This is a genomic window from Pseudanabaena sp. SR411, from assembly GCF_002251945.1.
Classification (GTDB): domain Bacteria; phylum Cyanobacteriota; class Cyanobacteriia; order Pseudanabaenales; family Pseudanabaenaceae; genus Pseudanabaena.
Map to the genome: position 1 here is coordinate 1 of NZ_NDHW01000101.1, position 49,591 is coordinate 49,591.

The 49,591-nt window shown below is 41.8% G+C and carries 41 protein-coding genes; 13 read left to right on the plus strand and 28 right to left on the minus strand.

The genetic code is table 11. The features are described 5' to 3' along the window. Positions 1-179: 179 nt before the first annotated feature. From rnhA to ylqF, 4 genes are all read right to left on the minus strand, one after another. Positions 180-1,118, minus strand: a complete 939-nt coding sequence (gene rnhA / locus B9G53_RS09920; protein ID WP_094531699.1) for a ribonuclease HI — start codon at positions 1,116-1,118, stop codon at positions 180-182. A 66-nt stretch (positions 1,119-1,184) separates the two neighbouring features. Continuing rightward, the gene (locus tag B9G53_RS09925) at positions 1,185-2,918 is read right to left on the minus strand and encodes a response regulator (protein WP_094531701.1); all 1,734 of its coding nucleotides are present in this window, start codon (positions 2,916-2,918) and stop codon (positions 1,185-1,187) included. Next, positions 2,908-6,819 carry a GAF domain-containing protein gene (locus tag B9G53_RS09930; protein WP_094531703.1) on the minus strand — a complete coding sequence of 1,304 codons (3,912 nt, stop codon included), beginning with the start codon at positions 6,817-6,819 and terminating at the stop codon, positions 2,908-2,910. The genes B9G53_RS09925 and B9G53_RS09930 overlap by 11 nt, the downstream gene beginning before the upstream one ends. Before the next feature lie 198 nt (positions 6,820-7,017). Next, entirely contained in the window at positions 7,018-7,857 is an 840-nt protein-coding gene (gene ylqF / locus B9G53_RS09935; RefSeq protein ID WP_094531705.1) for a ribosome biogenesis GTPase YlqF, read from the minus strand. An 88-nt stretch (positions 7,858-7,945) separates the two neighbouring features. Between ylqF and B9G53_RS09940 the strand changes: the two genes are divergently transcribed. Beyond that, the gene (locus tag B9G53_RS09940; RefSeq protein WP_254923614.1) at positions 7,946-8,782 is read left to right on the plus strand and encodes a TPM domain-containing protein; all 837 of its coding nucleotides are present in this window, start codon (positions 7,946-7,948) and stop codon (positions 8,780-8,782) included. Between the two features lie 63 nt (positions 8,783-8,845). Here the strand turns inward: B9G53_RS09940 and B9G53_RS09945 are convergent, their stop codons facing one another. Both B9G53_RS09945 and B9G53_RS09950 read right to left on the minus strand, forming a co-directional pair. Continuing rightward, entirely contained in the window at positions 8,846-11,704 is a 2,859-nt protein-coding gene (locus B9G53_RS09945) for a zinc-dependent metalloprotease (protein WP_094531707.1), read from the minus strand. A gap of 164 nt (positions 11,705-11,868) precedes the next feature. Next, positions 11,869-12,666: an E3 ubiquitin ligase family protein gene (locus tag B9G53_RS09950; protein ID WP_094531709.1), complete on the minus strand. Its 798-nt coding sequence runs from the start codon at positions 12,664-12,666 to the stop codon at positions 11,869-11,871. Between the two features lie 112 nt (positions 12,667-12,778). On the opposite strand from B9G53_RS09950, the gene B9G53_RS09955 reads away from it, so the two are divergent. After that, on the plus strand, positions 12,779-14,170 hold the full coding sequence (locus B9G53_RS09955; protein ID WP_094531711.1) for an aldehyde dehydrogenase: 1,392 nt from the start codon (positions 12,779-12,781) through the stop codon (positions 14,168-14,170). Positions 14,171-14,549: 379 nt separating this feature from the next. On the opposite strand, the gene B9G53_RS09960 is transcribed toward B9G53_RS09955, so the two are convergent. Beyond that, positions 14,550-15,632, minus strand: coding sequence for an alkene reductase (locus tag B9G53_RS09960; protein ID WP_094531713.1), 1,083 nt, complete (start codon positions 15,630-15,632; stop codon positions 14,550-14,552). A 139-nt stretch (positions 15,633-15,771) separates the two neighbouring features. Here B9G53_RS09960 and B9G53_RS09965 point away from each other — a divergent pair, with 139 nt between their 5' ends. Then, positions 15,772-16,074, plus strand: coding sequence for a helix-turn-helix transcriptional regulator (locus B9G53_RS09965; RefSeq protein WP_094531768.1), 303 nt, complete (start codon positions 15,772-15,774; stop codon positions 16,072-16,074). A gap of 66 nt (positions 16,075-16,140) precedes the next feature. On the opposite strand, the gene B9G53_RS09970 is transcribed toward B9G53_RS09965, so the two are convergent. Continuing rightward, positions 16,141-16,932, minus strand: coding sequence for a carbonic anhydrase (locus B9G53_RS09970; protein ID WP_094531715.1), 792 nt, complete (start codon positions 16,930-16,932; stop codon positions 16,141-16,143). A 112-nt stretch (positions 16,933-17,044) separates the two neighbouring features. Then, a complete protein-coding gene (locus tag B9G53_RS09975; protein ID WP_094531717.1) occupies positions 17,045-17,350 on the minus strand; it encodes a hypothetical protein in 306 nt (101 codons plus the stop codon). Between the two features lie 198 nt (positions 17,351-17,548). On the opposite strand from B9G53_RS09975, the gene B9G53_RS09980 reads away from it, so the two are divergent. Beyond that, on the plus strand, positions 17,549-18,934 hold the full coding sequence (locus B9G53_RS09980) for a glycerol acyltransferase (RefSeq protein ID WP_094531719.1): 1,386 nt from the start codon (positions 17,549-17,551) through the stop codon (positions 18,932-18,934). A gap of 26 nt (positions 18,935-18,960) precedes the next feature. Here B9G53_RS09980 and tsaD read toward each other — a convergent pair whose 3' ends face one another. Further along, complete coding sequence (gene tsaD, locus B9G53_RS09985; RefSeq protein WP_094531721.1) at positions 18,961-19,986, minus strand: tRNA (adenosine(37)-N6)-threonylcarbamoyltransferase complex transferase subunit TsaD; 1,026 nt, start codon at positions 19,984-19,986, stop codon at positions 18,961-18,963. A gap of 193 nt (positions 19,987-20,179) precedes the next feature. Between tsaD and B9G53_RS09990 the strand changes: the two genes are divergently transcribed. Further along, positions 20,180-20,755 carry a Photosystem I reaction center subunit III gene (locus B9G53_RS09990; protein WP_094531723.1) on the plus strand — a complete coding sequence of 192 codons (576 nt, stop codon included), beginning with the start codon at positions 20,180-20,182 and terminating at the stop codon, positions 20,753-20,755. Positions 20,756-20,862: 107 nt separating this feature from the next. After that, on the plus strand, positions 20,863-20,979 hold the full coding sequence (locus B9G53_RS09995; RefSeq protein WP_071590168.1) for a Photosystem I reaction center subunit IX: 117 nt from the start codon (positions 20,863-20,865) through the stop codon (positions 20,977-20,979). Positions 20,980-21,069: 90 nt separating this feature from the next. On the opposite strand, the gene B9G53_RS10000 is transcribed toward B9G53_RS09995, so the two are convergent. From B9G53_RS10000 to B9G53_RS10010, 3 genes are all read right to left on the minus strand, one after another. Beyond that, the gene (locus B9G53_RS10000; RefSeq protein WP_094531725.1) at positions 21,070-22,671 is read right to left on the minus strand and encodes a SpoIID/LytB domain-containing protein; all 1,602 of its coding nucleotides are present in this window, start codon (positions 22,669-22,671) and stop codon (positions 21,070-21,072) included. A gap of 142 nt (positions 22,672-22,813) precedes the next feature. Then, positions 22,814-24,013, minus strand: a complete 1,200-nt coding sequence (gene coaBC / locus B9G53_RS10005; protein ID WP_094531727.1) for a bifunctional phosphopantothenoylcysteine decarboxylase/phosphopantothenate--cysteine ligase CoaBC — start codon at positions 24,011-24,013, stop codon at positions 22,814-22,816. A 202-nt stretch (positions 24,014-24,215) separates the two neighbouring features. Continuing rightward, entirely contained in the window at positions 24,216-25,031 is an 816-nt protein-coding gene (locus B9G53_RS10010) for a mechanosensitive ion channel family protein (RefSeq protein ID WP_094531729.1), read from the minus strand. A 525-nt stretch (positions 25,032-25,556) separates the two neighbouring features. Here B9G53_RS10010 and B9G53_RS10015 point away from each other — a divergent pair. From B9G53_RS10015 to B9G53_RS10030, 4 genes are all read left to right on the plus strand, one after another. Next, on the plus strand, positions 25,557-25,985 hold the full coding sequence (locus B9G53_RS10015) for a hypothetical protein (RefSeq protein WP_094531731.1): 429 nt from the start codon (positions 25,557-25,559) through the stop codon (positions 25,983-25,985). A gap of 91 nt (positions 25,986-26,076) precedes the next feature. Further along, complete coding sequence (mscL, locus tag B9G53_RS10020; protein WP_094531733.1) at positions 26,077-26,499, plus strand: large conductance mechanosensitive channel protein MscL; 423 nt, start codon at positions 26,077-26,079, stop codon at positions 26,497-26,499. Between the two features lie 82 nt (positions 26,500-26,581). Continuing rightward, entirely contained in the window at positions 26,582-27,601 is a 1,020-nt protein-coding gene (locus B9G53_RS10025; RefSeq protein ID WP_094531735.1) for a hypothetical protein, read from the plus strand. 64 nt (positions 27,602-27,665) lie between these two features. Continuing rightward, complete coding sequence (locus B9G53_RS10030) at positions 27,666-28,925, plus strand: dihydroorotase (protein ID WP_094531737.1); 1,260 nt, start codon at positions 27,666-27,668, stop codon at positions 28,923-28,925. Here the strand turns inward: B9G53_RS10030 and B9G53_RS10035 are convergent. The 9 genes from B9G53_RS10035 to B9G53_RS10075 all read right to left on the minus strand — a co-directional run bounded on the left by B9G53_RS10035 (position 28,918) and on the right by B9G53_RS10075 (position 40,921). Further along, the gene (locus B9G53_RS10035; protein WP_094531739.1) at positions 28,918-29,754 is read right to left on the minus strand and encodes a glycosyltransferase family 2 protein; all 837 of its coding nucleotides are present in this window, start codon (positions 29,752-29,754) and stop codon (positions 28,918-28,920) included. The genes B9G53_RS10030 and B9G53_RS10035 overlap by 8 nt on opposite strands. 162 nt (positions 29,755-29,916) lie before the next feature. After that, positions 29,917-30,996, minus strand: a complete 1,080-nt coding sequence (locus tag B9G53_RS10040; RefSeq protein WP_141211754.1) for a hypothetical protein — start codon at positions 30,994-30,996, stop codon at positions 29,917-29,919. Between the two features lie 12 nt (positions 30,997-31,008). After that, positions 31,009-31,962, minus strand: a complete 954-nt coding sequence (locus B9G53_RS10045) for a lysylphosphatidylglycerol synthase transmembrane domain-containing protein (protein WP_094531743.1) — start codon at positions 31,960-31,962, stop codon at positions 31,009-31,011. 36 nt (positions 31,963-31,998) lie between these two features. Continuing rightward, positions 31,999-35,178, minus strand: coding sequence for a glycosyltransferase family 39 protein (locus B9G53_RS10050; protein WP_094531745.1), 3,180 nt, complete (start codon positions 35,176-35,178; stop codon positions 31,999-32,001). Next, positions 35,175-36,329 carry a M48 family metallopeptidase gene (locus B9G53_RS10055; RefSeq protein WP_141211755.1) on the minus strand — a complete coding sequence of 385 codons (1,155 nt, stop codon included), beginning with the start codon at positions 36,327-36,329 and terminating at the stop codon, positions 35,175-35,177. Before B9G53_RS10055 ends, B9G53_RS10050 begins: the two co-directional genes overlap by 4 nt. A 259-nt stretch (positions 36,330-36,588) precedes the next feature. Then, positions 36,589-37,413: a 2OG-Fe(II) oxygenase gene (locus tag B9G53_RS10060; RefSeq protein WP_094531748.1), complete on the minus strand. Its 825-nt coding sequence runs from the start codon at positions 37,411-37,413 to the stop codon at positions 36,589-36,591. A 62-nt stretch (positions 37,414-37,475) separates the two neighbouring features. Then, the gene (locus B9G53_RS10065; protein WP_094531750.1) at positions 37,476-38,309 is read right to left on the minus strand and encodes a 2OG-Fe(II) oxygenase; all 834 of its coding nucleotides are present in this window, start codon (positions 38,307-38,309) and stop codon (positions 37,476-37,478) included. 49 nt (positions 38,310-38,358) lie between these two features. Then, entirely contained in the window at positions 38,359-39,672 is a 1,314-nt protein-coding gene (locus B9G53_RS10070) for an efflux RND transporter periplasmic adaptor subunit (RefSeq protein ID WP_094531752.1), read from the minus strand. A 49-nt stretch (positions 39,673-39,721) separates the two neighbouring features. After that, entirely contained in the window at positions 39,722-40,921 is a 1,200-nt protein-coding gene (locus tag B9G53_RS10075; RefSeq protein WP_094531754.1) for a glycosyltransferase family 4 protein, read from the minus strand. Positions 40,922-41,137: 216 nt separating this feature from the next. On the opposite strand from B9G53_RS10075, the gene B9G53_RS10080 reads away from it, so the two are divergent. Beyond that, positions 41,138-41,950: a glycosyltransferase family 2 protein gene (locus tag B9G53_RS10080; protein ID WP_094531756.1), complete on the plus strand. Its 813-nt coding sequence runs from the start codon at positions 41,138-41,140 to the stop codon at positions 41,948-41,950. Positions 41,951-41,974: 24 nt separating this feature from the next. Here the strand turns inward: B9G53_RS10080 and B9G53_RS10085 are convergent, their stop codons facing one another. The 4 genes from B9G53_RS10085 to B9G53_RS10100 all read right to left on the minus strand — a co-directional run bounded on the left by B9G53_RS10085 (position 41,975) and on the right by B9G53_RS10100 (position 46,958). Next, on the minus strand, positions 41,975-43,270 hold the full coding sequence (locus B9G53_RS10085; protein ID WP_094531770.1) for a homoserine dehydrogenase: 1,296 nt from the start codon (positions 43,268-43,270) through the stop codon (positions 41,975-41,977). A 232-nt stretch (positions 43,271-43,502) separates the two neighbouring features. Then, positions 43,503-43,850, minus strand: coding sequence for a DUF1830 domain-containing protein (locus tag B9G53_RS10090; RefSeq protein ID WP_094531758.1), 348 nt, complete (start codon positions 43,848-43,850; stop codon positions 43,503-43,505). A gap of 225 nt (positions 43,851-44,075) precedes the next feature. Then, positions 44,076-45,548 (minus strand): mechanosensitive ion channel domain-containing protein, encoded by a 1,473-nt coding sequence (locus B9G53_RS10095; RefSeq protein WP_094531760.1) that lies wholly within the window; start codon positions 45,546-45,548, stop codon positions 44,076-44,078. Positions 45,549-45,974: 426 nt separating this feature from the next. Further along, complete coding sequence (locus B9G53_RS10100) at positions 45,975-46,958, minus strand: two-component regulator propeller domain-containing protein (protein WP_254923616.1); 984 nt, start codon at positions 46,956-46,958, stop codon at positions 45,975-45,977. A 1-nt stretch (position 46,959) separates the two neighbouring features. Between B9G53_RS10100 and B9G53_RS27315 the strand changes: the two genes are divergently transcribed. Beyond that, positions 46,960-47,151, plus strand: coding sequence for a hypothetical protein (locus tag B9G53_RS27315; protein WP_176453169.1), 192 nt, complete (start codon positions 46,960-46,962; stop codon positions 47,149-47,151). A 113-nt stretch (positions 47,152-47,264) separates the two neighbouring features. Here the strand turns inward: B9G53_RS27315 and B9G53_RS10105 are convergent, their stop codons facing one another. Further along, positions 47,265-48,386, minus strand: coding sequence for a FecR domain-containing protein (locus B9G53_RS10105; RefSeq protein WP_094531762.1), 1,122 nt, complete (start codon positions 48,384-48,386; stop codon positions 47,265-47,267). Between the two features lie 210 nt (positions 48,387-48,596). On the opposite strand from B9G53_RS10105, the gene rplI reads away from it, so the two are divergent. Further along, on the plus strand, positions 48,597-49,058 hold the full coding sequence (gene rplI, locus B9G53_RS10110; protein WP_094531764.1) for a 50S ribosomal protein L9: 462 nt from the start codon (positions 48,597-48,599) through the stop codon (positions 49,056-49,058). A 54-nt stretch (positions 49,059-49,112) separates the two neighbouring features. Here rplI and B9G53_RS10115 read toward each other — a convergent pair. Beyond that, on the minus strand, positions 49,113-49,591 hold a 479-nt coding region (locus B9G53_RS10115; protein WP_176453170.1), incomplete at its 5' end, for a 4-hydroxythreonine-4-phosphate dehydrogenase PdxA.

Below are 49,591 nucleotides of genomic sequence, written 5' to 3' on the forward strand. Positions count from 1 at the left end.
TCTCCTCTTCGGCTTCATATTTTAAAGTTTTTTTCTCCCACCTGCCAACGCTATTATTTGCTCCCTGCACCTGTTTCGTAATTGTTTTTCTCATTCCATTACGAGCGGAATGTGGGATATAAGTTTTGCTTACCAAAAGATGAGTGGCGGCGCGAAGCGCCGCCACTCATCTTTTGGGTTTACATATGCTGGGCGGTGTAGCTGCGGGCGATCGCATCGCATCGCTCGTTATCAGGATCACCAGAATGTCCCTCTACCCAATGCCAGCGAATATTTGAGGTGTTGAGAGGATCGAGTTGTTGCCAAAATTCTTGATTTTTGACGGGCTTATTGTCCTTGGTTTTCCAACCATTCTTTTTCCAGCCCTTGATCCATTTAGTAATGCCATCTAGAACATATTTACTATCGGTATAGAGATCGACAGGTGTGGATTGCTTGTGAGTAGCGAGAAATTCTAGAGCAGCGATCGCACCTTGCAGTTCCATTTGGTTATTAGTGGTTTCGCGAATACCGCCACCGAGTTCCTTGGTACTACCATCGGAGAAATGGATAACTACGCCCCAACCACCAGGACCTGGATTTTTGGAGCAAGCACCATCGGTATGGATACTAATAATTTTTGGTGTTCCCGCATCTTCAGCTTTAGATTTTGGGCTTTCGGTTTTAGGTTCAGGACTAGATTCAGTTTGAATGCTTGTTTCTAGCTTTGCCTGAGTGGTTTTAGCGGCGCTTGTTGTTGGGGAGTGAGAACGCGATCGCACAATTTCTACAGCAACAGAACCTTGGAAATTAGGAATTGGGGGATGCTTGATTACCTTCACCTCGACCTGTGCGATTTTTGGGTCTTCGAGAAGGCTATCAGCGATCGCACCGACCAATCTCTCAATCAGTTTAAATTTCTGAGTCTGAATTAAAGTTTCAATCTTGCGAATACAGGAAATATAGTTAACTGTATCTTCAATTTCATCGTTATGGGTGGACTTCTCAAAATCCACCCATAGGGTTGCATCCACCTCAAACCATTGTCCTAATACATTTTCTTCAGGGAGATATCCCACATATCCATAGGCTCTTACCCCTTTGAGATAAATTTTGTTGAAGTTTTTGCTTGTTGTCATTGATTTCCAGTCTGGTGATTGATTGATTTTATAGCCTAGAAAAAAAGCGGCAAAGCCTTGCTCTCTCTAGGCAGTTTGAGAAATTACACGAATAATTTCTTGGATATTAACAGGCTTACTAATATAATCATTCATACCTGCATTTAAGCAATTTTGGCGATCAATATCGGAGAAACTCGCAGTTATTGCCACAATATGCGGTTGAGCAACCAGATTTTGACGAATCCATTTAGTTGCCGTGATCCCATCCATCTCTGGCATCTGCACATCCATTAGTACCATATCGTACATCTGAGTTTGCAAAGTATTAATTGCCTCTAGTCCATTATTGGCGATATCGACGGTGTAACCAAATTTTTGCATAATCAAAAATATCAATCTTTGGTTCATCGGATTGTCTTCTACTAGCAAAATCCGTAAAGGATATTTCTTCGCCATTTGTAAATCATGAAAAGTTGGATGCGTCTGAGCTTCTAAGGTCTGAGCGATCGCAGGTATAGAGATGGCGATCGTGAAATGGAATGATGCTCCTACCTTCGCAGGGTTTTCGCTAGTTGAATCTTCGCTAAGTTGATTCTGGAATGTAGGATTTCCACCAATATGTCCAGCACTCTCGACCCAGATATGACCACCCATTAATTCCACTAGGCTTTTGCAAATGGCTAGTCCTAGTCCAGTGCCACCATATTTACGACTGATGGAAGCATCAGCTTGGGTGAAGGGATTAAATAGCTTGGTAATGCGATCGCTCTCAATACCAATTCCTGTATCGGTAATGGTAAAGTGCAAAAAGTTTTGAGTTTTGAGTTCGTAGTCATCAGGCTGGATATTTGCATCTTGATAATTAACATTGATACTCACCTCACCTTGGTTGGTAAACTTAATCGCATTCCCCACGAGGTTAATTAAAATTTGGCGCAGGCGATATTCATCACCAATGATCGCCACAGGTACATTGGGTTGAATTGTATATTTTAGAAGAATATTTTTATCGGTTGCCGCTTGATTGAGGAGATTGCATATAGCCTTCAAAATATCTTCAATTCTAAAAACTCGTTGTTCTAACTCCAGCATTCCCGACTCAATTTTTGAGAAGTCGAGAATGTCATTAATGATCGTCATCAGAGAATTCGCACTATCTTGGATAATCTGGGTATAGTTTTGTTGCTCTTCGGTTTGTTCTGTCATCATTAGTAGTTGAGCCATGCCCATCACGCCATTCATCGGAGTACGAATCTCATGACTCATGTTGGCGAGAAACTCACTCTTAGCTCGATTTGCTTTTTCCGCAGCTTCCTTGGCTTTGGCTAAATCTAGTTCTATTTGTTGACGCTCTTGAATCTCTTGTTTAAGCTGCTGATTTTGTTGAGTAAGTTGTTTTTGTTGGGCTTGGAGACTAGATTTTTGATGGAGGATCGTAAATTGATTTTTGACGCGGATAATGATTTCTTCAACTTGAAAAGGCTTAGTGATGTAGTCAATACCACCAACTTCAAAGGCTTTGACTTTATCAAAAGTTTGGTCTAGAGCGCTCAAAAAAATAATTGGAATTTCCGAGGTTTGTGCTTGGGATTTGAGATATTGACAAACTTCATAGCCATTCATATCAGGCATCATGATGTCTAATAAAATCAATTCTGGTGGGTTGATTAGGGCTGCCTCGATCGCTTGCTTGCCACTCGTCACCCGCCGCACCTTATAGTTATGGTTAGAGAGAACCTCAGACAATAACCGAAGATTTTCTGGGCGATCATCAACAACGAGAATATCCCCGTCTAATGCTTCGGTTTTAACTTTCATTTGCTTGTAGGTTGAGGAATGGTTGAATAAGTTTCACAAGCTGATCGAGATGGAAGTTCTGTACTAAATCTTGAATCACACTTACCGTTGCAGGATGAGTGGTTTGGACTTGTTCTAACAGGGCAAAAATTGCCTCCTCATCAGCACCTCTTGCCGCTAAATGTAATGATTCTAACCATTGCCTCTCTAGGCTATCTAGCTCTTGAGTAATCGGTGGATGCTGATGAGATGATTCTTGATTGGAAGTCGGATCGGGTGGATTGTTTTCGGCATAGATATAAACTACGCCCAAATGTTCGGCAATCTTATCAAAGATTAAGCCTTCCCGAAGTGGCTTGCTCACAAAATCATCACATCCTAGTTCCAATACTACTGAGCGCTGTTTATCAAATACACTGGCGGTCAAAGCTACGATTTTACAAGCTGAGTCGGGTGTTTCGGCGGCACGGATAGCACGAGTTGCTTCATATCCATCCATTACAGGCATTTGCATATCCATCCAGATGAGGTGTGGTTTCCATAATTGCCAGATGGCGATCGCTTCTCGACCATTTTCTGCTTCGCGAATCTCAAACTCTAAGGGTGCAAGCAGGTTCTTCATGAGATGACGGCTTTCCCATTTGTCATCGGCAAGTAAGATGCGGTATTTTGGCTGATTAGGGGCTAAGGCGATCGCTCGGCGTTTAACCTGTGGTGGTGGGACACTACTAGCTTGTGCCATTTGTACCTTGATGTTAAAGCTGACGATTGTACCTTTGCCCCAAGTACTTTCAACCTGAATATCGCCGCCCATCAATTGCACAAAGCGTCTACTAATGGGCATTCCTAAACCCGTGCCATCTTGAGATCTACGTCCCGTTTCCGTTTGTACAAAGGCTTCAAATAGATGATCCAACTCTTCGACTGCGATGCCAGGTCCTGTGTCGGTAACTTCAAAATAAAGCACACTATCTGTTCCCTCTTGATCTTCAGCGGCGATCGTCTCATCAGTTTCCAGCTTTGCGACTTGGAGAATAACTTGCCCCTGATTAGTAAACTTAACTGCATTCCCCACCAGATTGATTAAAACTTGCCGCAGCTTACTTTCATCGGTTTGCACATATTGAGGGACATTAGCGGCAAAATCAAATACGAGTTGCAGGTTTTTAGATTTTGCCTTGAGTAAGAACATTTCTTTGAGATTATTCAGTAGATTGTAGAGATCAAAACTGTTGGTATTCAGCTCTATTAGCCCTGCTTCGATTTTGGACATTTCGAGAACATCATTAAGTAATGTCAGTAAATGTTCGCCACTACGGGCAATAATTCCCAGATGCTCTTTTTGGGTATGGTTCAGTAATGGATCGCGGGCTAATACTTGCGTAAAGCCAAGAATTGAATTGAGTGGAGTTCGCAATTCGTGGCTCATATGGGCAAGAAAATCACCTTTAGCGCGATTGGCGGCATCGGCATTGTCTTTCGCTTTTTTGAGTTGCACTAGCAGTTCTACCTGTTGAACGGCAACTCCCAATTGATTGCCTACTTGCGTGAGTAAGCTGAGTTCGCTAGTTTCCCAATTACGGCTACCAGAATTTTGGTAGGCAGCCAGTAATCCCCATAATTTATCCCCAACAAATACAGGAACGACCATATATGCTTGAATTTGATAGCTTTCGAGGATTTGAATATGGCAATCTGTCAGATTTGCTTTATAAATATCATTTACAGCTAAAGATTCGTGTTTACGATAGCGTCCCCCTTGATGTTCTTGAAGATAGGTATCTTCCCAAATATTGTCGCAGTTAAAAAGCTGATCTAGAGGTAGCCAGTCATCGGTTTTGGATTCAAAAACAAATTCGCCACTCCAATCCTCAAAGAATCGATACACAACTACGCGATCGCAGTTGAGATTTTGACGGACTTCTTGAGTAGTAGCGAGAAAGATCGCGTCAATATCTAAGGTTTGGCGGATGCGTTCGATTACTCTCGCTAAAGCGCGTTCTTGCTCGGCAGCTTTAGCTTGCTGCGTAGTTTGAGCTTGCACCTTTGCTAATGCTTTTTGGAGTTCAATGGTCTGATTTTGCGATTGAGAAAATAGTTCCGCTTGCTGAAGGGCTACACCTAATTGGATCGCGATTTTACTAACAAATTCAATTTCTTTGGATTGCCATTGCCTAGGGTTGGAACATTGATGGATACATAGTAAACCCCATATTTCTGAACCTTTATATAGGGGAATCACAAGGTTGGCTCTCACCTGAAACCTTTCTAGAATCGCGATATGGCAATCACTTAAGCCTTCTTCATAGATATCAGCGATCGCCTTAAACCGACCTACCTGATAATTAGCGATATATTCATTACCAAAGCAATGATCTCGCACTTTGGCTTCTAGGGCGGAAATATATTCTGGTAAGACATCCTCTGAGACGAATGTACCGTTTGTATAGTCATCAGAATCAAACTGAAATACCCCAACGCGATCGCTATTGAGCAGTTTCCGTACTTCCGTAGTAGCAGTTTGGAAGATCGTATCGATGTCTAAAGTCCGCCGAATTTTGTCGATTACTTGCGCTAAAGCTCTTTCTTGTTCAGCATCTCTGGCTAATTCATTGGCGCGTTTTTGAAGTTGAATTTCTAAAGTGGTTTGTAAGTCAGTTGAACGCTTTTGGACTTGCCCAAATAATTCTGCTTGCTGAATCGCGATACCCAACTGTGTACCGATTTGTACTAAGAAATTGACTTCAGGCTCTTGCCATTGGCGCACACCATGACTTTGAAATGCTGCTAGCAAACCCCATAGGTCTTTGCCTTTGTAGATCGCAATAATTGCATAAGCTCTAGCTTGATATCGCTCTAGAGCCTCGATGTAACAGGTTGAGAACCCTCCTACATAAATGTCATCGCATACTCGAAATAGTTGACCGATGCTAAAGTTCCCTCCCTGCGTTTCCTGCAAATAAGTATCAGATCCTAGGGGCTTAGTGAGATTTTTGAGGGTGCATTCACTAATATTCGCATTGAGTTCGGGATGATCTTTTTGGTAATCCACTAAAGAGCGCAAGCCTTCGGTCATGGACTCGACGACAAACTCGCCACTCCAGTCGGAATTGAAGCGATAGATAGTGACGCGATCAGCTTGTAGCAGTTGCCTGACCTCTTCGGTCGTCGTTTTAAAAATAGTGTCAAGATTAAGCGATCGCCTGATTTTGTTGATAATCGCGGCAACCGCTTTTTCGCGTCCTACGGCTTGTTCGATCGCACGGGTGAGATATTCTGATTGCGATCGCAGTTGGGCGACAAATTCTGACTGTTGTAAAGCTACGTCTAAATGCATAGCAATCTGCTTAACAAAGTCAATTTCTGAGTCGAGCCATTGTCTTGGGGCTGAGCATTGGTGAATACAAAGCAATCCCCACAGGCGATCGCCATTAAGCAAAGGTACGACTAGATTAGCTTGGACTTGAAAGCGCTCAAGAATTTGAATATGACATTCTGGTAAATCTTGAGCATAAATATCCGCACAAGCCCAAATCCTGCCTTGCTGGTAATATTTAGCATGATTTTTGCCAAAACAATGATCATTAATTTTGGCAGTTAACGTGGAGGCAAACTCTGGTAAGACATCTTCAGAGACAAATTCCCCACAAGTGAAAGTTGATGTTTCATCAAATCGATACATGCCCACGCGATCGGCATTTAATAACTGTCGTACTTCAATCGCCGTTGACTTGAAAATGCTCTCTAAATCAAGGGATTCGCGAATCTTCGCAATTACGCTAAATAGTGCTTTTTGCTGAGCAAATTGAGGCTTTTCTAAGGCATCTGTAATTTCGGGCTGAGCAATCAACTTCAAAGCTTCCTGCTTATTAGCATTCAGCGATTCAGATTTTGCTAACTTGGTAGCCTTTTTGCCAGCCATCGTCAATTTACAAATACGTTGAGTTTTTAACAATTATATATCTGCGGTTAATACGGCTAGGTAATTGTTAAGATATAAAACCCAAAAAGCAAAGGCGGCGCTCTGCGCCGCCTTTGCTTTTTGGGTTTTATGTCTATTTGGGGGAGAGAGTTGCGGCGCTTTGCGCCGCAACTCTCTTTTGGGGTTTATGTTTATTGTTCACAACGGTGGCATTTCTAAGGCGATCGCCCCTAATTTCCCTTTACGAAAGTCATATAAAATCAGCCTTGCAACTTTATCTAAATCGCCTTGAAACTTATTTAAAGCTGCGACTTCGTGAATATATTCAATTCCTGAAGTTACAGTTGCTGGATCAATCACGTAACGGCTGCTCAGCTTGGCATTTAACTGGATCAGCAGATCTACTGCTTCCGCCGCCACTAATACATTGTCATAGGCTGCCTGACCGATATCATCACAAATAGCAAGCTTCATCGCCGCATCTTGATCATGGAGCAAGGGTGGAATTACCCCAGGGGTGTCCAATAACTCGATCTCATCAGAAATTCTAATCCAACGTAACTGGCGAGTAACCCCCGGTTTATTGGCACTAGCAACCACTTTTTTCTTGAGTAACCGATTAATGAGCGCCGATTTGCCAACATTGGGGAAGCCGACGACTACAGCTCTCACGGGACGCGGCAACATGCCCCGACCACGCCGCCGTTCATTTACCTTTTCACCTGCGACTTGAGCCGCCTTGAGCAGATCCACCATGCCTTTGCCAGCCTGTGCATCGGTGAAATATGCCATGCGTTCCTGCTCGGTAAACCAGCGCATCCATTGCGTTTTCACCGTCGAAGAAATGGCATCAATGCGATTGCATACTAAAATATGCGACTTTCCCTCCACCCATTTTTCAATTTTGGGATGCTTGCTAGACATTAAAATGCGCGAATCACGCACCTCAATGACCACGTCCACCAATTTTAGTTGTTCTAACAACTGCTTTTCAGCTTTGGCGATATGACCTGGATACCACTGAATTGGGCTTGCCATAGGAAAAAAATACGGAGAGAAAGTATCTTTAACTATATACTGCTGCTAAGATATTAAGAAATATTAAGATTAACTTTTAACAAAAATCATGATTAAGCCCAATCTACAAAACTTTGCTCGGAGATTCGCTCAGAGATTTGGCGCGATCGCGATCGCCATATGTCTACCCTTGGCGATCGCCTTTACCCATATTCCTGCGGCTCATGCCTTTGATGCCCCAGAGTTATTGCCTGAAAAATATACAAACGTAATTGATTTGGGACGGTTTTTAACTGATTCAGAAGAATTAGCTCTAGATCAAAAGTTAACTAAATTTGAAGAGCAAACAGGATGGAAATTGCGGGTTCTTACTCAAGTTGATCGCACCCCAGGGCGTGCAGTTAAGGAGTTTTGGGGATTAGATGATAATAGTGTGATGTTAGTCGCGGATGCACGCGGACGCAACTTGCTAAATTTTAGTGTTGGTGATGCCATCTATCCGTTACTATCTCGCAGTTTCTGGATTGAGTTGCAATCACGATATGGTAATCAGTTTTATGTACGCGAGCAGGGACATAATCAATCAATTTTGTCGGCTATTGAGGCGATCGCTACCTGTCTCGATCAAGATGGTTGTGCAGTGGTTCCAGGGATTCCCCAAGAGCAATGGATTCTCACTTTGATTACTTCCATTGTCGGTGGTGTCGTATTTGGATTTGCGGGACATCCTCGGAAAGATGGGGAAATCTTTGCTTGGAAATGGGCTTTAATCTTTACACCGCTTTGGGGAATGTTGTTTATCTCTTTTGGTTTAGGGCCCGTACTGACGCGCACGAGTGAATGGGTTCCCATTGTTCGCAATGTGGCGGGTTTTGTCGGTGGTGCAGTAATTGCGTATTTGATTCCTTCACCAAAACGAGTGACTCCATCACCTGAAGCAAGATAAATAAAAAGCGGCGCGATGCGCCGCTTTTTATTTGCAATCAAGATCAGCGCTTTGCGCTGGAAACTATTGAGCTTGTAACTTGGAGTCGATCGCTTTAGCAATGCGATCATTAGCTTCTTCGAGGTGGGCTTTCGTATAGGTATCGAGCTTATCACCACGATCGCGCAATACACTCGCAAGGCGATCGCGCAGTTGGCGCAGTTGATACCATGCAAGGGTACGGACATCTTCAGGTGGATTGCTGGTTTGGATGCCAACGATGAAATCAAGGAAATTATCGATTTTGTCTAAGGAAAGACGATTGCGAAGAGCTAGATTAACTAATAGATTCATATGTTGGCGCTGAAGCGAACGACGCAGGCTCGAAACTTGGGTTAAGTCATTAGTTGGTTGCATTACTTCTGTCCAAATACCTTGTAGTAAAGTGTCAAACAGTTCAGGTAATGTCAGAGCTTCACCAGCAGAGGTTTTCAGTTCTGTATCACGCAATCTTTGCAAGCGATCTGAAGATAGTAAATCGCTCAATACAAAGGTTTGTAGAGACAAGATGCGATCGTGAATTGGATAGTCTAGAGAAGAGTATTGCGGTGAAGCTCCCCAATGATACCAACGGGATGGAGCCAGCTTATTCAGCAGATTGGGCGAAAAGTTAAGAGCGTCGGGTGCAAAGAGATTTTTTTGAATTGAGGCGATCGCTTCCCGTTGCTTTGATAGAGGAACTGGCTCAAAGGGTAATCGCCCGATCGCATCACCAGAACGATAGCGATTAAAGGATTGCCCACCCACATAGGAAACTAAGGCAAACAGATTAGAGGCATAATGTCCAAAGACCTGATTGAAGGCAATTTTAGTGTCATTAAAGCTTTCGCCTTTCCCTGGGTAGCGCTTTTCGATGCGGTTCCACATGACGCGGGCATTGTCAAACTGCCATTGAGCATAGGTCACGGAATCATTGCTCAAATCATGGGTTTGGATCATGGGATCAAGCCCTGCAAATGCATCTTCATCGGGAGCATAGGCTAGTTCTGGCTGAGGTGCAAGCTTAGCGATTTTTTCTAGTTCTTTGAGTTCACCAGCAGGAATAATGGCATCGATTGGAGTATATCCATAGGCGATCGCCCATTCGTCATAGGCTCCAATTTTACTAGTGAAGAAATCACCTTGTTTCGTTCCTTGGGGCGCAAGATTTACACCGTTGTAATCCATGACAGAACCAACTAAACCACGTTTGCGAGTGATTTCAGTATTGTTCAATTCCGCAGGTGAAAGCATCGCACTACCATGAAAATTATGGCGTAAACCCAAGGTATGTCCGACTTCATGGGCTGTGACTTCTCGCACAAATTGATTGATATAGTCTTTCATGCGATCGCTACTGGGCAATACATTCTCAAACAGCGACAGCGACATTGCACCCACCTTAAACTGTTCTACTGCTTCCATGCCATAGCACAGATCACTGGCACTAGACATAAACAGGTTGCCATTGAAATTAGGGGAAATCGTTTGTTTTTGGCGCAAGGCGATCGCCTGTTTGTCGTAGCGCATTCGCCGCGCATCCATTCCATAGCTACATAGCTGCGGATTACCCGTCAACCGTGACAGAAAAGCTAAGTTTTGCCAACTATTTTGCTGAGTGATACTGCCATAATCCTGCTTGATGGCGCGAATCAAATTACTATCGATAATAATATCAGCGTCGAGAATCTCACCTGTTAAAGGATTAGTGCGCGATGGACCCATCGCAAAGAAACCATCAACCGAGTTGAACCAACGAATCGTGTTATAGCGCACATCGGCTGGATTCCAATCGGCGCGATCGGGCATTTGTTTAACAACGATCGCATCTTTAAACCCGATCTTCTCAAAGGCGCTATTCCACATTAATGCACCTTCCCGCACAGCAGCTCGATATTCTAAAGGAACCGTATTCTCTATCCAAAAGGTGATCGGTTGTTTAGGTGAAGAAATTGGATCACGAGGATTTTGCTTCTCTAAATGCCAACGGTTGATATAACGGACAAATGGAGTTTTTGCCGAGCTTTTAGAGAAGTCTTGGTAGGCTGTCACAAAATAGCCAACTCGTTCATCAGCGAGGCGAGGACGATAGCCATTTTGAGTTGGTAGTTGAGATAGGCTATAACGGACTTTGAGCGTAAAACCATTACCATCAGGTAAGGTATCTAGATCGGGATTGCTAAACCCTGCATTCGGCATTACTGATCCCATAAATCCAAATACTGACTCCAGTTCAATATTTTTGGGGAAGGCTTCCGCTTTGCTGATATATGATTTGCTGGGATCGGCTGTGAAGGAAGTACCAAGTTGTACAGCCAAAGTCTTACTCAAATTGGGTAAAATATCGCTCAAGATTAAGGGGTCTAAATCAACTAAAAAAGATTTGTTTTGAGGATGAATACTATGAATTGGCAGTGATACCAAAATCGAGTCACTAAATGACTGACTAAGTGATCGCTCTTGGGGGTCACCTAGCTGAGCGCGAAAGTTAGTATTTGGAATCACAAATTGCAAATTGTTATTTAAGCGGCGCAGGGTGAATATCAAGTCACGCAAAGGAATACCACGATAGAGTCCACGCTCACCCAACCCAGACTCAAGGGTCATCACCGCCAAAAAGTTACGATTAAGTTGTTCAGGTTTAATTTCGGCAAAGACTTTACCTGTCTCTTCATGACGATAGAGCGTAAATAGCCCCGCTAATTTTTGATGATCTTTGATTACTTGGTCAAATGGTTGTAGCTCAGGTTTGTCTTGTCCTTGAGTCGTTGTAGGTAGCGGAGAAATATTAGGAACAAAAGGAACTTGTGCGTAAATGGGAGAAAATCTCTCGATAAATGGATGAGAAATTAGAACAAGAAAAAAACTAAGGCAAATTGCTATCCAAAATCGAATTCTCTTCATTTCCGCGCCTCTGACATGAGTTTTGTTAAAACAGACTACCCACTTTAGTTGTAGTTGCAGCAATTAGTCTAAATATTTTATGGAAATTTAGCATATTCTCTCAAATTCACCTAATTAGAAAGGCGGCGCTTCGCGCCGCCTTTCTAATTAAGGAGTTGTAATATTCACTTTTTCAAAATTAATCCTAAAACCAATAGAATCGCCCCGATCGCTAAACAAGCAACCATGCCATAGAAGAACCATTTAGCTGCATTTGCCGTAGCCTTAGCGAGTTCCTCTTCACTCTTAAGGGAAATAATAAACTTTTTGTCAGATTGGAGCGGTTTGCGGAGAGTAACTTGACCACCCTCATCGGCTGCTGTACCAATTACTAAAACCTCGCGATCGCAAGGCAAAATTGACTCTATATAACGATAACCAATCGTGCGTCTACCACCCAAGCCCGCACCAAGTGATAAATTAAAGCCACCAAAAGATATTGAAGAACCGCTTGAACTCTCTTGTCGAAACTCATTTAAGACTTGAACCGTATCAATATTGCCACCATCAGGATTAACCACAAGTTCGCCAGAGTTATCTCGCAAAGTAAATGGAATTGCTTGACTATTGCTTGACACCGTTTCTGAACCCCGCCGAGTCTCGGTGCGGGTTTTATTTTCACTATCGCGAGTTGTCTCCTGCTCCTCATATTCCCTGACAACGCGCATCGTGTAATGTACACAGGGCAATTGCTTTAGCTCCGAAATTAAAGGACGATCGCTACGAATAATACCGCGCACCTTCACATATTCTCGTAAATTTCCACTACCAATCTCACCTGCAATTTCACTAGCAATCCTTTGTAACTCCCCTACTGTTGAGGCTGTTGCTAGTTTAATACTTTGTAGTTTCGTACTGTAATTCTTTTGGACAAAAAATAGAATGATACCGATTACGATCAGAATGCCGCCAAAAATTGCCATAGTCTTTGCAGTATGTATGCGCTTTTGCTATGGCTTAAAATTAACATAGGTTAACCTTGAGCTAGAACTCAATTTTATAAATTACGAATTACAAATTACGAATTACAAATTTATGGTCACCATACCAGCCAATAGTCTTGATATCCAAGTCGCGATCGCTAATCAACGTACTTTTTTTGCTACAGGTAAAACCAAAGATTATAATTTTCGAGTCGCTCAGCTAAATAAACTTGCACAACTGATTAAAGATCATGAACAGCTAATTCTTGATGCTGTTTATGCCGATTTACGCAAACCCGCGCTCGAAGCGTTTGGGAGCGAGATTTTAATTACGCTATCAGAAATTAAATTTGCACTCAAACATCTCAAAACTTGGATGAAACCCAAGAAAGTTGGGACTCCCATTAATTTATTCCCAAGTTCTAGTTATATCTATGCCGAGCCTCTAGGCGTAGTATTGATCGTTGCCCCTTGGAATTATCCTTTTGCTCTTACCATCCAACCCCTGATTGGGGCGATCGCCGCAGGAAATTGTGCCATTCTCAAACCATCAGAACATACACCGCATACTTCCAGTGCGATCGCTAAGATCATTAACGATAACTTCGATCCTAATTTTATAATTGCCATCGAAGGCGGTATCGAAACCAGTCAAGCCTTACTTGCCGAAAAATTTGACCATATCTTCTTTACAGGTGGAACTGCGATCAGCAAAATTGTGATGGAAGCCGCAGCAAAGCACCTAACTCCTGTCACCTTAGAACTAGGCGGCAAAAGCCCTTGTATTGTCGATGAAACCTGTGATTTAGAAGTTACTGCGAAACGGATTGTCTGGGGCAAATTCTATAATGCTGGACAAACCTGTGTTGCACCCGATTATCTATTGATTCAAAAAAATATTAAGCCCTTACTCATAGAGAAGTTAGTCACTCATGTTAAAGCCTTCTTCGGAGAGAATCCCCAAAAAAGCCCTGACTTGGCTCGTATCGTCAACGATCGCCAATTTGATCGCCTCGTGGGTTTGCTAGATGAAGGTAAAGTACTAATCGGTGGTAACAGCGATAAAAGCGATCGCTTTATTGCACCTACTCTAATTGAGGCAGTGTCTCCCAACTCCAAAATCATGGCAGAGGAAATCTTTGGTCCAATCTTGCCAATTTTGGAATATGACCAACTTTCAGAGGCGATCGCTTTTGTTAATGCTCATCCCAAGCCTTTAGCCTTGTATTTCTTCTCTAGAAACAAACAGAATCAAGAGCGTATTCTCCAATCAGTCTCCTTTGGTGGCGGCTGTTTCAATGATACGATCATGCATCTTGGCAATCCTGAACTTCCTTTTGGAGGAGTCGGTCATAGCGGCATGGGCAGCTATCATGGCAAGGCAAGTTTTGATATCTTCTCCCATCGTAAAAGCGTACTCAAAAATTCTTTCCGTTTCGATCTCAAATGGCGTTATCCACCTTACACAATGACTCTTGAGAGCTTAAAGAAATTCATTAACTAGTTTCGGCGCACCGCTTACACACAGGGAAAACCCCTTGAGATTTCAAAGCAAACGATAACAGGTATTTTCCGCACGGAAAATATAGCTGTAGCCATTCTTGTTAGGACATAAAACCCAAATAGTGTGAGGCGGCGCGAAGCGCCACCTCACACTATTTGGGTTTTGATTTGTCCTGATACAGGTGGCTATAGCTATACCTGTTATCGCTTTGTACAGATGAGTTCGTACTCATTTGTATAGCAATGTAAGTTTTGCTTAGGACATAAAAACAAAAAGATGAGTGGCGGCGCGAAGCGCTGCCACTCATCTTTTTGTTTTTGAGGGGTTTGGATTTTCATTTTGCCTACGGCAAAATGAAAATCGCCATAAGCTACGTCAGTTACAAGCTGGGATAGTCGGTATAACCTTTCTCATCGCCACCATAGAAGGTATTACGATCGGGTTTATTTAACGGAGCATTTGCGGCAAAACGTTCTACAAGATCAGGGTTAGCAATGTAGAGACGACCAAAGGCAACCAGATCCGCCGCACCCGATGCGATCGCTGCATTTCCTGTTTCAAGGGTATAACCACCCGCAGTAATAATCGTGCTATTAAAAATTGGACGGAAGAACTCAGAACCAAGATCAGGCTGATCTTCGGCGAAGCCAAAGCCTTCAACTCTAGGCGCAACCAAATGTAAATAGGCAAGATTAAAGCGATTTAATTCCTTAACTGCATAGCCAAAAGTAACAGCACGTTTGGAATCATACATACTGTTAAATGTGCCACTAGGAGAAAGTCTCACTCCCACGCGATCGCTACCCCATACATCCACAACGGCTTCTGTTACTTCCAACAATAAACGAGCGCGATTCTCCACCGATCCACCATAAATATCAGTACGTTGATTGGAATTGTCTTGCAAAAATTGATCCAATAGATATCCATTAGCGCTATGAATTTCTACACCATCAAAACCAGCTTCAAGAGCATTCTTTGCGCCGATCCGATATTGTTCAATAATTTGAGGAATCTCAGCTAATTCTAAAGCGCGAGGTGTAACGTAAGGCTTCATACCTGTGTAAGTCGCGGCTTCACCTTCAGGGGCGATCGCGGATGGGGCAACGGGCAATGCGCCATTGGGTTGTAAGTCTGGATGCGAAATTCTACCCACATGCCAAAGCTGTAAAAAGATTTTGCCACCCTTAGCATGAACTGCATCCGTGACCAGTTTCCAACCTGTAACTTGTTCATTTGAATAAATCCCTGGAGTATTGGGATAGCCTAAACCTTCAGGACAAACCTGCGTTGCTTCGGTAATCAACAATCCTGCTGAAGCTCTTTGTTCGTAGTGCAGAGCATTTAAGGCTGTAGGTACATTACCCGCAGCAGCACGATTGCGAGTTAAGGGAGCCATCACAATGCGATTGGGCAAGGTATAACAACCAAGCTTAACTGAGGAGAGAAGAGGATCGCTCATTTGATTAATTGGTGACTACATAGATTTCTATTGTTCGATTATATACGAACAATAGAAATCTATGCAAGATTATGGGATAATGAAGTTGATGAAAGTAGCTTTGCTATTTTTATCAACTTCATTGGTTCGACTTTTTGTAATGCGTCAATATCATCATCCCGATCGCGAAAACATTTCTCTAACAGGAGTCCTCTATGCACTCAGCGATCCGACGCGCTTACAAATTGTGAAAATGTTGGCAACCAAGGCAGAAATTACCTGTGGCGAATTTTGTCTAGAAATGAGCAAATCTACTCAATCCCATCACTTTAAAGTGCTGCGCGATATGGGGATTATGTATACAAGGTTAGAAGGGACTCAGCATTACAACTCTTTGCGCCGCGAGGATTTAGATGCAAGGTTCCCGAACTTGTTAGATGCAATTTTACAAGGAATAGATTGAATGTGTTGCCAAGCAACGCATTTGAAGAAGTGGTGCGGCGCAAAGTGCCTCACCACTTCTTTTGCTCTATCTGGCTGCTGCTGAACCCCGATAAATGCGATTTGCTTGCTCATGAGACATCCATGAAGGCAAATCTCCAGCATTTTTAGTCTCTACTCGTTGTGAACCCTTCTGATAGGCAGATGGAACTGGTGGGGCATCAGTATGCACAAAATGTTCATTGGGCGCACTGGCTAACAAAGATTGGGGAACTTCAAACTCATCAGTTTCAGGATTGTAGGCAAGCACTTCACCTGTCTCAATATCAAAGATCCAGCCATAGATGGACATCTTATTTTGATGCAACTTTGAACGAATCACAGGATAGGTTTTCAGGTTTTCGATTTGGGTGACGACATTCTCTGCCATCGTAATCGTCAAAAGTTCTTCACCTTTGATATCAGCATAATTTTCGTGGATCAATCGACGGGTTGACTCAGCATGTTGCAGCCATTCATAAACTAGCGGCATTTCGGTTCTCAGCTTTTCTAACTTGAGCAAACCTTTCATTGCTCCACAGTTGGAATGTCCGCAAATAATTACTTGCTCAATGCCGAGGACATGGATCGCATATTCGATCGCAGCACCTTCACCACCATTGGCCGCACCAAAGGGCGGTACTAAGTTTCCTGCATTACGAATTACAAATAGTTCGCCAACACCTGACTGGGTAATGAGATGCGGCACAATCCGCGAATCGGAGCAAGTGATAAACAGTACTCGCGGTTTTTGTCCTTCGGCGAGTTGTTCAAAAATCTCTTGATTAGCAGGGAAATAGGACGATTGAAACTTATGTAAACCCTTTAGTAGCTTTCTCATATACCAGTGTTGACCTTGGATGCAGCAATTTATCGCTTATGTTTATTGCTTACTATTTAGTGTATAGCGCTTTGTGTCGATAAAAAAAGAGGGGCGCTTTGCGCCCCCTTTTTTATACTTGAGGAATTGCACACCAGATCGATCGCGTTAACTGAAAGCCCAGTTTTACCGATAGGCGATCGCCACTGCTCAGATGCTGCCGAGTTTTTTGTAAGCTCTCCTGAGTTGCACAATATATTCTGGCTACTGCATATCTACGGTTAGGGAGCATTACTCGTAAAAGTATCATCGTGCCACTTGACCATGCGATCATCCGAAATTTGGTATCTTTCTTTGGGGCAATCCATTGAAACCTTTTACCACTAGCTTTCAAATATGCACCAAAATCGTTTAATACCGCAGGTATATTCGTCAGCATAGTGTTCACTGATTAAATTTGTTGCTAAAAGTACTTTAGCTGAAATTATACCCAAAAGAGAGTGGCGGCGAGAAACACCGCCACTCTCTTTTGGATTTTATGGCTTAACTAAAATTTATTTGGTTTGTAAAAAAGCTAAAATCGCGAACATACGCTTTGCGTGTTTTAATTCGTATTGCTATACACACAAAGGAAATCATGGCAGTAGATCTGACTCGCGTCCAACCACCTCTCAAAGTTTATCCGCCCAAAGCCAATCAATTCATATTGAAAATCATACGGCTGTTAACGCCTTTTTGGTTGCGGTGGCAATGTGGCATCAAGCAGATTGAAACCCGTTATATCGATCGCCTTGTTGAAGCCACCAAAAAGTTTCAGGATGGCAAATCTCGATATATGCTTGCTTTTCGGCATCCCACCACAGATGATCCCTTTGCGATGTTGTATCTGCTAGCCTACGCAGTGCCAGAACAAGCGCGAGAAATGGGGATCAAATTAACGACATTACCCCATAGTGGTTTTGTGTACGATCGCGGGATTTCTCTATGGGCTGGGGACTATATTAACTGGCTATTTCCAGCATTGGGTGGTATTTCCATCTTTCGCGGCAAGCTCGATCGCCCAGCTTTAAATCTGATGCGAAAACAAATTACCAATGGCGATTCTCCGCTCTCGATGGCTCCTGAAGGCGGCACAAATGGCAAAAGTGAAACCGTTGCGGAACTAGAGCCGGGAATTGCTCAGATCGGATTTTGGGCTGCCGAAGATTTACAAAAAGAAGGGCGCACTGAGGAAATGTTAATCATTCCTGTGGGGATTCAATACGAATATTCGACTGAGGCTTGGGGCAAAATCGATCAGACGATCACGACGATTGAAAAAGAATGTGGGCTTAGTAACCCTGCAATTACACCTAATACCAGATACCAAAGACTCTACGACTTAGGTATTTACCTCGTGCAATGGGTCAGTGATTATTACAAAGCCTTCTACGGTAACTATGCCAAAATTGACAGCACCAACAACAATTCTGAGGATCTAGCGATCAGTTTGCAGGAGTTAGCCGAGCGCATTTTGAGTGTTGCCGAAATGAATTTTGGCATCAAGGCAAAAGGTACACCCATCGATCGCTGTCGCCGCCTTGAACAAGCAGGATGGGATCGCATTTTTCGGAATGATATTAAGGATATTGAGCAGTTATCGGAAGTGGAGCGTGGTTTTGCCGATCAGTTAGCTCTTGAAGCTAGCTACAGCAACTGGCATATGCGAATTGCTGAAAGCATTATCGGTGTCACTAGCGACTATGTGCGTCAACATCCTAGTCCTAGCCGTTATATCGAAGTTTTGAAGTTAATGTGGAGTGTGTTGCAACGTGTCACCGAGCGGAACCAAGATTCAGTTTTTAAAGAAACTCCCAATTTCGGCGATCGCAAATTAACCATCTCGGTGGCTGAACCACTCTCAGTTTCTGAGCGACTATCCGAATATCAATCCAGTCGTAACTCTGCTAAAGAATGTACAAAAAAACTGACTGAAGAAATTCATGTTGCCATGAAGAACTTAGTCTTACCATCAGTTATGTAAAAAATCGCCCCTACGGGGCGCTTTTTTTATGCGTATAAGCTTTGGCAATCTTCAAGATTTAGGCGCGATCGCGTGGCAATATTCATCGATGAAGTTTCGCCGCGAGCCAGATGAATCGCTCCTGCACAGCCAATCATTGCTGCGTTATCCGTGCATAGACTCAAAGGCGGAAAAATAGCGCGAATGTCATGCTCTGCGGCACTCGTTACCAGCCGCGATCGCAAAGCACTATTCGCGGCAACACCGCCAACCGCCACGATTGTCGATAAATTATGCTCGATCGCGCATTTTATCGTCCTTGTAGCTAGAGCCGCAGCAACAGTTTCTTGAAAACTGGCGGCAATATCTGCGATCGGCAACTCTTCGCCATTGGGACTTAGCTTTTGGGTTAAGCGCAATACCGCAGTCTTTAAACCGCTAAAACTGGAATCATAGGGAAAATCTGGGATTCTACCCTGTGGCAATTTGTAGGCTTTAGGATTTCCCGCGATCGCAATTTTGTCAATTGCTGGTCCCCCTGGATAACCCAAACCTAACAACCGCGCTACCTTATCAAAAGCCTCACCCGCCGCATCATCGCGAGTTTTACCCATCACCTGATAGTCGGTGTAGTCCTTCACTAAAATAATGCTGCTATGTCCACCAGAGACTAGTAAACACAAGAAAGGTGGCTCTAAAGTTGGATCAGCTAACAAAGCCGAACAAATATGCCCCTCAAGGTGATGTACGGCGATTAGAGGCTTTTTATGCAACATTGTCAAGGTTTTCGCCGCAGTCACACCGATCATCAGCGAACCAATTAATCCGGGGGCAGTAGTCACCGCAATCCCATCAATATCTGCCCATGTTTTGCCCGATTCCCGATAGGCTTGAGCAATCGCAGGATTAATCGTCTCCACATGCTGACGGGCTGCAATTTCAGGCACAACGCCACCATAGAGTGCATGGGTCTGAATTTGCGATGAAACTACGCTACTGAGGATGTGGCGATCGCATACCACCGCCGCCGCAGTTTCATCACAGCTAGATTCGATCGCAAGAATAGTTGGCATTTCTAAACAAGATTAAGATGATCTAACTGCCGCTTTGCGGCAGTTAGATCATCTTAATTGATAACTTACTTTACAGGATGTGAAGATTGCTTTACCAAGGCGCGATCGCTGATATAGGATCTGAGGCTAAGTTCTCAAACGAAAATCTCGTTATTTTTGCCTATCTTAAACCAAGGTAAATTAAGGTTAGTCCATGAAAAGACTTTTTGCTCTCATTCTAGTTATTAGCTTGTGGTTTGGCGTAAGCCTTGCTGCAACCCCTGCTGCATACGCAGAATTCTCATTTAATGCCTTGACCCCTTGTGCAACCTCTTCTGCTTTTCAAGATCGTCTGACATCAGAAGTTGATGGTTACACCGCTCGTCTAGCTAACTTCAAAGCTGGCAGTGGTCCTGCGGAATACCTCAAAGGTAAAATCGCTCAAACCGAAGCTCGCTTTGCAAAATATGCACAGGCTGGCTTACTTTGCGGTGAAGAGGGTTTACCTCACTTGATCAGTGATGGTCGTTGGAGTCGAGCTGGCGAATTCACCATTCCTGCCTTGATGTTCCTATACATCGCTGGTTGGATTGGCTGGGTAGGTCGTGCTTACCTCATTGCGATCCGTAAGGACACAGCAACCGCAGCTCAAAAGGAAATCCTCATCGATCTTCCTCTAGCTGTTAAGTACATGCTAACTGGCTTTGCATGGCCCCTTGCTGCTCTCAAAGAGTTTGGTACTGGCGAACTAGTAGCTCCTGAAAACGAAGTTACTGTCTCACCTCGTTAGATATGCAAGTAATTTTTAAAAGCTTTGCAAAACAAAGCTTTTAAAAATTACCCTCAGCATATTTCCACTTAGAGAATTTATCAAAACTATTTAAAAGGAGAACTCCATTGAAAGGTTTCTTATCATCTGCTCCTGTTTTAGCTGCTGTATGGATGACCATTACGGCTGGTGTATTGATTGAAGCTAACCGCTTATTCCCAGACACCCTGACATTTCCTTTCTAAATTTTGAAAAGAGTTAAATTAAGAGCTTTGCTCTTAATTTAACTCTCCACAATAAAAAAGAGATAGCACGCAATGCGTGCTATCTCTTTTTTATTGGTAATGTTCAGGACGTAGCTTTTCTAGCTGGACGTTTGTGTAATAGAAACTGAGAATGCGATCATAAGTCCAGCCCATACGCGCCAAATTGTAAGCACCTGTTTGACTCATGCCCACACCATGCCCCAAGCCGCCACCAGTAAAAGCATATCCAGTTAATACCTTATCTTGATAAATTGGCTCTAGCTTAAAAAACGTGCTGTCAGGTGGATCAAAAGCATCAATGATTTCATCTTTTTTGACAATGATTTTGCCAGTATCAGTGGTTACTTCCATCTCTAACACTCGTCCTGAAGCGGCTCTTTTGGTGACTTGTAATTGCTTAATCGCATTAAAGTTCGTCGTATTATCTCCAGAGAAGCGTAAAAACTTTTTCAAAGATGTTTGCAATTCTTCTAACGTGCCAACTCTCCGCCAACGCAGATTTTTCCACCCCACCTCATTAAATCCTTCTTGCCGCTCTAAAAATGCTTTCAAATTCTTATCGTCACTAATATTCGCCGATCGCATATTTTCTGGACGCTTAGCAAGATCTAGTACTGATTGTAAATAGGGGCGGGGTGTGCCATCCCAAATATCGTTGTAGTTGGCGGTAATGCCCCCTGTGGTTGAGGAATACAAAGCATCGATCGCGCGATTGTTATAGGTCAGCACTAAGCCTCTAGTGTCAGATATCGCCCGATCAGCTACTTCCGTTGTATCTTCTAAACCTCGATAGACTTGGCATTGCGTATCGGCACAGAGTTCATAGTTATCGACTTTAAAACGGTGCAAACTTGCCAAAACATAGGTACGGGCTAAAACTGCTTGCGCTTGGACTGCGGCATAGGGCGCGTTGTAGCCAATTTCATGGGGAACCACACCGCGCACATAGGTTTCTAAGGGAACGTTATTAACTAGCGTAAAATTTTGATGGGCATTGGGTTGTAATCTGAGTGTACCTGCATAGGGACGATTGTTGATTTCAGCTTTATTCTCGCGTTGATAGCTAACTTCCACAATTCCTGTACTACTACTAACATCAAGGCGATCGCGATTATATCGAAAATCTCCGATGGTAAAGGAGGCGATCGCTTTTTGAGGCAATACACGGCGATCGAGTTGCACAGTTAAATTACCTTGCGATCGTAGGGTATAAAACATCAAATAGCGTAATAACATTGAGTCATAGACATCACGCTTTGCCCAGACTTGCCAACGTCTTGGTTGAGCCATTTCTGTTTGAACGCCCTTCTCTCCCCAATGGAAGGCACTCGCCGCCGCATTCTCAAAGCTGCGATGATTACTCAGAACGATCTTCTCTTCAAGAATTGGTTGCGATAATGGCTGTGATGCGACTTCGATTACTACGCGATCGCTTGTTATAGTTTGGGTACTTGTACCATCAGCCGAGGGGAAAGAAAGTGTCAGTTGTCCACCTGATGTTGCCTTGAGGGTCAGTCTATCTTGCGGTCTTTCGCCAAAACGTTGCACAATACCAATTTTTAAGATGGGGTTAGAGTCAGATTGAGCTTGAACAAATTCACCTGCTGTGAGCGTAAATGAACAAATAGTCACTATTACGGTTTGGCGAATGATACCGAAAGTCTTTAGCATGTCAAGCCCAATATTTTCTAAAACTTAGACATTTTACACCCACTCTAGAGAGATAGCTAGGACAAATCAAAAACCAAAAGATAAGTGGCGGCGCTTCGCGCCGCCACTTATCTTTTGGTTTTTATTAGCAAAACTTACATTGCTATAGGAAATCGAATAGGCGATGGGCAAGTTCTAATTTTGAGCAGAGGGGAGTAGTTTGCTCATGCCCCTCTTTGTGGATAAATATGGCTTGATTAGTATCAGTACCAAACCCTGTTAGGGAAGTATTGACAGCATTCGCCACGATCGCATCCAGTCCTTTTCGCGCTAACTTCTCTTGTGCTGCTGCCAAAACCTCTGCCTCAGTTCCAGTTTGAGCCGCAAAGCCTACCAGAATTTGCTCAGGACGTTTACGAGTGGTGAGATCGGCAATAATATCAGGAATATATTCGAGTTCTAAATTCAAGGGGATTTCCGATTTTGGTAACTTGCGATCGCTTTGCATTTTAGATCGCACATCACCAACAGCCGCCGCCGCGATCGTGATATCGGCGTTAGGAAATTCTTCGAGCATGGCTTGGTGCATTTCTGCGGAAGTACGGACTGCTCTCACCGATAGCGAAACCTCTCCCAGAGGAATAGAAGAACTAGAGGTGGTTATAAGGGTAACTTTTGCGCCGCGATGGAGGGCTGCTTTGGCGATCGCTATCCCCTGTTTCCCTGTGGAGGGATTACCGATAAAGCGAACAGGATCGATAAATTCTCTGGTTCCGCCTGCATTCACTAAAATCTTCTTTCCTTGGAGATCTTGTTTCCCTTGAGTAAACAGAAAAGACTCTAGATATTCCAAAATTATTTCTGGTTCTGCCATCCGTCCAGTGCCAACTGCATCACAGGCGAGGATTCCATCGGTCGGTGCGATCGCAGTATATTTTGGGAATGTCAAAACTTTATGCCAATTCTCTTGGACAGTGGGTTGTAACCACATCATCGTATTCATCGCTGGAGCAAATAGAATTGGGCATTCAGCCGCGAGTAAGGTATTTGTGAGTAAGTTATCCGCCATTCCATAGGCAACTTTTGCTAAGGTGTTTGCGGTCATGGGTGCTAATAAAATTACGTCTGCCCATTCTGCTAACTCTATATGCAAGGGTCTACCATTACTCGGTTGCCAAAAGTCTGCATCGGTATAAGCTGGTTGTCGTGAGAGTGTCGCAAAGGTAAGTGGAGTCACAAATTCCGAGGCGGATCGCGTCAGGATTACTCGCACTTTGATTCCACGTTTGGCTAGACTCGAAACCACCTCACAAACTTTATAAGCAGCAATGCCGCCAGATATTCCAATTAGTACATGATTCATTGTTTCTGTTGCGATCGCGCTAAGTTGGTCGTCGCTGACATCAAGATTTCGATCTCAGCATCTCTGTATAGCTGTAGCCATTCTTGTTAGGACATAAAACCCAAATAGTGTGAGGCGGCGCGAAGCGCCGCCTCACACTATTTGGGTTTTGATTTGTCCTGATACAGGTGGCTAAAGCCTCGCTTAGCGAGGCTTTTGAGATTTAAGACTGACGAATTTGGAAGTGTTGTTGAGGAATAGGAAATCCTGATTCACTAAAGCTTTCGCGAATGATCCGATTGGTGTCAAAGTAGACTTGCCAATAGTGAGTATTGTTGCAGAAAGGTCTTACTGCAAGCACTGGGCCCATGGGAGTGAAGTCGATAATTTCGATTACAGGAGCAGGATTGCTAACTACATTGGGAATATTGCAGATTCGCTCTTGGAGAACTCGTACTGCTTCATTATGGTTAACAGAATGATCTAGTTGTGCTTGAAGATCCACACGACGATAGGGATTAGTAGAAAAGTTTTGGATATTGTCAGAGAAAAGTTTGTTGTTACCAACAAATGTACGCACGTTATCAGGTGTATCGACGGTTGTTACAAATAAGCCAATTTCTACTACTGTGCCTGTAATTCCACCAGCACAGATAAAATCGCCTACTTGAAAGGGGCGCAAAACAATCAGGAACACACCTGCGGCGAAGTTAGCTAACAAGCCACTCCATGCTGCACCGATCGCAATACCAGCCGCCGCTAAAAGCGCTGCAAAGGAGGTAGTTTCAACGCCAAAGTAACCAAGAAGGGCTACAACGAGAATGATATTGAGTAATACTGAGAGGCTAGAAGTTAAATAGCTGATCAGGGTGAGATCAATGCGTTGTTTTTTAAGCGCACTAGAGGTAATGGTGATCGAAAAATCGATTAATTTGCGCCCAATAAACCAGAGAATGATCGCGGCAATAACTTTAAATGCTGCTCCAGCCAACAGGTTTAAGTTAGTTGCAATGAAAGTTTGAATCGTTGCTGCATCCATCGAAGTAAAGATTTGCTCCGTTTAAAATTAATGAAGTAAGTAACGAAGGGCTTCGCCGTAAAATAAGGAACCCGATTTTTGATGGCGCAGCGAAGCCGCACCATCAAAAATCGGTTCTTTATTGAATTGCAGAACCCTAATCATAATTAAAACCCAAAGCCCCATTCTATACCGCCCACTGGGCAGACATTATAGGGTTCTCGGTTTTTAAGGTTACTACTGACCGTCATAAATTTTGACCTATGGTGAGGTAGATTCCACAGAGTTTTTTAGTTTATTAACATTTCAAAACCCAAATAAGTGAAGGTGGCGCTTCACTTATTTGGGTTTTATGTCCTCAGCAAAACTTACATTGCGATAACATTTATAGAACTGTCCGCTATGCTTGCATATGCTATACAGCCTATTGAGGCTTTAGTAGTCCAGAAAAGTTTTTGAAAGCGGCGCGAAGCGCCGCTTTCAAAAACTTTTCTGGGTTTTAAGTCAGCAGCGCTGTAACATCGTCACAGAAGTAAAGGTAAAGTTATGAGCCGTTATTCTAAGCGCGATCGCCAAATCGAGACTCCCGACCAAATATCTCGTGATTCGACCAAAGAGCGCATTGAAATGTTTTTTTGTTTAATGCCAATATTTGGGCTAATCCCATCGGCGATCGCCTTGGTACGGCAAAGAAGCAGTCGCAAAGTACGCGATGTTAGCCAAGTGGCGATCGCCTTGATGTTGACTTGGGCGATCGCCTATGGCGCAATGGGAGGCGTGCCAACCGAGGGTGCAACTTTGCAAGTTACCTCAGAATTAATCAAAGCAACCTTAAGTTCGGGCTATTTTGCTCTTTGTATGTATTTGATGTATCGGTTATATCGCCACCAAGCGATCGCTTTGCCTTGGTTTAGGGTTATGACTGAGATTAAAGAATCACGATCAGTAAAACGGGATCAAAAGCCTGATAATTAAAACCTGTTTATTTTAGAGTTGTAATGAGCAGTACAAAGCTGTCCCATTATAGTCAGACTTAATTATTTAAGGATTTAAGGAGAAGTATTCTATGGCTTTACAAAATGGTAGACGTGCGGCTGGAGGTTTTATTAAAGACTTTCAGACCTTTATTTTGAAAGGCAATGTGATTGATCTAGCCGTGGCGGTGATTATTGGCGGCGCTTTTGGCAAAATTGTCACTTCTTTGATTGAGGACATCATCACTCCTTTGCTCCTGAATCCCGCGCTCAAAGCTGCCAATGTTGAAGATCTTGCCAAGCTGCAAATCAATGGCATTAAATATGGTGTGTTTCTTGCCTCAGTGATTAATTTTCTAGTTATCGCTTTTGTGATTTTCTTGATCATTCGTTCCTTTGAGGCTATGAAGCGTAAAGAAGTCCGTGAAGAAGCGGCGGCTGAAGTCAAACCTGATCCTCAAGAGCGTCTGACCTTAGCTGTTGAACGTTTAGCAGAAGTGATGGAATCCAAATAAAATAAATCCCAATAAAATATAAGTGTGTGCAAAGCATACACTTATATTTTTGAGACAGACACCTCTAGACTGCCCGCATATCATGCCATTTAGACAATTCAGCCACAAAATTTACTGCTCTCTATCGACATCTCTCTTAATCTTAGGAATTGCTATTGGTCTTAATGCTTGCTTTAGCCCAAATAATGACAAAAAAACGGAAGTAGATAAATCACCTGTCCCGATTTTCTTATTTATCCAAGCTTCTCCCGATGGTAAGACGATCGAAGGAATTGTCCCTTCCGACTTAGTAGAACAGTTAGGCAGTTTAGATCGGGTAATTCAATCAATTCCTCTAGGTAGCAGTTTTTCATTAATCCAGTTTGGTAAACCACTAGGCATGTTTCAAGTCAGTGGGGTGCGTGGCTCCGATACTTTTGGAGCGATCGCCAGCTTTAAAGTACAAGCACCAGCCGAAAATGAGAAAAATCAATCAACCAAAAGCTTTGATCCTGCGATTTTGCGACAGCCAAATTTAACAATTGTGGCTAGCGATCGCGTTAATATGACAAGCGATCGCACCTACTTTTTTAACTGCCCCAGCAAAATCCAACCCCTTGTACTCGAAAAATCGCGTAATTTATTTGTAAAACTTGGGGCAAATCAAGCCTCAATCTCACAAGTAGCGATCGCCTCCTTAGTATGTGCCGATATCGACGGCGACAATCAGCCTGAAATCATTGCAGGCTTGCGCCTCGACAACCCCATTCGTCCCGCAGGCTTTGATTCCCAAGTGTGGCAAGAGTTTCTATCCCGTCCTGCCCTTGAGCGTCAGGAGTACAGCATGTTAGTCATGTTACAAAAATCAGCAAGCGGAGATTGGACTTCAGAACCAATTTTGACCCATACTAGAGCACTTTCCTACATTAATGACAGTGTGAGCAGCTATGCCCTCTATGGGCTTCAAGAGATCAGTGGCGATCGCTATCCCGAAATTGTCGTCCAAGAAATTGGCTTGAATTCCCTTGATGTGCGCGTATTCACACCCACAGTCGATACACAAGGCAAATGGCAATGGCGCAGTTATTACCAAAATCAGCGATCGCTAAATATTGTTCAATAAAACCGTTATAAAGGAAAAAGCAAGAAAGCCATAGTTTCCTTTTTTCCTTTTTCCTTTTTTTTATATGCCCCTAGAAAATCCCCTAACTTACCCAGTTCTCTTCAAGCAAGTACGCATTCTTGATACATCCTCATCATCAAATATTTCTGACACTTTTGCCGATGTTTTTGTTGATAGCGATCGCCAAATTCATCTCAACTTTGAGCCATCCCAAATTCCTGAGAACATCAACATTGATCCGCGTTCAGGTGTCGTCCTAGGAACAGGGCTAATTGATCTTTACAGCACTAGCTGCGAGCCTGGGCATGAATCTACCGAAACGATATCGGAACTAGTACAAGCAGCAAAAAATGGCGGATTTACCACCGTTGGCATTTTGCCCAATACCCAACCTGCTATCGATGATATTGCCGCTCTAGAGTTTTGGCGCAATGTGCAGCAAAAACATGGAAATACTCTGCAACCTTGGGGTGCAATCACCAAAGGGCTAGAAGGTAAACAACTCACCGACATGGCTGAGCTAGCTGATTCCGTAATTGGCTTTACTGATGGCAAAGCAATTAGCAATTTACTGCTTGTACGTCGTGCAATGGAATATATCAGACCACTCGGTAAACCAATTGCCCTATTTCCCAAAAACTCTGACCTAGCAGATAGTGGCGTAATTCGTGAAGGTAGATGGTCGATCCAATACGGCATGACTGGCTATCCTGCCGCCGCCGAGACTACAGCCCTTGCCGCCTTAATTGAGCTAGTACGCCTCACCAAAGCCCCCACCCATTTCATGAGGATTTCTACCGCCCAGAGTGTAGAACTAATGGCTCGAGCCAAAAATGATGGATTACCTGTAACAGCGAGTACCACTTGGTTACATCTTTGTCACTGCGATCGCGATTTAGCAACCTATGATCCTAATCTCCGCCTGATGCCACCTCTCGGCAGTGAAAGCGATCGCCTCGCTCTAATTGCAGGTATCAAATCAGGAGCCATCGATAGCATTGCGATCGATCATACTCCCCGTGCTTACGAAGAAAAAGTTGTACCTTTTGAAGTTGCACCCGTAGGTGCGATCGGCTTAGAGTTTGCCCTCCCCGTCCTCTGGCAAAACTTAGTAGTAACAGAATTACTAACTGCTAGTGAGCTTTGGCAAGCCCTTAGCGTTAACCCAGCAAAAACGTTAGGACTGGCACAACCCAAACTCACAACTCTTTTCGATCCAAGCTTAGAGTGGATAGTTACAAATAATGCGATCGCTTCTCAATCCAGAAACAGCAATTATATGGGGCGATCGCTCACAGGTAAAGTTTTAGAAAAGATTACTTAGGCGAAAATTTACCGATTACATAACCTGAAGCTCCAGCAGCAAACTCACAGGTTTTCATAAACAACATGACAATTCCCAAAAGAGGATTCTTGAAAAGCTTGGCAGGTTTGGCAAAAAACACACCATACCTACGAAGGATTGAAGTTTGTTTATGTAACCGATCCTTATTTTCATCTTTACGAATATACAGATCTAAAGTCTTTGCGTAGTAGAATTTCTTGCGACAATATGCAATCAAATTCAGATTGCGCTCATTATGGTAAATCAATGCTTTGACTCTACCAATGCACTCAGAACCATATTTTGATTCAATGCGGTTGGGAAGATCATAGTCCTCAGGACCTGTAATGGACTCATCATATCCACCTACTTCAAGATATGTCTGTCTATCGAAAAACCTTGAAGCCTCTTGCCAGTCAATTCCACTATAAAATGATCTTTCTAATTTTTTACATTGAACCCAAACGCCTTCTCCAAAGGATTCTTCGGGAATAATCAAAGCCTTTAGCTTGGAGTCTCCACGAATGGTATCAACGCAGGCTTGTACAACCCCCTCTGTTAACACCATATCACTATCAATGATCAGAATATATTCACCCTTAGACTGGGCAACACCGAAGTTTCTCTGAGCACTTCTTTCATGACCCTTGACATAGACCAAATCAGTATATTTCTTGGCGATCATCTGTGTATTATCTTGTGAGCTATTGTCTACGACGATTAGTTCAGTGTTCTTGTAGGATTGAGCAATAATAGACTTTAAACATTCTTCCAAATAAATTGCAGAATTGTAGGTAGGGACTATAACTGATACACATGGGTTACTCATAGATTTTCTCCTTAATTCAAATAGCTTTATATGGCAGTCCTAAATCATTTATCATTTGTAGATATTTTGATTTGTAGAAGATATCTAAGGGGTAATCTTTGAAAAAGTAGGATTGCCATATGTAAGGATTGTAGTAAAGTATTAGGGGGATTGACATGGAATTCATTTTTTTGAGTAGAAAGTATATACTCGATCCATTGCATTCTTAATAGCTGGATCTTGTGTTAGTTGATGATAGTACGCCAACCCTTGAAGTAAAGCTAAGTAATCCACACTTTTCTCCTTATCAAAGTAAGTTTCCCCACCTACAAAAACTCTTGTATTTCCTTTCGTGATAATCTCACCGTTTGGAGCAATGGAGGCTAACTCTAACTTAACGGCACGATTAACTGCATCCCACACCATAGTTCTCTGGCTAGCCTGAGAACTCAGATTAGTATAGTACAGCAATGCTTCTTGTAAAGAGACGCTTTGATAGCTACTATCAAAGCCATTCTTTTCTAGAAATGCTCCTGCTGAATTTTGTTGTTGCAAGGACAATAGTGCAAACTTATCTCCTAAGTGCACAGCATCCTTGCGATCAAGCGCTCTTCCAGTTAAATAGTAGGCAATAGCATTCTTCCATAGTCGATTAGTTGCCCTACCATTGCCATCACCTTTAATTAATTCAGCTTCTTTGGTCATAAGCCAAGTTAGAGAGGTAGAAATTTTGGGCTGGAGCTGATTGATCCTTTTACGCAGATAATCAGTTTCTTTACTCTCTTGAAACCATCGAGATTTTTGACAAAGGACCAAACTGTGACCAACGTCATTCAAATAGAATGCGACACTTGTTGGCGAACTTTTGCCTTTGGTGTTGGGTTCAAAGTCTTGAAAACTACCATCATTTTGCTGAAAAGGAAGTGGATATTCAATACTTTTGAGCCCAATGTCCACCATAGCAACGTTTTTAGTTAAAATGCCGTGAGTAATAAATCTACTAGAATAACGTTGAAACCCAACAGACATAAATCCTTGTTTGTTACGTCCAATTGCTCCACTTTGTTGATCAATGACAACGGCTTTCACCAAAAATCCTAGAAAATTGGGATCAATTTTGCTAAGAACATTCCATTGAGAACCCACAGGAGTTTGTGCCTCAGCTAATGGAATATTTCCTGTAGTAGAACAGCCTAAATACCCAGAGAAGGTAAAAGCTGTGCATACTGCGGTTGTCGCTAATAAGTATCTTAGGCTCATCAATTTTCATCCTAATTATTTTGTGTTTTTTAAGCCTTGGGAATCTAGTAGCAAAATTATGGCTCCAGGAAGCGCAAGAACCCAACCAAGTATTGTAAAAGTAAGAGATAAGAGTACAGCTTGTTCAGCAGTTAATCCAATTCTAGTAAATAAATAAGCCCATAAACCTTCTTGAATGCCTAAACCGCCCAAGGAAATCGGCATCAAGGTCACAACTATAGATATGGGGGTAAACACTAAAAGCTCCAAATAGGAAATAGGAATTTTTAATTGTTGAGCAAGTAAATATTGATAAAAAATTATTGATAGCTGGACAACAAAGGAAAGCGCGATCGCAAGCCCTAGTGATTGTCGATGTTTGAGGTATTGAATAACGATAAGCTGAACTTTGTCAAGGCGATCGCATAGACCTCCCAGCCTTATTTTCTTTAGCCAAGGTCTGCTCCAACTCAGCAGCAAAGGACTAGCAATCAAAAGAAATCCCCCCCAAATGACACAAGCACAGACAAGGAAGAGCAAAACAATATCCCAACTGCCAATAATTTTAAGTGCTGGTGGTATACCCACAAGAGCAAGGGCAAAAACGGCTGCTAACCCTGTAAATCTTTCCAAAAAAACCGACGCAAACGCTGTTTCTGGAGCATCGATCACTTTAGTAATCCGATAAACACGATAAAAATCTCCTCCAACTGAACTCGGTAAAAAAATGCTGACAAACATCCCCGCAAAATAACTGCTCAGTAAATAGGGAATTGGTATGTGGTAACCCGCAGATTTGAGTACAACTTGCCATCTCAGACAACTCAGCCATTGACAACCAGTATAAAAGAGCAAAGCAAAAATTATAAAAGGTAAGGATAGATATTGTAGACGGGTTGCAATTTGGTTAAGATCAATGCGAGTAAAAATAAAGGCTAGTATCGCGAAACTAACCGTTGCCTTGAATAATATTGGTAACTTATCTTTCATAGATAGCTTCTAACAGCTTTAAAAGTTGGGTAAAATTCAATAATTTCCTAAGTCTTTCCCTGCATTTGTCTCTCTTGGGAGCAAACCATCGGCTTTTTGCCACAACCGTAGCCGAACTCCATAGGGTTCAAATACGGATTTTCCTAGCGATCGCACATAGTCATAGAGTTGCTTTTGATTTGGCTCTTTAGGTTGTGGATTGTCATCTAGCTGAATCCAAATGCGATTTGACTGGTTTAATATTTCAGAAAATTGATCGACACTATTGACTACCTTACCACCTGCCCAGCGATCAATCATTCGGCCTTGTTTTAAGTAAAAACCATCGAGGCTCAAAATACCTTGAGATGGTAAAAAGTAATCCAGCTTACCAAGTGAAACAGCGGCAGCAGCAGGTAAGTTGGCAATTACAACATCATCTGGTTGTAAGTTTTGCTTGACATAGTCAAACAATTCAGGGTTTTGTCTCGCTAGTGCATCTTGATAGCCTGCTAGTACCCTGCTCGGTTCTAGATTACCCATGAATATCAGAGCGACGCAAGCCAAGGCGATCACTCTCAACGGTAATAAGTTGCTAATTCCTTTCTCGAGCATTCTCCCTAGGCTTCCTAAAATACAAAATGCACTGTAAACAGATAAAGTCACAAAAAGTGGATAAATTGCAAAAGTATAACGGGGAGAAATTTGAACTACCAAAATTGTAATTGACAATAGAAAAAGGCAGATACTACTAAATAGAAAGATTAATTTAGTATTTCTTTTAATTAGAAAATAAACAAACCCCAAGAAAAAAAACAGACTATAGATAACATTAATTCTGCTGTTACCTACTAGCAAGCCTTCCGCAAATCCAGTAATATCTCCTAACTGGAGTTTGACCTGTACCGATGAGCCACTTGATATACCTACAGGTGGCGTTAAGCAACGAATTAGAAAAAAGATACCATTAAAGCCAAATATTATTAATACCATGGCACTACTCAAAACAATAGACCAATCTTTCTTGAGAGAGAATGGTCTATAAAAGCAGAGAAATCCAATTAGGAAACAAGGCAAAAGTGTCAAATATCCTTCTTGGCTAAGTAAAAAAGCCATTGTGGAAATAAAGAATAAATGTTGATAGGTTTTACCTTCTCTAAAAATAAATCCCTTAGTAAAAAACCAGAAAGCAAACATCACATTCATTTGCAAGAACTGGTAGAATCGAGTATTACGCGAAATTGCTAATTCCCATGGATCGATCGCTAAAATTGCCGTAACTAATAGAGCTAGCCATATTTTGCCAGTAAACTTACGCGCCAGTAAAAATACGATAACTAGAGTGATTGTTCCAAAAATAACGGATGTAAATCTGGCATTTTCAGAGGAGAAGCCAAATATTTTCAGCCAAAGTGCAACAGAGTAGTGATACAGTGGTCCGCGAGTATACCAAATACCTGAAGTAGCGACGGGTGCACCTGTATTGAGAATTCCTCTAATTGCATCAAGGGAAGTATTTTCATCGGAGTCTCTTGATGTTGATGCTAAGTCATAAGCCCTTAAGCCAAAACCAATGGCAACAATCATCGTCAGCAATATCCATTGTCCCCAACTAGATAATTGCAGATTCGTGAGTAAGCAAGTCCAATTTGATGACCAAGAATGCACTTTCTGTTCATCTATCAATGATTCCTTAACCTTGGGGCTATATGCGTATTGTGAATTATACAAAAGGGAACCTAATAAGGTGATAACTTGAATCCCAATAAATCCAAACAATATCAATATATTGGTAAAAGGCTGGGCAAATAATAAGCCCATTTCCGACTCTGCATAGCGGTGTTTAAGTAATCCCATCCCTATTAAGAATAATGTCCCTGGCAACATTACTCCTGCACCAGCAGTTAATGAGTTCCAAACGCCAGAAGTAAAAAAGCCCAATCGTCCGATTAACAAAGCATTAGCAATAGCTGCTCCCACACCTAATGACTGCCAAAAAATATTATGTAATAAAAAGTCTGGATAGTTTAATAAGTAAGCATTACCCTCAAATTGGCGATTAAATTCTTGAGGATCTGGCAGCCTATAGGCGATCGCGCTAGGAGAAGATTCATCAAAATTTGGATTTGAAGATGTTTGCCAACTTGAATCAGTAGCAATCTGATTAATAATTTCACCATTCATAGTCTCTCGCCAGCCATCCAAGAAAAATCCCAAAGGAATTCTCTTAGAATCATCTGAATTAATAGTTAGAGATCTAGCAGCTCTTACACTTAAAATATTTTGACCACTTCTTAGCAAATTGGTAACTTCAAATAGGTGCAGTCTTCTATTATCATCACTCTCATATGCACTTACCATCTGACCATTGATCAACAAGGAATATTCCCCATCTCCAGCAAATCGAATGAAAGCCCGTTCTTGAGTTCCTTGAGATTGATCAATATCCCAAGTTTTTTGCAACCAGAGTTCTTCCTTGTTGCTCTCAGTGCCAGTAATCCAAGATCCTTCTAAAAAGCGATCATAAATATTTTGACTCAATCTACTAAAAGTTTTTTCTTTGATTGCCCCTGCTAACTTCGCAGTTACCCAGTTTTTATCAGTAAATCCTGTCTCAAACCAAGGAATGCTCTGGCTATTTTCTGCAAGTGTAGCTACTTTCCAATCCGATTCTCCAGTTGTAATACTTATTGGTTTCGCCCCTTTCAAAGGATAAACATATCCTTCAACTACCACACGCACATCTTGTCTATGCTTTTGAACTTCTAAGGCAATTACATTTTCACCAACATTCAAAACCTTAGCTATATCAACATAAAATGTTTGTTTCCAGTGTTTATGATATCCAATAAATCGATTTTCAAGGCGAACATCATAGGGTTCACTATCATTAATATTTTGATTAGCTAAAGTATTCCGACTGGCAAAAGATAAAGAACTATTTGTTGTCGCTAATTGCCGCCCAAGTTGTGTCCCATTAACGTAAAGAATAAAGCTATTGTCTGCACTAAGTCTCAACCATGCAGCCTGAGCTTTGTTTGTAAGATTAAAAGTATAACGAGCATAGAGACGGTAACTTGGTTGCGGCGATCCGATCCACTGTGCTGTAGAAGACCATGGAACTGGAGTTAAGGGGGTGGGTGGTTTGTCCCATATCGCAAAGCCTAACATTCCTAGCAAACAACCAAGAGTTAGAACTAAAGCTAAAGCCAACAGAGAATGACCAAATCGTTTCATTCCTCTTCCTCAATAACAATTTTCCATGCGCTATCATCAACTGATTGACGATAGCGTAGCCAAGCGTTTTGATAGTCTTTATCTTTAAAGCCTTTCCAAGCAAGATGTAAATATGCTTGTCCTAATAATGCTGAACGTGGACGTTGTGCATATTTTTGATTTTCAATAATCTTTAATGCAGTATCCGCAGACTTGTCAAACTCACCACCAACAGCTTTAGCTAACATCAAGTCATAAAGAGCTTCCGTATGATTTGGAAAGACCGTTAAAACTCTTTCAAACGAATTAGCAGCAGTTGCTGTATTGCGATTACTTAGATCGTTAAACTCACTAATACCCTGATTTAAAATTGCTGAAGCAAGATATCCCCTGACTAAAAAATTTTTCGGTTGGAGGATTAGTGATTCTTGAAAATGAGTTTCAGCATTAACCCAATCTTTTCGGCGATAGCTTTCTAAGCCTTTTACCAGTTCAACTAAAGAGTTGTCTGGCTGATCGTGATAATATCCTGCTTTTCCAAGACGCTCCCAAAAGAAATTATCACCTTGCAAAGGAGGATATAAAGTTGCTAAGGTTTTGCTCATGCTCTGGACAAAGCGATAATCTCCTTTAGCGTAGGATGTATTTAAATGGTAATGAATAATATTTGGTAATAGTATTGATATAGATAGAAAGATAAACCCTACTAATATCCAAGGTAGTAAGTTTTTCATATCCCTTCCAAATAGCTCTAAGGCTCTTTGGTTTTTATCTAAATATAATCCAAATAAATAGATTGAAAATCCCAGAATTGCGATCGCCCAATTCAGGCTAATATATGCAAAAAAGTTGACATTATAGCCAAGAATATTAGTAATAAATCTTTCTATTGAAGAAAATTGTAAAAAGCCACTATTTTTGATTAAAGCATTTAAGCTAGGCTCTGGTATATCTGGCTCATCTAAGACTATATTTTGTTTCCATTGTGCTTGTATTTCTGAGAAATTTCTTTCTACGTGACGATCAACTCTAGCGTTCTGACTATAATAATTATTCGCTAAGAATGTAGTTACAGGGTTCCAAGTAACTTGAAAACAGGGAAAGAGTAAAACTATAAGTAACCCACTCCAAAAAAGTAAGCGTAGAGCTTGACCTCTAACTTCCCAAACCATAAAAGTTAGACCTAGCAACCCACATAAAAATGGTATTATTCTGTAGTAATTAGCGATCGCAAGACTGACTCCAAAAGCTTCTAAAGTATCTGGTGGCAAAACATACCATACCGATCGAGTACTCAAGATTAATGCAAGAGAACCAACAAGAAGAATAATTCTTTGTCTATTTACTTGAGACGAAGCCCAATTTAGTAATCGCAATACAATTTTCATGGGCATACAAATTTAACTCATAACAATCTCTAACTATTTCTAATTACTTGTTTTGATTACGGGCTCTAATTTTCTCAGCCTCATGGCGATCGCCTGCTGTAGTTAGCCCAAACAACCGATGTTTAAGCGTACTAATTGGATTGTAGATCTTTGCTAAAAAAGCTTTTAGTGGAGAAACTTTTTTGGTTGCCCAAATAGTGGGTCTTCGAGGTGGTGATTCCTCTGGTGCAACCTCTCGATAAAAGTTCACTAAAATTGATTTGCGAGTGACATTATCTGGCAGTTTGAGCTGTCGATAGCCATGAAACGTATCCTCATCACAACAACGGATGATTGCACAGCGATTAAATATAGGGGCAACCTCATAAATTTTTGAAGTCTCTTGATGTTGCAACTGTAATTGACCACCATAACCATCTTGCCAATCTTTGTTGAGATAAATTAAAAGAGTTAGCTCATGAACCCAATTGTCATGGGTAGGATGCAAATTAAAATCAAGATGCATATCTAAAAAGCTACCATTAGTTCCTTGGTGAAGCTCGCCACAATAGTCAAAGTCCATGAATACTTGTTTCCCTGAAACTTGGCTAATAAATAGCCTAAACTCGTCAGACAGTAAGTCTTGATGCAGGTTTGAGAATAAATCTGACGTTTTAGCCCAAAATGATAATTCATGCTTTTGGGTAAATAAGTAATGATGAGAACGATGCATAAGGGAGATGTCTGGGAATTGTGCAAGTAACTCCTCTGCCAAATCTTCATGCAAAAAATTATCAATGACAATATAGGGAAATGGAGTTGCATTTAGGAACTGATGGGATAGCTTTTCAGTTTCTTTACAGACATCAGGATTGACAACTGTTAACATTTTTACCTACTTTTTTGATTACAAGACAAGTTGTTAGCATCAAAATATGCAAGGCTTTTCTTTTATTTTATATTAAGATCTTTTTTAAGCTGTTTCTTGATTTTTTTAGCTTCTTCACGATCACCAGCAGTCGTTAGACCAAATACTTGGTGTTTAAGTGAACTGATTGGGTTATAAATCTTAGCAAGTAAAGCTTTTAGAGGAGAAACTTCCTTGGTCGCCCAAACAGTTGGGCGGCGTGTAGGAATTTGTTCGGGTGTAACTTCTCTATAGAAATTTACTAAAATTGATTTCCGAGTTATATTCTCAGGCAAATTTAACCGCCGATAACCGTGAAATGTTGTCTCATCAGAACGGATAATCGTGCAACGATTAAATACTGGAGCAACTTCATATACTTTGGGATTATCGTGATTTTGCATCAGCAACTGACCACCATAATGGTCTTGCCAATCTTTATTGAGATAAATTAAGAGAGTCAGCTCATGTATCCAAGTTTCATTTTTTGGATGCAAATTGAAATCAACATGCATGTCTAAAAATCCGCCATCACGCCCTTGATGCAATTCACCACAATAATCGGCATCCATAAATACTTGCTTGCCAGAAACTTGGCTAATAAATTCCCTAAATTGATCAGAGAGTAAATCTTGATGCAATTCCGAGAACAAATCAGATACTTGAGACCAAAAAGACAACTCGTACTTTTGATTAAACAAATAGTGATGAGAAGAATGCATAAGGGACAATGCTGGGAAGTCTTGCAATATTCTTTCTGCCAAATCCTCATGCAAAAAATTGTCTATGACAATATGGGGAAATGGAATTGCATTCAAAAATTGATTATTTAGATTTTCAGGATCTTTACAGACCTCCTCATTGATAACTTTTAACATTTGCTTATCCTTAAACTAACCTGCAAAAAAATTTTTGTATCGCTCAAAACTAAAGTGAAGTCTCTAGCTTATCTCCAGGATTTAGGGGGCTAGGGGAAAGCACAACGCGATCGCCTAAGGCTAATCCATCTAGAACTTCTCGTTGACTATCGAAAGTTCGACCTAATTTAACTTTTCTGACAACCGCTTTACCTGACTCGGCAAGCATGACCATACCTTCACCCGCAGACAGATGGATTACAGCACTTTCGGGAACTACCATACTTGTTCTACCTTGATCAAACTGCACATACCCTTGTAAACCCGGAGCCATTTCCAAATCTTGGACTCTAATCCATACAGAATAAGTAAATTGTCGATTAACTCCAGCTTTACCGGGGGTAGGATTAGTTTCAACGGTGGGATTAAGTCGGATTACTTGCCCTGTATAAGTTTTACCGGGGTAGGCGACAAATCTAACCGTCGCTATATCGCCGACTTTAACTGTGTCGAGCCGAGCTTGATCGATATATGCCTTAAAGACGATATCTTGGCTTAAGGTCAATAGCCTGGCATTTAGGTTAGCAACCTCACCAGCACTAATATTTAGTCGGCTAACTAGTCCATTGTTTGGAGCATAAATTACGGTGCGCTCTAAATTTGCAAGGGCATTTTGTAAGGCTATTTGATCGTTCTTTAGCTTAAATTCCAGACTTTCAGCCTGACGTGCGAGATCATTACGAGTACGATCTAGTTCTCTCTCAGCAGTGTAGAGATCGCGTTTACGGATTAGATATAAGTCTTCAGTATCTGCTAGTTGAAACCTTGAGAGCGCTCCTTCTTTAACAAGAATCTCTGATTGATTAAGCTTAGCATCAAAAATAGCGACTCTACCCTTAAGACTTTCAACATTTGCCTCCAAAGAAGATAGCTGATCATTAGTTGTTTGCTCAATGATTTGCAACCCAACTTCAGAGATGGCAATATTATTACGAGCAGTCTCAACTGCGTTTTCAAAAAGTTCTTTATTTAGCTCAATTAATGGCTGACCTTTAGTTACGCGATCGCCTTCTTGTACATATACTTTTGCAACAGATCCCGACACTAATGGCTGAAGCGCAACTTCTTGTAAGGCGACTGACTCACCAGGTGCAGCAACTGAGTCGTCAATAGGTTGCTGACTTACCACGGCTGTCTCTACCTTGATCGGTTTGCCTGCTTTTCTTTGCTGGGCTGGGTAACCAATATCAGACGAATAGCTTCGAGACTCAGGATTTCGCAGGGTTGGCAACAAAATAGTGACTGCTAGAACGCCGATTATTCCTAGGGGAACAACGACTAGAAGCACCAATACAAGACGAGAAAATGGACGGGGTACAGCCATATTACACAGATTAGTAGAATCTAGTTTTTGTAATTATCTAAAATTATGCTTAAGTCAAAGCTTTTGTAAATACATCCTGCCACAACAAAACAAGATGTGACCAACCAAAACGGACTTGAATATCTTTTAGCCCTCGCTGACCTAGTTCTTTAGCTCGAATGGGATCAGCTATCAGATCAATAATTGCTTCAAAGAGTGCTTGAGGATCTTTTTCTTTTACTAAAATCCCTGTAACACCAGACTGAATAACATCGACAATACCGCCAACGGCACTAGCAATTACAGGTTTTTCATGGGCTAAAGCCTCAATCATCACAATCCCTAACCCTTCAGTATCTCCTTTGCTATCAACAATAGCTGGCAAAACAAAAATGTCGCAAGAGGCATACTCATAGGCTAGTTCTTCTTTGCTAACAAACCCCAAGAAATCGACTACTTTCTCTAGTTTGAGTTCCCGACATTGAGCCTTGATTTCATCTTCCAAAATCCCCTTGCCAACAATGCGTAACCTTACTGAATATTTACTAAGAACTAATGGTAAAGCCTCTAGTAAGTAACGTAGTCCCTTACGTTCGTCCAATCTGCCTACAAATAAAAGCTTAATATCTTCTTCAGGCTTTCTTGGGACAGGATGTTTTGGCTCAATCGTTAAACCATAGGGGATAACTGTCACTTCTCCACTGTATAGCTTTTGAATCAGTGCTTGTGTAAATGAAGAATTGGCTGTTACACCCTTAGCCATTGGTATTTGCCAGCGCAAGATTGACCCAACAAAGTTAAATTTTTTAGCTAATAGAAGCTCTGCTCCATGAAAGCTAAAAAGCATAGGAATACCAAGTAGTTTGTTTACAGGATAAGCCATCAGCCCATGGGGAAATGGCCAATTAACATGGAGTAAGTCAGGCTTTTGTTTCTTACATAACCAAAACAATTGCCAGGTCCCAAGCAAAATATACAAAAGAGCCACCAATATGTATAAAGGCTGCTTTTGTAGTTTTGTTGGTGCGCCATCGCGAACTAGATTTTCAAAACGTTTAAAAAAGTAGCGAAACCGATAAACTTCAATATTATCTAAGTTGTGCGTCTGTGAGCCTTCATAAGCTGGGGCAAAAATTGTAAAGTTGATTCCGAGCGATCGCATTTGCAAAACGGCTTCGCGGATAAAAGCGCCATGATTACCATCAGATGTTGTGGGGTAAACAGAGGAGATTACAAGAATATGCTTGTCACGAAGATCATCAATAGACATTAGAAAAGTACTTGAAATATTATTTTAAAAAGTTGCTTGCCAAATCTAAGTTTGAGTAAATTCATTTAAAAGTTTATCTGAATCTCCTGAGAAGAACTTGTCTAAGCTAAAATACGCAGAGATTCATATTATTTTAAAAGTATTTTATGGAAAAGAGTGAATAAATAATATAAATTGCGCTTTTCAAAACTAGAACATTCATAGGTTTCTAATTTTATGTCAGGATCTTCTGTGCTTGCAGCAAATCTGCCTCAACAACTCCCCTTAGAAAGTCGTTCTGTAACTATTGTCATCCCTGCTCTAAATGAAGAAGGAAACCTTGAAAGACTTCTTCATTTAATAGAGAAAGCATTTCTCAGTCTTGGATTTACTTTACCTGTAATTCTCATTGATGATGGAAGTACTGATGAGAGTCCCCGAATCTTAGTACAGTTGCAGCAAAAATATGACTTTTTGACGGTAATTACTCATCCTCAAAGACTTGGAGTAACACATGTATGGAAAACGGCGATCGCCAATACCACTAGCGATTGGATTTTTTGGGGTCAAGCAGATTTGGAGTCTAATCCTGAGTTGGATATCCCTATATTGTTAGGAGCTTGTACCAAGGAAGTACATGCAGTCGCAGGGTGGAGACAAAATCGTGGAGATGGCAAAAAACTAGCTTCTAATGTGGCAAATACAACTTGCCGTCTGCTCTTTGGCTTAAAAATTCATGATATGAACTGGATTAAACTCGTACCAAGAGAATTAGTTGCGGTTCTTCCTATGGATGTCATTACTCACCGTTATTTGCTAGCAGTTTTAGCTGGATTTGGCTACCACATTGCCGAGGTTCCTACACCGTGGTTTCCTCGCTACTCTGGGTATAGTAAGTTTGGGAAAAGACGCTTACTTTCCTCTAGCGTAGATTTTCTGAGGGCATTTCGCTGGTTTATTAGCAAACGATTTTCTAAAGCAAGTTCTGATTTTGTAGATTCTGAAAAGGAAAATGCGGCAGATACGTCGAATTTTCCCTCTCAGAGTTAACAGCTATTTTCAAGCTTGTTATATTCACAAAACTCGCAGCACTGTTGGAATACTATGCAAAGTATTTAACTCGCGGATAGTGGCGATCGCCTGTTGGAAGTTGTACTCGCTCACTCTTTGCGTTACTACCACAATTTCAGCTAGCCCATCATGACTTGTATTTTTTTGTAAAATTGCATTCAAGCTCACGCAGTGTTTGCCAAAAGCAGTACCCAGATCGCCGATAACTCCAGGTTTATCATGGGTTAGCAGTCGCGCATAGAACTGGGTTACGGTGTTTTCAATGGGGGCTATTTTAGCGTAATGTTCATGGGAGCAACCCATTAATTGATTTACTTGATTGGGCATAGATTTCAAGGCTGCCACAACATTGATAATGTCGGCAACTACAGCACTAGCGGTTGCGCCTGCACCTGCCCCAGGCCCTGAAAAAACAACTTCACCAATGGGATCGCCTTCAATGCGAACGGCATTAGTGACACCATGAATATTCGCAAGGGGGTGTTGAATCGGGATCAGGGTCGGATGTACTCGAATTTCCAAATTAATGTCATTTTTGCTATCGGTACGCCGCGCAATTCCTAAGAGCTTGATTGTAAAGCCTAACTCTTTGGCATATCCAATATCAGCACTGGTGATCGAGCGAATCCCCTCTCGATAAATGTCCTCAAGTTTGACGCGATCGCCAAAGGCAAGACTTGCCAAAATCGCCATCTTATCGGCAGCATCATAGCCATCGACATCGGCTGTGGGATCAGCTTCTGCATAGCCTAATTGTTGAGCTTCAGCAAGGGTTGCGTCAAAATCAGCACCCTCAAAATACATACGGCTAAGAATGTAATTAGTTGTGCCATTGACAATTCCTGTCAATTCACTAATGCGATTACCACCTAGACTTTGTTTAAGAGCCTGAATCACAGGAATACCACCACAGGCGGCGGCTTCTAGCATTACATATACGCCTTTTTGTTTGGCGGCGGTAAAAATTTCATTGCCATGTCTGGCAATTACAGCCTTATTAGCGGTAACAATGTGTTTGCCATTGGCGATCGCTTTTAAAATCAAACTTTTGGCTGGCTCAATTCCGCCAATAACCTCAACCACAATATCGATCTCAGGATCACTAACTATCGCAGCCAAATTATCTGTGACAATGGTGGAAGCGATCGCCACATCACGCTGCTTGGCTAGCGATCGCACACCCACCCGCGCGATTTCGATATCAGGTAGCAGGGGATGGCGACCCGCAGGGTCTTGGAAAATTTTGGCAACACCTGTACCAACCGTTCCTAATCCGAGAAGTCCAACTTTATATGTCACAGTCTTACTTTTTTTGATTTTCGTCAATATTTTATTAGCTTTTATTGTAGTTTTTTTGGGGACGCGATGAATCACTGCATAGGTAGCTACAACATAAAACCCAAATAAATGAAGGCGGCGCTTCGCGCCGCCTTCATTTATTTGATTGCGATGCAATCTCTTCTTTTGAAAAAAATAATAAAGTTAATAAAGCCTAAAACAAAAAAAGCAACGGCTACTACATAATCCAAAACTAAGCGGCGATCACCATCAACGAATCTTTATTTGACTCTTTCGGGCTTGATAAATTTAGTCCCATATTCATGTCCATAGCTACGACTGCTATTTGAGAACAAGGAATCGTATCCGCATGAATTAAACCAGATGAAACACATTCACAGATTTCTAGTAAGGCATCCAGGGGCGCAGCAAATTGAATGCATTGATTAGGGAATACTACTCTTTCAAAAAAATTAGTATTGGGTTGAGCTATACGAATAATTTGTACAAATTCAGTGTCGTTACGATAAATGCAGATTGATTGATTGAATTGAGATTCTAAGTTGCTGGAATTAATTTTTTGCGCTTGTATATTAAACATTTTGATCACTTATGAGTAGCCACTAACTTTACTGGTTCATGATCCCAGAGTACGGGATCGTCTCATGGCTAGCAGTGATATAGCGCACATATTCCAAGTTTCTTAAGCTTTGGGGATCGATTTTTTAATGGTTTGTGAGAGTGAGTCTCAAAGCGACCGACTCTCACAAACCATTAAAATTTGGATTGCTAAAGATTTGATTTTTACAGCGCTTTGCGCTGTAATTTATAGACTTTTACCTAAATTAATTCCAAAAATATTATTTAAGCGATCACGTACCCATGACAAAGCCGCATATTGCGATCGCTGCAATTCTTCTTCGTTGAGTAATCCCAGACTGATTAAAACCTGCTGTCGTTCTGATAATTTTAAAGCAATCTGCTCACCTAATTCTTTATGTTCACTGAGTAGCTTTTGTAACTGTTGGCGCTCCACCACAAATAAAACTGTATCTACAGTCAAAGCTCTTACCGTGGCAGTCCGAGGCGTACCAGTTAGGAGTGAAATCTCACCAAAAAATTCTCCTTCACTTAATGTGGCGATCGCCTGATTATTCTTTTCTGAAAAGATTTCGACGACACCCGACAAAATAATGTAAAACTCTTCACTAGGATCATTTTCACGACAAATGATTTCAGTGATATCAAAATGTTTACGATAGCCTCTAGCAATTAAGGCAAATAGTTCTACTTCTGTGCATCTTTCAAAATAGGATATTTTTCGTAATAAATCACGTAGGCTTCTGGTACTTATTTCATTACTAGCTAGCGGAATAGCAGAATTTAGCTGTTTCGTATTTTGCAATTGTTGATCATCTTCTGGATTTGTTGGCACAATAATTTGCCGCATTGCTTCAGGATTGTGCAGGATGATCTCTCTAGTTGGGAAAGGAATTCTAATACCTCTAGATCTAAACTCGTAGGCAATCCGAAAATTAATAGAACTCCGAATTGGTTCATTAGCATCAGGATCATCAATCCAGACTAATAGCTCAAACTCCAGTGATTCTCTCCCAAATGCTTGAAACCAAACTTCTGGTGGTGGACTCGACAATACCCGTGGTTCATGTCGAGCCGAAGTTAGCAAAGCTTCAGTTAAGACCAATAGATCAGTGTCGTAAGCCACGCTAACAGGGATATGAATACGGCAAGTATGTCCTTCATAACTCCAGTTAACTGTATTGTTTTCGATAAATCGCTGGTTTGGCACAATTACGAATAAATCATCTTCAGTACGAATAATTGTGGAGCGAATGGAAATTTTTTCAATTGTGCCTTTAAGTTCACCGATTTCAACGTAATCACCAACCTTGATAGTTTGCTCGAAGAGTAAAACTAGTCCACTAATAAAATTGCTAGCAATATTTTGTAATCCAAAGCCAATCCCAATACCGACTACACCTGCGATCACCGCTAGAGAACTAAGATCTATTCCAGCAGTTTGTAGAATAATTACACTGCTAAGGGTAATCAGTACATATTTAATGAATACGGTAATCGCTTCTTGCAATCCACGATTAATCCGAAGTTTTGTTAATAGCGATCGCCTAATGATTTCGCTAATAATTCTTGATGCAAAAAAAGCTAAGACAATGAGTCCTAACAAAGAAGCGATTGTGGCGATCGAAAACTTAGTACCTCCAATATCTAAAATCTGAGCTGTGAAGATTTCATACAGTTTTGTTAATAAAACATCCATCTTTTAGTTTAATTTCTCCACAACAACTCAACCCAAAATAATTTTAGGTGCTTATAAAAATAAATTACCCAAACCCGTAAAGTTTTGACCCTGCGGGTCTCAACTTTATGGGTTTGGGTTTGTCATTAATTATGTCCACCTAACTAATTGATACATTTGCAAACGGCTATAGCATTCCTAAATCATTTGTAGATTTTTTGTTTCGTTTAAGAATAAACCTTTGGATCAATTTTATCCAACCTATTTAAGAAAAGCTATATAGCAATCCTAAAAGGGTTGTGGAAGTGCTTCTCTTCGGGGCGCTATCCCACAACCCTCCAAATCTTACAACTCATTTAGGATAGCTTTTCATGATCTAAATATAGCAATCATAGAAAAGAGAAAAAGCACAATTCTCATCCCTTTCTTAATTTACTTCTCGATTTACTATTTTTGAGTTGTATAAACTACAGTCGCATTTGCGTTGGGTATTTCTGATTTTTTAAGCTGAGTGTTAATCTTGCCTAAACCATCCTCAGTCCCAATCCATATTTGTTGATTATGGACAAGCAAATTGATGACTGAACTACTGGGCAAGTTATAAATTGATGATGTAATTGCGCCATTATAGGTATTGGCAAGAACTAACCCATCCCTCATGCCAATCCACAACTCACCATTTTTATGACTCGCCAGAGCCACAATATCTCGTCCAGTTACAGAATTAATGCGAGCGATCGCCTTATTAGTTTTTGGATTAATTTCAAGCACATTGCGGGGAGTTCCAGCCCAAATCTTACCCGATGGCTCCACGGCGATCGCTTGGACAATTTGACCTGATACATAGGGAATCCTTGCGGTAATTTTGGCTGTTCCAGGGTTGATTTTCACCAGTCCATTTAATGTACCGACCCAAAGATTGCCAGCATTGTCGAACTGCATCACATTGGCAGCCGTCCCCGGTAGGTCGGGCATTCTGGCATAGGTTTCAGCATTATAAGGACTGATTCGAGTTAAACCTTGATCAGTTCCAACCCAAATAAAACCTGCACGATCCATCGCTAGACTGAGAATTCGACTGGAAGATAGTTGGATCGCAATGTTTTCAATTTTGCCTGAGCTAGGATCGATCTGATATAAGCCTGAAGTTGTACCAACCCAAAAATAACCACGACGATCTTCTAATAAAGCAGTAACTGTAGAATTTGGTAAAGAGATGGAGTTAATTGCCGCACCAGTTCTCTGATCAATTTGCATCAAACCTTGCCAAGTGCCAATCCATAGTCGCCCACGATAATCGATCAGGGTTGAACTAACTCGACTATCTAAATTTGATGATGGGTTACGGGCAAGACGAATATTGGTTGGTATGACTACATTATGCTTGTCAGGATTAATTGCATTGGCACTGCTAACGACTCCATAGGTCACGGTGCATAAGCTAGCTACGTTAACTATTACGGAAATTAATGTACTGGATACCGCTCTGGAGATTTTTTGGGCTGCCAACATCTTTACCACCATCATTAGTCGCTATGTATGCTCTTTTAAGCGTCAGATGTTAACACAAGAGATTGCGATCGCCACATCAATTTTGGGCATTCTATGGCAATATCATGTGTGAAACCCAAAATAGTAATGGCGGTGCTTCGCACTGCCATTACTATTTTGGGTATTTGGTATTACTGATAGCCAAAACCATAGAATTAAAGGTGGCGCAATGCGCCACCTTTAATTCTATGGTTTTGGCTCTGGAGCTACGGGTGCAGGTGCAGGTATCTCAGGTTGAACTGGCTGAGGTGGTGGCTCTAAGGGCACAGGTTGTGGTGGTGGCTCTATCGGTGTTGCCACAGGATTGTTAGTTACAGGTGTCGGCTCTGTCCTTACTGGTTCTGGAGCATTATTGTTGGCTGGAGCAGGGTTGTTGGAGTTTGCTTGTGGAACAGGAGGTTCCGTCCTAGCTGCTGTTGGTTCTTCTCGTTTGGGGGCAGATGGCTCTTCACGACGATCAGTGCGATCGCTATTTGTTGCTGGACTTGAATTATAAGTAACTTTATTGCGATTGGTATTTTCACTAGGTTTAGGTAAGTCAGCACGGCGAAACTCGATCGTACTTGCTTCTTTAACCGTCGCGGTCACTCCAAATTCTGAGGTGATTTGTGGCAAACTTGCCAACTGTGTACTAAATCCAAAAATCAAAGCATTATTAGCAATCCGCTTGTCAATGCTTTCTTTGTCAATGCGTTTTGGAGCCGAAGCCTTACCATCGGCTTTGATCCTAATTTCTTCGCCTTTGCCAAGGGTGACAATCTCCGATGTGCTTTTGAGTAAAACCGTGACAGTGCCATCAAGAGCAATCACCCGCCGATCTTCCGCCGCCTTAGTTGGAATTTCTAGATACACCGTGCCATCGTTGCTAGAAATTTCACCAAAGGGTGTTTGGACTTGGGCGGGAGATTTGCGATCGCTAGCCGCCCATGCTACTAAGCGCCCAGAGGTAAATTCAACTTGATTTTGGGGTCTGAGAGTTAAACTTGATTTTCCGCCAATTCTGATAATTGCACCACTGCGTAAAGTCACTTGAGCAGTTGATGAATCTTCAGTGCTAACGCTTTCATTTACCTTAAGCGGCACACCAACAGTCGCAGGTCTTGCGGATGTGGCATTAACATACTTAACACGCACAGGGTAGCTGCGAATTTCACTAATTTCGGCGATCGCTTCGGTCGGTAAAGCCTCAGAACTAAAAGGTTTAGGAGGCTGATTAATTGTGCAACTAGGCAGAACTACTACCGCTAGTGACAAGACCAGAAGCGGTAAAATTTGCCTAGAGATTTTGAATAACTGCCAACGCTGCATCGTAAATTTTTTGTAGAGTCTACAAAGCCAGTTTTTTCGCTATACTAGAAAGTCTGGTTAAAACCGTAAATTCTAATGTATCTATATTAGTTCTAACTTCGTTGTTTGACCATAGCTAGTAGTAATTCTCATCATAGCTGTGAGACTGCGCCGTAGCCGCAATCCCTCAGATGTAAATCTATCTTTTAAACGAGTAAGAGTCAAAAGCACATGGCAAAGAGTAATTTGCAGGTCATGCTGACCAAAAATGTTACAAAATTAGGCAAACTTGGCGATTTAGTAGCTGTAAAGCCTGGGTATGCCCAAAATTTCCTCATACCTCAAGGTTTAGCTATTCGTGCAACCTCAGGTGTTGTTAAAGAAGTTGAAAGACGTAAGGAAGTTGAGCGTCAACGCTTGATCGCTATTCGTCAAGAAGCAGAAAGCCGTAAGACCGCATTATCAACTATTGGTGGCTTTATTATTAAGAAAAAAGTCGGCGAAGGTAATGCAATTTTCGGTACTGTGACCGATCGCGAAGTTGCTCAGTTGATTACTGCAAAGTCGATGCTAGAAATCGATCACCGCGACATTACAATTCCTGAAATTAATCAAACAGGTACTTTTGATGTTTCGATCAAGCTTCATGCTGAAGTCACAGCAACGATCAAAATTCAAGTTATTCCTGAATAATCATCTCTCTAAAAGAGGCGGCGCTTTGCGCCGCCTCTTTTTTTGACAAGGGGCTTAAGCCCCTTGTCTTATTTTTACGAGTTCTACAGCTAGAGCGATCGCCTCGATCGTACTAGCAGGATCGGCAATACCTTTGCCAGCAATATCAAAAGCTGTCCCATGATCGGGCGATGTGCGAACAAAGGGCAACCCAATTGTGGTATTCACAGCCCGATCAAAGGCTAAGAGCTTAACGGGTATTAAACCCTGATCGTGGTACATGGCAAGATAAGCGTCATGCCCAAGTGAGATACGATCGCGATCGCTCCAAGCTTTTGCAGGATTGATCCACATCGTATCGGGTGGAATTGGGTTTGTAACTTGCACATTCGGGTGTTGCTGGCGATAGCGATCGATTAATGGCTGTAACCAGTCTTGCTCCTCGCGCCCTAATTGTCCCTGTTCGCCGCTATGGGGATTGATCCCCGATATGGCAATACGTGGATTGGTAATCCCGAAATCCTGTAACAGAGATCGGCGTATTACCAATCCAC

What these genes read in the sequence shown, in the direction of transcription:
- B9G53_RS09945 (WP_094531707.1), bottom strand. Translation starts at nt 11,704, where the DNA reads ATGAAGAGAATTCGATTTTGGATAGCAATTTGCCTTAGTTTTTTTCTT.
- B9G53_RS10010 (WP_094531729.1), bottom strand. Translation starts at nt 25,031, where the DNA reads ATGGATGCAGCAACGATTCAAACTTTCATTGCAACTAACTTAAACCTG.
- B9G53_RS10050 (WP_094531745.1), bottom strand. Translation starts at nt 35,178, where the DNA reads ATGAAACGATTTGGTCATTCTCTGTTGGCTTTAGCTTTAGTTCTAACT.
- B9G53_RS10000 (WP_094531725.1), bottom strand. Translation starts at nt 22,671, where the DNA reads ATGCTAAAGACTTTCGGTATCATTCGCCAAACCGTAATAGTGACTATT.
- B9G53_RS09980 (WP_094531719.1), top strand. Translation starts at nt 17,549, where the DNA reads ATGGCAGTAGATCTGACTCGCGTCCAACCACCTCTCAAAGTTTATCCG.
- B9G53_RS09965 (WP_094531768.1), top strand. Translation starts at nt 15,772, where the DNA reads ATGCGTCAATATCATCATCCCGATCGCGAAAACATTTCTCTAACAGGA.
- B9G53_RS10060 (WP_094531748.1), bottom strand. Translation starts at nt 37,413, where the DNA reads ATGTTAACAGTTGTCAATCCTGATGTCTGTAAAGAAACTGAAAAGCTA.
- mscL (WP_094531733.1), top strand. Translation starts at nt 26,077, where the DNA reads ATGGCTTTACAAAATGGTAGACGTGCGGCTGGAGGTTTTATTAAAGAC.
- coaBC (WP_094531727.1), bottom strand. Translation starts at nt 24,013, where the DNA reads ATGAATCATGTACTAATTGGAATATCTGGCGGCATTGCTGCTTATAAA.
- B9G53_RS10080 (WP_094531756.1), top strand. Translation starts at nt 41,138, where the DNA reads ATGTCAGGATCTTCTGTGCTTGCAGCAAATCTGCCTCAACAACTCCCC.
- B9G53_RS10015 (WP_094531731.1), top strand. Translation starts at nt 25,557, where the DNA reads ATGAGCCGTTATTCTAAGCGCGATCGCCAAATCGAGACTCCCGACCAA.
- B9G53_RS10090 (WP_094531758.1), bottom strand. Translation starts at nt 43,850, where the DNA reads ATGTTTAATATACAAGCGCAAAAAATTAATTCCAGCAACTTAGAATCT.
- B9G53_RS09950 (WP_094531709.1), bottom strand. Translation starts at nt 12,666, where the DNA reads ATGGCAATTTTTGGCGGCATTCTGATCGTAATCGGTATCATTCTATTT.
- B9G53_RS09960 (WP_094531713.1), bottom strand. Translation starts at nt 15,632, where the DNA reads ATGAGCGATCCTCTTCTCTCCTCAGTTAAGCTTGGTTGTTATACCTTG.
- B9G53_RS09940 (WP_254923614.1), top strand. Translation starts at nt 7,946, where the DNA reads ATGATTAAGCCCAATCTACAAAACTTTGCTCGGAGATTCGCTCAGAGA.
- B9G53_RS09955 (WP_094531711.1), top strand. Translation starts at nt 12,779, where the DNA reads ATGGTCACCATACCAGCCAATAGTCTTGATATCCAAGTCGCGATCGCT.
- B9G53_RS09990 (WP_094531723.1), top strand. Translation starts at nt 20,180, where the DNA reads ATGAAAAGACTTTTTGCTCTCATTCTAGTTATTAGCTTGTGGTTTGGC.
- B9G53_RS09925 (WP_094531701.1), bottom strand. Translation starts at nt 2,918, where the DNA reads ATGAAAGTTAAAACCGAAGCATTAGACGGGGATATTCTCGTTGTTGAT.
- rplI (WP_094531764.1), top strand. Translation starts at nt 48,597, where the DNA reads ATGGCAAAGAGTAATTTGCAGGTCATGCTGACCAAAAATGTTACAAAA.
- B9G53_RS10065 (WP_094531750.1), bottom strand. Translation starts at nt 38,309, where the DNA reads ATGTTAAAAGTTATCAATGAGGAGGTCTGTAAAGATCCTGAAAATCTA.
- B9G53_RS09930 (WP_094531703.1), bottom strand. Translation starts at nt 6,819, where the DNA reads ATGGCTGGCAAAAAGGCTACCAAGTTAGCAAAATCTGAATCGCTGAAT.
- B9G53_RS10025 (WP_094531735.1), top strand. Translation starts at nt 26,582, where the DNA reads ATGCCATTTAGACAATTCAGCCACAAAATTTACTGCTCTCTATCGACA.
- B9G53_RS09975 (WP_094531717.1), bottom strand. Translation starts at nt 17,350, where the DNA reads ATGCTGACGAATATACCTGCGGTATTAAACGATTTTGGTGCATATTTG.
- B9G53_RS10095 (WP_094531760.1), bottom strand. Translation starts at nt 45,548, where the DNA reads ATGGATGTTTTATTAACAAAACTGTATGAAATCTTCACAGCTCAGATT.
- tsaD (WP_094531721.1), bottom strand. Translation starts at nt 19,986, where the DNA reads ATGCCAACTATTCTTGCGATCGAATCTAGCTGTGATGAAACTGCGGCG.
- B9G53_RS10105 (WP_094531762.1), bottom strand. Translation starts at nt 48,386, where the DNA reads ATGCAGCGTTGGCAGTTATTCAAAATCTCTAGGCAAATTTTACCGCTT.
- B9G53_RS10035 (WP_094531739.1), bottom strand. Translation starts at nt 29,754, where the DNA reads ATGAGTAACCCATGTGTATCAGTTATAGTCCCTACCTACAATTCTGCA.
- B9G53_RS10045 (WP_094531743.1), bottom strand. Translation starts at nt 31,962, where the DNA reads ATGAAAGATAAGTTACCAATATTATTCAAGGCAACGGTTAGTTTCGCG.
- rnhA (WP_094531699.1), bottom strand. Translation starts at nt 1,118, where the DNA reads ATGACAACAAGCAAAAACTTCAACAAAATTTATCTCAAAGGGGTAAGA.
- B9G53_RS10030 (WP_094531737.1), top strand. Translation starts at nt 27,666, where the DNA reads ATGCCCCTAGAAAATCCCCTAACTTACCCAGTTCTCTTCAAGCAAGTA.
- ylqF (WP_094531705.1), bottom strand. Translation starts at nt 7,857, where the DNA reads ATGGCAAGCCCAATTCAGTGGTATCCAGGTCATATCGCCAAAGCTGAA.
- B9G53_RS09970 (WP_094531715.1), bottom strand. Translation starts at nt 16,932, where the DNA reads ATGAGAAAGCTACTAAAGGGTTTACATAAGTTTCAATCGTCCTATTTC.
- B9G53_RS10075 (WP_094531754.1), bottom strand. Translation starts at nt 40,921, where the DNA reads ATGTCTATTGATGATCTTCGTGACAAGCATATTCTTGTAATCTCCTCT.
- B9G53_RS10055 (WP_141211755.1), bottom strand. Translation starts at nt 36,329, where the DNA reads ATGGTTTGGGAAGTTAGAGGTCAAGCTCTACGCTTACTTTTTTGGAGT.
- B9G53_RS10070 (WP_094531752.1), bottom strand. Translation starts at nt 39,672, where the DNA reads ATGGCTGTACCCCGTCCATTTTCTCGTCTTGTATTGGTGCTTCTAGTC.